Consider the following 54820-nt stretch of genomic DNA (forward strand, 5'->3'; position numbering starts at 1 on the left):
CCCTCCCCCACTGCGGCGTGCCTGCGGCCCCCTCCCACCCCCGCCGTAGCGACGGGTGTCCCACGGCTCTTTCACGTCCGCGACGCGTACGTCAGGAAAGCCGGTCGTCCCGGTCGTCGTGACCGCGGTGCTCCGCGGCGATACCGAAGCTGCGCCGTTCGCCCGGAGCGGACGTGATGGAGCGGATCGAGGACACCGAGCGGATCACCTGCTCCTCCGCCGCGGCTTCCCCTTCCTCAAGTCGCCGCAGGTCAGCGGAAGACACGAGCGCGATGAGCGGCTTTCCGTGCCGCGTCACGACCACGCGCTCGCCGCCGTAGACGACACGGTTGATCAGTTCGGCGAGCTCTGCCCGGGCTTGCGTCACGGGAATCTCGTAGGCCATAGTCCCCATCATAACCTTGTGTACGTCCTGTACATTTTTTACACGGAGGACCGCGCCATGATCCGCCCCGCCGCCCGTTACGTACTGCCGGAGTTCACCGAGCGCACCGCGACCGGAACCCGGACCCTCGACCCGTACTCGAAGCTGCTGTCCGAGCGGATCATCTTCCTGGGGACTCCCGTGGACGACACCGCGACGACCGACCTCATCGCCCAGTTCATGTACCTGGAGTACGCGGACCCCGACCGGCCGATCTCGCTGTACATCAACTCCCCCGGCGGCTCGTTCACCGCCATGGCCGCGATCTACGACACGATGCAGTTCCTCACCTGCGAGGTGGAGACCTTCTGCCTCGGCCAGGCCGGCTCCTCCGCGGCCGTGCTGCTGGCGGCCGGCGCACCGGGCCGGCGACATGCTCTGCCCGGCGCCCGGGTAGTCATTCAGCAGCCCTCCCTGCCCGAGCCCGTGCGGGGCCAGCCCTCCGATCTGGAGATCGAGGCCCGGGAGTTGATGCGCGTGCGCGAGATGCTCACGGGAATGCTGGTCCGGCACACCGGCCGGTCCGCGGAGCAGGTCGCGGCCGACCTCGACCGGGACACCATCCTCGACGCCACGGCCGCGAAGGCGTACGGGGTGGTGGACCACGTCATGGAGAACCGCAGTCCGTCCCAGCCGCCGCACACCGCGAGGTGAACCGCCGATGCTGTCACCGGAGTTCCCGCCGCTCCCCGCACTGACCCGTGCCGAGGGGGAGTTCATCGACCGCTACCTGGAAGTGCTCGACCAGCTGGGCCGGATCAACCCGGCCCGCGGCAGCGACACCTACAGCGCCCTCCGGGCGGCACAGGCCCTGGCCTCCCGGGCGGGGGCGCTGCGGGATGCCCTCGTCGCCATGCACGAGCGGGGGGAAGCACACATCCACGCGGGCACCCTGGCGCGGGCGTTGCGCGTGCTCGACGGGGAGCGGCGCGCGGAGCGGGTCACCGTACCTCCCGTCGGCACGAGTTGACCGGCCGCTTCCCCGACCCTCCCTTCCTGCCGGCCCTTCGGGCGCACTCACCCGACACGCCCGGCCCCCGAACCGATTTCCCTGCTCATTCGGCGTAGGCCGTCCCCCTCGCGAGGGACAGCACAGCTTGCGCAATGCGCGTGGACTGTGAGCGGAATTCAGCGCTCCGCCGCTGGTGCGAGGCCGGTCGGGACGTGCGTCGCCTGACTCAAATCCCCCCTGTCCACCTGAATGGATCAGTCGTGATGAGCCTCACATAACACCGTTTCAGCTCGGAAAACAGGCGCCGGGTGAGTCAAGATCCCTGGGACGACAAGCCCCCGCCACCGCGGCGGGGCGGTCCGGGCGGACGCCGAGTCCTGCCGCTGTCCGGACGACTGGTCGACAGGAGTGGATCGGCAGGAGTGGAGGACCCGAGCACAATGGGCCGACCGGGAGACCGGCCGTCCCTCGGGGTGAAGCCGCCAAGTGCGGCCGGGCAACTTCGCCAGCCCGAACCCGACAGGTCATCCTTCACAGGCGGCTGACGAAGGGTTGCGCATGTCTGCGCAGGTTCATGTCCCGTCACTTCTCGCCCGGGCCGGTACGGCCTCGGTACTCACGCTCGCCATCGGCACCACCATGCTGGCCCCGGGCATCGTGAACGATGCCGAGGCCGCCACCCATGCGACGAAGGCGCTCAATATCGCCGCCTCGAAGCAGGGGGCGCCCTACGGGTACGGCGCCGCCGGCCCCCGCCGGTTCGACTGTTCGGGGCTGACGCTGTATTCGTTCAAGAGGGTGGGCAAGAAGCTTCCTCGCACGGCGCAGCAGCAGTACAACAAGACCCGCCACATCTCCTCGTCGCAGCGGCAGCGCGGCGATCTGGTCTTCTTCCATTCCGGCCGCAGCGTCTACCACGTGGGCATCTACGCCGGTCGCGGTCGGATCTGGCACTCCCCGAAGTCCGGCTCCGTCGTGCGCCTGGAGCGGATCTGGTCCAAGAGCGTCTGGTACGGGCGGGTGCGCTGACCAGCGCCCCTGCTGTCTCAGTGCAGCAGGGACCCACCGACCAGCACGAGCCCCAGCGCCGTGAGCGCCGCGCCGCTGCCGCCCTCGATCGCCCGGGCGGTACGCGGCCGGCGCAGCCACCTACCGAGCCGGTCCACGAGCAGGGCCACGGCCGGGAACCAGATGAGCGCCAGCAGCACGACAACGGCGGCGAGCAGCAGCGTCCTCGGCAGGGGCGGGTGCCCCTCCGGCACGAACTGGGGCAGCAGGCTGAGGAAGAGGACGGGCGCCTTGGGGTTCAGGGCATTGGTCAGGAACCCCTGACGCAGCGAGCGTCCGAGTGCTTCGGGTGCTTCGGGTGCCCGCAACGGCGCCGAGTCCTGATCCGTCCCGGCCCTCGCCGGGCGCCGCCGTATCGCGTACAGCGCGCTCAGTCCGAGGTAGAGCACGTACGCGCCGCCGAGCAGCTGGACGGTGCGGAAGAGCACGGGCATCGTCACCAGCACCGCGGCGAGGCCCGCCACGGCGAGCGCGGTGTGCACCAGCAGTCCCCCGGCGACGCCCAGCGCGGTGGCCACCCCGGCCCGGCGTGAGGCCAGGGCGTTGCGTACGACCACGGTGAAGTCGGCGCCCGGCAGCGCCACCATGCCCGCGGCCACTCCGGTGAAGGCCAGCAGTTGTGCATCCATGGGTACACCATGGACCGGTCGGCCCTTTAGCGTGTACTTGCAATCTTCTGGGTCTGCCAAAAGGAACGCTTAATGTACGACCCGACGCGCCTGGCGGCACTGGTGGCGGTCGCCGAGGCCGGTTCGATCACGCGTGCTGCGGCACGGCTGGGCTACACGGCCCCTGCACTCTCCCAGCAGCTGGCCAAACTGGAGCGGGAGGCCGGTGCGGAGCTGTTGGTGCGCCACCACCGCGGCGCGCGGCTCACGGCGGCCGGTGAACTGCTGGCCGGACGTGCCCGGAGGGTGCTGGACGAGATGGACCAGGCCCGCCACGAGCTGGCGCGGCTCGCCGGGCTGTCCGGCGGCCGGCTGAGGGTCGCCACCTTCACCACGGCCGGCATTCATCTGCTGCCCCCGGTCCTGAGCGCGTTCCGGCGAGCCCATCCTGACGTCGAGCTGACCGTCACCGATCTGGAACCCCCGAACGGGGTCGCCGCCGTGGCCTCCGGAGCGGTGGATCTCGCGCTGACCCACGCGTACGAACCGGCGATCGCCGATCCGCCGCCCGCGGGGGTTGTCGTCGAACCGCTGCTGGTCGAGGAACTGGTCCTGATCACCGCAGTCGGGCAGGTCCTCACGGAGGGGACGGGGCGACTGCCGGTCACGGAGCTCGCCGGACGCCCCCTGATCAGCAGCGCGCCGACGCATCCGCCCCGGCGCGGCGTGGAGAGCGCCCTGGCCGAGGCAGGGGCGACGCCGGCCGTGGTCTGCGAGTCCCCCGGCTACGCGCTGGTGTGCGCGCTGGTCAGCGCGGGGCTCGGGGCCGCCGTGGTGCCGGAGATGGTCGCCGCGATGTCGCCGACCCCGCTCGCGGTGCGCCGGCTCGACCCCGCCGCGTTCCGGCGGACCATTTCGGTGGTGCATCGCGGTGACCGGGCGACCATGGCGGCCGCGACGCTGACGGCGCTGCTCCGCAGCGGCTTCGGACGGGCGGCCACGGCACAGTGACGGACCGTTTCCTCCCAGGTCAGCTCTGCACCGGGACGGTCCACGGGAGCGCGATCGAGACCGTCTTGCCCCCCTCGGCCGTGGGGCTGACTGTGAGCCGCCCACCGCACTCCTTGGCCAGACAGCGGATGATGACCATGCCGCGCCCGTTGTCCTGCTGGACGGCCGCGGGCAGGCGCCGGGGCCAGCGGGGGTGACTGTCCGTCACCCCCAGGTACAGCTCCTCGTCCCGGTCGAGCCGCAGGTCCACGGTGAATGTGGGCGACTGGCCGAGGGTGTGCTGCACGGCGTTGGTGGCCAGTTCGGACACGATCAGACGGATGCTGTCGGCGATCTCGGCGTCGTCCGGGAGGCCCCACTCGGTGAGTACCCGGGCCACGTATCTGCGCGCCGAGGAGACCGAGACCGGATCGCTCGGCAGAGTGAGGGATGCTTCTTGCTGGTCTGCCATGGCGGCGCCGTCCCTTCCCGGCCCGGCCGACCCGAGATCGGCCGGGGTTGTGCTTCGCGCCAGATTGACACTGATGCTGCCCTCTGTAACGACGGTGCACCAAGATACGCATAGATCTGTCGCCCGAAGCGGTGAACTCTGCCTCGGAAGACTGTGTGCGGGGCGCGGGCGCATCCGCCCCCGTGACGGCTGAGAGGGGTCTTTCGCCCTCAGCCGGCCTGAGCCGATGCCCCTTCGGGAGCGGTCCGTACGATCGTGGCCACCGCGGCCGAGATCTGCTCCGGCGTCAGATCGGCCCGCGCGGTCAGCCGCAACCGCGAGATCCCGTCCGGGACCGACGGCGGCCGGAAGCAGCCCACCACGATTCCGGCCGCCCGGCAGTCGGCCGCCCAGCGCACCGCCGTGTCCGCGGACGGTGCCCTGACGGCGACCACCGCGGCGTCGGGGCGGGCCGCCGTGAGCCCGGCCGCGGTCAGCCGTTCGTACAGAGCCGTGGCCACCGCGCGGGCCCGGCCGGCCCTATCCGGTTCGCGCCTCAACAGGTCCAGTGCGCCCAGGGCTCCGCCGGCGGCCGCCGGGGCGAGTCCTGTGTCGAAGATGAACGTGCGGGCCGTGTTGACCAGGTGCTCGATGACCCGGGCCGGCCCGAGGACCGCCCCGCCCTGACTTCCCAGGGATTTGGACAGGGTGAGCGTGGCGACGATTCCCTCGCCGCCCGCGAGCCCGACGGCGGCGAGCGCCCCGCGTCCGCCTTCCCCGAGGACGCCCAGCCCGTGCGCGTCGTCGACCAGCAGTGCGGCGCCCTCGGTCCGGCACACCTCGGCGAGCCCCGTCAGCGGAGCGGCGTCGCCGTCCACCGAGAAGACCGAGTCGGTCACCGCCAGCGCCCGCCCGTCGTGCGCGTGCAGGGCCTTGCGTACGGCGTCGGGCTCCGCGTGCGGCACCACGGCCGTCGCGGCCCGGGAGAGCCTGCACCCGTCGACGATCGAGGCGTGGTTGCCCGCGTCGGAGACGATCAGCGAGCCGTGTCCGGAGAGCGCGGTGAGGGCGGCGAGGTTGGCCGCGTAGCCGGAGGAGAACACCAGGGCCGCCTCGAAGCCGCAGAACGCGGCCAGTTCGCGTTCGAGTGCGGCGTGCAGGGTCGTGGTGCCGGTGACGAGTCGCGATCCGGTGGCCCCCGCACCCCATCGGCGTGCCGCGTCGGCGGCCGCGGCGGTGACCTCCGGGTGCCGGGTGAGACCCAGATAGTCGTTGCTCGCGAGATCCAGCAGTTCCGTCTCGGCGGGACGCGGCCGCAGCGTGCGGACGAGTCCGGCAGCCGCACGGCGGCGGGCCTCGTCGTCGATCCAGTCGAACGGGGCGAAGGACATGGAGTGGTCCCTTTTGTAGGCAGCTCACAGACCCTAGCCGCGGGCGCAGCGGGTCAGGGTGTGGCAATACCCACACCCTTGACCACCTCTTCTGTCTGGTTCCTCCTTGGCCGATGCCCGTGCCGTACGTCAGGATCATCGCCATGGACCTGCTGAACACGCTGGTGGACAAGGGGCTGCGGCGCGAACTGCCGACCCGAGAAGAAGCGCTCGCCGTGCTGGCGACCTCCGACGACGAACTGCTCGACGTGGTGGCCGCCGCGGGCCGGGTACGCCGGCAGTGGTTCGGGCGACGCGTGAAACTGAACTATCTGGTCAACCTCAAGTCCGGGCTCTGCCCCGAGGACTGCTCGTACTGTTCGCAGCGGCTCGGGTCGAAGGCGGAGATCCTCAAGTACACCTGGCTGAAGCCGGACGAGGCGTCCAGGGCGGCGGCCGCCGGGGTGGCGGGCGGCGCGAAGCGTGTCTGCCTGGTGGCGAGCGGCCGCGGTCCCACGGACCGCGATGTCGACCGGGTGTCGCAGACCATCGAGGCGATCAAGGACCAGAACGAGGGCGTCGAGGTGTGCGCCTGCCTCGGTCTGCTCTCGGACGGACAGGCCGAGCGGCTGCGCTCGGCGGGCGCCGACGCGTACAACCACAATCTCAACACGTCCGAGGGGACGTACGGCGAGATCACCACCACGCACACCTACGCGGACCGGGTGGAGACCGTGCACCAGGCGCAGGCCGCCGGGCTGTCCGCCTGCTCCGGGCTGATCGCCGGCATGGGTGAGAGCGACGAGGACCTCGTCGACGTCGTCTTCTCGCTGCGTGAGCTGGACCCGGACTCGGTACCGGTCAACTTCCTCATCCCGTTCGAGGGCACCCCGCTCGCGAAGGAGTGGAACCTCACCCCTCAGCGCTGCCTGCGCATTCTCGCGATGGTCCGGTTCGTGTGCCCGGATGTCGAGGTGCGGCTCGCGGGCGGGCGCGAGGTCCACCTGCGGTCGATGCAGCCGCTCGCCCTCAACCTGGTCAACTCGATCTTCCTGGGTGACTACCTGACCAGTGAGGGACAGGCCGGCCAGACCGACCTGGACATGATCGCGGACGCCGGTTTCGAGGTGGAGGGCGCGGGTACGACGACGCTGCCTGAGCACCGCGCGTCGGCAGGCGGTGGCTGCGGCTCGCACGAAGGGGGCTGCGCGCCCTGTGGCGAGACGGCCGACGAGCCGGCCGGGGAGGCCCGCGAGGTACCGGCAGCGCGCGCGGACCTGGTGGCGGTCCGCCGCCGCGGCGCCGGTACGGACCTCGCGCCCAATGCCTGAGCCCCTCTCCCCCGCCGCCCTGCGCGCCCTGGACCGGGCCCATGTCTGGCACCCCTACGGCCCGATGCCGGGCCGGCAGGAACCGCTGGTCGTCGAGTCCGCGTCCGGGGTACGGCTCCGGCTCGCCGAAGAGACCCATGGGCAGCGCGAGTTGGTGGACGGCATGTCGTCCTGGTGGTCCGCGGTGCACGGTTACAACCACCCGGTCCTCAACGAGGCGGCGCGCGGTCAGCTGGACCGGATGAGTCATGTGATGTTCGGCGGGCTCACCCATGAGCCCGCCGTGCGGCTGGCGACCCGGCTGGTGGAGATCACCCCGGAGCCGTTGCGGCACGTGTTCCTCGCCGACTCCGGTTCGGTCTCGGTCGAGGTGGCCGTGAAGATGTGCCTGCAGTACTGGCGCTCGGCCGGACAACCGGCCAAGCGGCGGCTGCTGACCTGGCGCGGCGGCTACCACGGGGACACCTGGCAGCCGATGTCGGTGTGCGATCCCGAGGGCGGGATGCATGAGCTGTGGTCGGGTGCGCTGCCCCGGCAGGTCTTCGCCGACCCGCCGCCGGACGGTTTCGACGCCGAGCCGGACGACGCCTACGTCACGCATCTGCGCGAGCTGATCGCGGACCATGCCCACGAACTGGCCGCCGTGATCGTGGAGCCGGTGGTACAGGGCGCCGGGGGCATGCGGTTCCACTCCCCCGCGTATCTGCGGGTGCTGCGGGAGGCGTGCGACGCGCACGACGTGCTGCTGGTGTTCGACGAGATCGCCACGGGTTTCGGGCGTACGGGCAAGCTGTTCGCGGCCGGGCATGCCGGTGTCTCGCCGGACGTCATGTGCGTCGGCAAGGCACTGACCGGCGGCTATCTGACCATGGCGGCGACGCTGTGCACGTCCCGGGTGGCCGAGGGCATTTCCAGGGGCGAGGTGCCCGTGCTCGCGCACGGTCCGACGTTCATGGGCAATCCGCTCGCCGCGTCGGTGGCGTGCGCCTCGATCGATCTGCTGCTGGGCCAGGACTGGGAGCAGGAGGTCAAGCGGATCGGCGCCGGTCTGCGGGCCGGTCTCGCCGAGGCGGCCGCACTGCCCGGCGTCCGCGACGTCCGGGTGCTGGGCGCCATCGGCGTCGTACAGCTCGATCACGACGTGGACATGGACGCCGCGACCCGGGCGGCGGTACGGGAAGGGGTCTGGCTGCGGCCGTTCCGCGACCTCATCTACACCATGCCGCCCTATGTGACCGGTGATGACGATGTGGCGCGGATCTGTCGCGCCGTGTGCGCCGCGGCGCGGGAGGGCTGAGATGACGATTCTGGTGGTGACCGGGACGGGCACCGAGATCGGCAAGACGGTGGTGACCGCGGCCGTGGCAGCGGCGGCGCGGGACCGCAGGGTCGCCGTGCTCAAGCCCGCCCAGACCGGCCTGGCCCCCGGCGAGCCCGGGGACGCGGCCGAGGTGGTGCGGCTCGCGGGCGATCACGTCACCCCGGTCGAACTGGCCCGTTTCCCCGACCCGTTGGCCCCGGCGACGGCCGCGCGCAGGGCCGGTCTCGCACCGGTGCGTCCGTACGAGGTCGCCGAGGCGGCCGGGAAACTGGCGGCCGGCCACGATCTGGTGCTGATCGAGGGAGCGGGCGGTCTGCTCGTACGGTTCGACGACGAGGGCTCCACGCTCGCGGACGTGGCACGACTGCTGGGCGCGCCCGTTCTCGTGGTGGCGCCCGCGGGGCTCGGGACACTCAATGCCACCACGCTGACCTCGGAAGCGCTGCGGACCCGGGGCCTGGAGTGCCTGGGTGTGGTGGTGGGCAGCATGCCGGCCGAACCGGATCTGGCCGCCCTGTGCAACATCGACGACCTTCCGGTCGCCGCGGGCGCACCGCTGCTGGGTGTGGTACCGGCCGGCGCGGGATCGCTGGCGCCACGGGACTTCCGTGTGCGCGCGGCGAGTTGGCTGACCGCGGAGCTCGGCGGACACCGGACGCCGTGATGACCGGCTGAGCGGGCCCGTACGAGGGAGAAGACGGCGTGTACGGGGGAGAATCGAAGGAGCCGTACGTGTTTCCCTGAGGAGGCCGTCATGCAGCTGCGCAGCACGAAGATCCCACGGGACGCGGTGCACCATCCCGTCTTCGCCCGGTTCTACGCCCGCCTGAGTGTGGCCGCCGACGACCGGGGCGGGGTCGCCGCCTACCGCACCGAGCTGCTGACCGGCCTGTCGGGGCGGGTGATCGAGATCGGCGCGGGCAACGGCCTGAACTTCGCGCACTACCCGGCAGCCGTGTCCGAGGTGGTGGCGATCGAGCCGGAACGGAGCCTGCGGCAACTGGCGGTCGGCGCGGCGCTGCGGGCGGAGGTCCCGGTGGACGTGGTGCCCGGCACCGCCGAGGCGCTGCCGGTGAAGAGCGAAGCCTTCGACGCGGCCGTGGCCTCCCTCGTCCTGTGCACCGTACGCAATCTGCCGCGTGCCCTCGCCGAGATCAGGCGGGTCCTGCGGCCCGGGGGCGAGCTGCGCTTCTTCGAGCACGGGCTCGCCCCGGGCCGTGGCCTGGCGGCGACGCAGCGGGTGGTGGACCGTACGGTCTGGCCGCTGCTCTTCGGCGGATGCCACACGGCACGGGACACGCTCGCCGCTGTCGAGGCGGCCGGCTTCGAGCTGGGTACGTACCGCAGGCTGCGGATTCCGGAGAAGGGGATGCAACTCCCCTCCTCCCCCTGCGTCCTGGGCGTGGCACGCCGGCCGTTCTCGGACGACTGACGCCTCAGCCCTCGCCCTGACCGCCGTCGTCCAGCTGGTCGGCGAAGGCGCGCAGCGCGTCGGCCAGTTCCTGCTTCGTGGGCAACTGGTCGACCTTCGCCTCGAGTTCACCGATGCGCTCGGTCAGTTCGGCGAGATCGGCCGGGGGTGTCGGGGAGGGTGCGCCGGAGCCACTCGGGCTGGGGTAGCCCGAAGGGTCCGGGTAGCCGGTCGGCTCTCCGCCACCGGAACTGCCGGAACCGCCGACGGTCCCTCCGCCGTCCGTACTGCCGCCACCCGTAGTGCCGCCGTCCGTGCCGCCGCCGTCCGTGCCGCCGGGGCTGGGTGCCGGAGTCTCGGTGGGCTCGGAGGCCGGCTCGCCGCCCGGACCGCTCGTCACGCCCACCGTCGTACCGCCCGGGTCCGTACCTCCGTCGTCCGGGGCCCCGGCGGCGATGGCCCCGCTCACTCCGAGGATCACGGCGGCCGCCGCGCCGACGAGGGTGATCGTCATCTGTCTGGTTCGTCCGATGCTTCTCAGGCGCGCGATGCGTGTCATGCTCGGGACATTAGCCGCGCGTGTGCCCGGAAGGGGGCCTTCCGGCGATCTTGCGCATGTGTGACCGTTTTCCGCCGCCGAGGCCGGTCTCCGTAGGCCCGAGGGACACGGCGTACGGGGTCACACGCTCCACTGGCGCAGCTCGTCGGCGATGGCCCGGACGTCCGCCTTTCCCACCGTGACCAGCCTGGCCAGGTCACGCACCTGTTCGGGCGAGGTGATGACCTTCAGTCCCGAGGCGACGAGATAGCCGTAGGCGACGGCCGACGCGAACATCGCGTTGGAGTGTTCGAGCGCGGGCACATGGAGCAGAAGCTGCAGCAGGGCGGCGGCCCGGGTGTGCGGGTCGCTGTAGACGGGGCTGCCGAAGATCTCCGCCTCATGACGGCTCACCGCGGCGACCAGTGCGCCCCAGTCGACGACCTGCGGATCACCGGGCGTCCTGTGTTCGGCGACCATCAGCAGCCAGGAGAGGTCGATCTTGACGTTCAACGGGCTCGTTCGCCCTCCGCGCCGAACTCCTCCGCGAAGACCGACTCGTACTGCTTCATGAAGTCGGCCGCGGCTTCGACGAAGGTGTGTCCCACTTCGCCCGCGTCCTGCTTCACCAGCTCCTCGATATAGCGGTTCACGCTCATCCCCCTCTGCAGCGCGCGCTGTCGCGCGGCCTCGGCGGTGGCCTCGTCCACTCGAACGTTCAGCTGAGTCTTGGGCACCTCATCACGCTAGCGCGCCCTGCTAGCGCCAGCAAGGGCAGCCGTGCCGTGCTCCGTACACGGGTGTACGGAGCACCGGTCCACGGATGCACGTCGGGTCCGGTGGCACGGGCTGCGCGAAAGGGCGCCGGAAACCCGGCGGAGGCACGGGGTCCGCCCGGCGGAGGCACGGGGTCCGCGCGGCGGAGGCACGGGGTCCGCGCGGCAGTGCGGCTTGCCCATCACCCGGAATCCTGTCGACGGCCCCGCCCGGCCGGTGATGGGATGGCCGCTATGAATGATCTTGCGATTCGCGCCGCCGAAGCCTCCGACCTGGACGATGTCCTCGCCTTCTGGAAGGTGGCCGCGGAAGGCACGAGCATCAGTGACGACCAGGACGGCATCCGGCGGCTGGTCGCCCGCGATCCCGGCGCCCTGATCCTCGCGGAGCTGGACGGCGTCCTCGCCGGCACTGTCATCGCGGGCTTCGACGGCTGGCGGTGCCATCTGTACCGGCTCGCGGTCCATCCCGGACAGCGCCGTCGTGGCATCGGCGCCGCCCTTCTGGCAGCGGCGGAGGAACGTTTCGCCGAACTGGGCGGGCGACGGGGTGACGCCATGGTCCTCGACCACAACGACCTCGCGCAGCATGCCTGGCGCGCCGCGGGGTACACGCCTGAGCCCCAGTGGAGCCGCTGGGTGAAGCACCTCACCGGTTGAGACCATGGCCGGAGCGACACGCACGGCGCACCTGTTCGCGGCCCGGGCCCGAGCAGTCGGCGTGCGGGCCGTCCCGGCGGCCTTTACGATGTCCTGTCATCCGATCGACCCCACGAAAGGTGTGAGCGTCCGCCCATGGGCGAGCCTCCCAGTAGCCGACATCGCGTCCCTCGCGCGATCCTCCTGCCCCTGCCCGATCATGGGACGGAGGTGAACCGATGACCGAAGTGCTTCTGCTCCTCGTGGCGGTACTGCTCTCGCTCGCGTGCGGCGCCTTCGTCGCGGCGGAGTTCTCGCTGACCACGGTCGAGCGCGGCGAGCTCGAACGAGCCGTCGACCGAGGGGACCGGGGGGCGGCGAGCGCCCTCAAGGCCGTACGCAGCCTCACGTTCCAGCTCTCCGGCGCGCAGCTCGGCATCACCGTCACCAATCTCGTGGTCGGCATGCTCGCCGAACCCTCCATCGCCAAACTCATCCGCGGGCCACTGGAGGCGCTGGGCGCCTCCCCCGGTGTCGCGTCCTCGGTGGCTCTGGTGCTCGGCACCGCCCTGTCGACCGTGGTCCTGATGGTGGTCGGTGAACTCGTCCCGAAGAACTGGGCGATCTCCTCGCCCCTGGCGGTGGCGAGGCGGGTGGCCACCCCGCAGCGGGTGTTCACCGCGGTCTTCCGTCCGTTCATCAGCCACCTCAACAACACCGCCAACCGCATCGTGCGCCGCTTCGGCCTCGAACCGGCCGAGGAGCTCGCCTCGGCCCGCAGCCCCCAGGAGCTGGTGGCGCTGGCGCGGCACTCCGCGAAGGAGGGCGCGCTGGAGGCGGACACCGCCGAACTCTTCGTACGCACCCTCAATCTGGCGGAGCTCACCGCCGAGAACGTGATGACCCCGCGCGTCCAGGTGACCGCGCTGGAGGTGCAGGCCACCGCCGAGGACGTCGCGAACGCGACGCGTGCGACCGGGCTCTCCCGCTTCCCCGTCTACCGGGGCAACCTGGACTCGGTCGTCGGCGTCGCGCACATCAAGGACGTCCTGGCGATCCCCGCCGGCGAAAGGTCCCGCAAGAGGGTCTCGGACATGCTGCGCGAGCCACTGCTCGTACCGGAGACGCTCACCGTGGACCGGCTGCTCGACCGGCTGTCCGGCAAGCTGGCCATGGCCGTCGTCATCGACGAGTACGGCGGCACGGCGGGCGTCGTCACGCTGGAGGACATCGTCGAGGAGGTCGTCGGGGAGGTCCGCGACGAGCACGACCCGCACGAGACTCCGGACCTCGCCCCGGCCGGCGAGGACGCCCACGGACGCACGCTCTGGTCCGCGGACGGCGCGGCCCGCACGGACCAGCTCAGGACCATCGGGCTGCGCGTGCCGGAGGGGCCGTACGAGACCCTCGCCGGGCTGATCGCCGCCGAGATGGGACGCATTCCGGTGGTGGGTGACACCGTCGATCTGACCGGTTGGCGCATCGACGTGGTGGACGCCTCCGGGCGCCGCGCCGCGCGGGCGCTCCTGCACGCGCCGCTTGCCGGCTCCCACGAGCTGACGGAGAACGAACGATGACCGCCGTCCAGCTCTTCATCGGCCTGCTGACCCTGGTCGTCAACGCCTTCTTCGTCGGCGCGGAGTTCGCGATGATCTCCGTACGCCGCAGCCAGATCGAGCCCGAGGCCGAAGCGGGCAACCGGCGCGCGCACAGCGTCATCTGGGGCCTCGAGAACGTGTCGGCGCTGCTCGCGGCGGCGCAGCTGGGCATCACGCTGTGCACCCTGGTGCTGGGCATCGTCGCCGAACCCGCCATCGCGCATCTGCTGGAGCCGGTCTTCGACGCGGTGGGTGTGCCGCACGGGCTCGTGCATCCGCTGTCCTTCGTGATCGCCCTGTCCGTGGCGACGTATCTGCACATGCTGCTGGGCGAGATGGTGCCCAAGAACATCGCGCTCGCCGAGCCGGCCCGCAGCGCGCTGCTGCTCGGTCCTCCGCTGGTGGCACTCTCCCGGGGGCTGCGCCCGGTGATCTTCACCATCAACGCCTTCGCGAACGTGCTGCTCAAGCTGCTGCGGGTGGAGACGAGGGACGAGGTGTCCGCGACCTTCTCCGACGACGAGCTGGCCCGGCTGGTGAAGGACGCCGGGGACGCCGGCCTGGTCGACGACCGTTCGGCGGAAAGGCTTCGGCATGCGCTGGAGCTGGGCCGCCGACCGGTCCGCGACGTCGTCCTTCCGGTGGACCGGGTGGTGTCCACCCGGGTCGGGACGACGCCCGAGGAACTGGAAAGGCTCTCCTCGGAAACCGGGTTCTCGCGCTTCCCCGTCATGGACAGCGAGGCGCGGATCCTGGGCTATCTGCATGTGAAGGACGCACTGGACGCGACGCCGCGCAACGTCCCGTTCCCGGTGACGGCGATGCGCCCGATCGCCCGGGTACGGGAGTCCGCTCCGCTCGACGACGTACTGACCGCGCTGCGGCGCAGTCGTACGCACCTGGCCGTCGTCGTCGACGAGAACGACCGGCTGGCCGGGCTCGTCACGATGGAGGACGTGCTGCGTGAGCTGGTGGGCCGGCCGCAGACGCGCTGAGGCCGGCCTCTCCCGCTCGCCCACGCTCGGCAGGCAGGCGCGATCCACCGCCCCCTGCCTGCCAAGGACGGGGGCGGATTCCGGCGCGGGTCGCGGCGGAATCCGCGCGGTACGATCGCAGGGCCATGGAAATGAATGCCTCCTACACCAGTTACGTCGCGGTCGGCGACTCCTTCACCGAGGGCATGTCGGACCTGCTCCCCGACGGCTCGTACCGGGGCTGGGCCGATGTCCTGGCCTCCCGCCTCGCGGCCCGCACCCCCGGATTCCGGTACGCCAATCTCGCCGTGCGCGGAAAGCTGATCGGCCAGATCGTCGACGAGCAGGTCGATGTCGCCGCTGCCATGCGGGCGGACGTGGTCACGCTCGTGGGCGGGCTCAACGACACCCTGCGTCCGAAGTGCGACATGGGCATGGTGCGGGCACGGCTGGAGGAGGCCGTGGAACGTCTCGCGCCCTCGTGCGGACAGTTGGTACTGATGCGCAGCCCGGGGCGCAACGGCCCGGTGATGGAACGCTTCCGGCCGCGGATGGAGGAGCTGTTCTCCCTGATCGACGACCTGGCCGGCCGGCACGGTGCGCTGGTGGTCGATCTGTACGGCGCGGCGTCCCTGGGTGACCCGCGGATGTGGGACGTCGACAGGCTGCACCTCACGGCGGATGGCCATCGCAGGGTGGCCGAGGCGGTGTGGCAGGCCCTGGGGCTGCCCGCGGAGCAGGACTGGCGTACGCCGATGCCGGCGACCATACCGCCGCGTTGGGCGGTTCGGCGGGTCGACGACGTACGGTTCGCCCGGCAGCATCTGGCGCCGTGGATCGGGCGTCGGCTGACCGGCCGGTCGTCCGGCGACGGACGCCCGCCCAAGCGTGCCGAGCTGCTGCCGTTCGAGCCGCCGCTCAGCTGACCTCCGCGTCGGGCCGACGAATGCCGCGGACCGCCTCGCCACCGAAACGGCGAGGCTAGGAGGCGGGCCTGCCGGTCAGTTTCCTTTCCCAGAACACTTCATCGCGCCATGCGCCGTCGGCGTAGAAGTGCTCATGGGCGATGCCCCAGGAACTGAATCCGTGCTTGCGGAGGATCGCCTGAGACGCGAGGTTCTCCAGTTGGGTGTGCGCCTCCAGTCGATGCAGGTTCAGCTCGTCTTCGGCGACCCGCACCGCGAGGCCGACGGCACGGCTCGTGTGCCCGAGTCCCTGGTGGAGAGACGAGACCCAGTAGCCGAGGAATCCCTTCTGGAACGGGCCGCGCAGGATCGAGCTGATGGTGACTTGCCCGATGACGGTCTCGTCGGAAACCACGACGCCGGGCCACGCGAGTCCCTCGGCATGGGAGGCCAGAAGGGATTCGATGACCGAGGCTTGCCCGTCGGGTGTGTAGAACTCTGTGGGCCTCGCGGGCAGCCAGCGCGCATACGCCTGCTTGTCCCGGGAGAGCAGGCCGGCGAGTGCGGGACCGTCGGAGGGCTCGATCAAGCGGATCAACGTGGAGTTCACGGGTGTTCTGCTGTCTTGTCAGCTGCGGTGGTCGGTCGCGCGGGAGTCTACCGGGGCCGAACACCTCGCGCTGGTCCCGCAGAACGGCCGGAACCGCGATCGCCTCGCTACCTTCGGCGAGCGTCGCTGCGAGATGCGAGACCGGTGACGATCCGGCCTGGGTCAGGGCCGGAGAAGGTGCCTTCCTCAGGCGACGTCGGAACCCCTGAACGAGGTTCATCGTCCCAGCTCAGGAAGGCACTTCTGCGTTTCTACCCAACCCTCAGCCGCACCCCAGCCGACACGGCGAGGTGAGCGAGCCGTCGAGGTGGTTGGCGGTGTAGATCTGCGGGCCAGGGGCCATGGTCCCCACCTCCATGACGCGGGTCTCGCCCGGGGCGACCAGCCGCGCGGCCGACCCTTGGTATGGACCTGACATTATATCGCCGCTAGCGTGACTCCCGGCGCTTACCTGAGAGCGCTCTCAACGCGTTCCATCCCCCACCTCTGGAGGCCTCGTGAATCGCACGACCCCCCTGCGCGCCGCCGCCGCGGCCCTGTTACTGACCGTCGGACTCGGCGGTGCCCATGCCGGAGCCGCCCACGCCACCCCCGTCGCTGCCCCGCCCACGGCCTCGGCGGGACTGCTCGAAGCCATGGGCCAGGACCTCGGACTGACCGCGCCGCAGGCGAAGGAGCGGCTCCGCGCCGAGAAGGCGGCCGCAGCCGTCGAGCAGGCGGCCCGGCAGACCGCGGGCGGAGCATACGGCGGATCATGGTTCGAACCGGCCACGGGACGGCTCGTCGTCGCCCTCACCGACCGCACCGAGGAGGCCGACGTACGCGCCCTGGGGGCCGATACCCGGATCGTCCGCCACAGCGCCGCCGCGCTGGACCGTGTCAAGTCCCGGCTGGACGCGCTCTCCGCGCCCGCAGGCGTGGCCGGCTGGCACGTCGACCCCGAGGCCAACAGCGTCGTCGTCACGGTCGTGCGTGCCGAGCGGAACGCACCCGGCGTTCGCGCCTTCGTCGAGGAGGCCCGCGGGAACGGACCCGTCGCCGTCGCCGAAACGGCCGCGGCGCCCCGTACGTACGCTGCGGGCACCGTCGGCGGCGACCCGTACTACACCGGCAACGTCCGCTGCTCGATCGGCTTCTCCGTGCATGGCGGCTACGTGACAGCCGGTCACTGCGGGAGGGCCGGGGCGGCGGTGCGCGGCTGGGACGGGTCCGCCATGGGCACGTTCCAGGGCTCTTCGTTCCCCGGCGACGACTACGCGTACGTGAGCATCCACAGCGGCTGGTGGACCGTACCGGTCGTCCTCGGCTGGGGCACCACCTCGGACCGGCTGGTACGCGGCTCTGCCGAGGCCCCGGTCGGTGCCTCGATCTGCCGCTCGGGCTCCACGACGCACTGGCACTGCGGCACCGTCCTGGCCAAGAACGAGACCGTCAACTACAGCCAGGGCGCCGTCCACCAGATGACGAAGACCAGCGTCTGCGCGGAGGGCGGCGACTCCGGCGGCGCGTTCATCAGCGGTGACCAGGCCCAGGGCGTCACCTCCGGCGGCTGGGGCAACTGCTCCTCCGGCGGCGAGACGTGGTTCCAACCCGTCAACGAGATCCTCGGCAGGTACGGCCTGACCCTCCACACGGCCTGACCGGTCACCGGTGCACGGCCACGGGCCACGGCGAGCGACCCGGCAGCCGGCCGGGCGCTCGCTGTGGCCGGCACACCAGGCTCGGCAAGCGGGCTTCGGACTTGCGCGGGTCCGGCTCACTTGATCGGAAGGGTTCTGTCCAAAGGTCCCGGTGGTACCGGAACCACCGGCGGGGCCCTCCGCCTCACCCATGTCTCACACGCTGTGTGAGGGATTGTGGCCCAGGAGTCTCTGACCTGGACCTTATGGACTCCATGGACGCTCACGAGCCGCTGAAGATGACAGGTAAGCTCTGGACACGTGACTGCTGTGTCTGCGAAGCCTCGCATCCCCAATGTCCTGGCCGGCCGCTACGCCTCCACGGAGCTGGCTGTCCTCTGGTCCCCCGAGCAGAAGGTGAAGCTGGAGCGTCAGCTGTGGCTGGCGGTGCTGCGCGCTCAGAAGGACCTCGGGATCGAGGTGCCTGACGCCGCCCTCGCCGATTACGAACGTGTACTCGACCAGGTCGACCTGGCCTCGATCGCCGAGCGCGAAAAGATCACCCGGCACGACGTGAAGGCCCGGATCGAGGAGTTCAACGCTCTCGCCGGCCACGAGCAGGTCCACAAGGGCATGACGTCCCGCGACCTCACGGAGAACGTCGAGCAGCTCCAGATCCGGCTCTCGCTGGAACTGATGCGTGACCGCACGGTGGCGGTCCTGGCCCGGCTCGGCAAGCTGGCGGGCGAGTACCGCGAGCTGGTCATCGCCGGCCGGTCCCACAACGTCGCTGCCCAGGCCACGACCCTCGGCAAGCGTTTCGCGACCGCCGCGGACGAGATGCTGGTGGCGTACGGACGGCTGGAGGATCTCCTCGGCCGCTACCCGCTGCGCGGCATCAAGGGCCCTGTCGGCACCGCGCAGGACATGCTCGACCTTCTCGGCGGCGACGCCGCGAAGCTCGCTGACCTGGAACAGCGCATCGCCGGACACCTCGGCTTCGCCCAGGCATTCACCTCCGTCGGCCAGGTCTACCCCCGCTCGCTCGACTACGACGTCGTGACCGCGCTGGTGCAGCTGGCCGCGGCACCCTCGTCCGTAGCGAAGACCGTCCGGCTGATGGCCGGCCACGAGATGGTGACCGAGGGCTTCAAGCCCGGTCAGGTCGGCTCGTCCGCCATGCCGCACAAGATGAACACCCGCTCCTGCGAGCGTGTCAACGGTCTGATGGTGATCCTGCGCGGTTACGCCTCGATGACGGGCGAGCTGGCGGGTGACCAGTGGAACGAGGGCGACGTGTCCTGCTCCGTGGTCCGCCGGGTGGCCCTGCCTGATGCGTTCTTCGCGTTCGACGGCCTCCTCGAGACGTTCCTGACGGTGCTGGACGAGTTCGGGGCGTTCCCCGCGGTCGTGGCGCGTGAGCTGGACCGTTACCTGCCGTTCCTCGCCACCACCAAGGTCCTCATGGGTGCGGTACGTGCCGGAGTCGGCCGGGAGGTCGCGCACGAGGCGATCAAGGAGCACGCGGTCGCCTCGGCGCTCGCCATGCGGGAGCAGGGCGCGGAGCGCAACGAGCTGCTGGACAAGCTGGGCGCCGACGACCGCATCCCGCTGGACCGCGCACAGCTGGACGCGCTGATGGCCGACAAGCTGTCCTTCACGGGTGCGGCCGGCGACCAGGTCACCGCCGTGATCTCCCGGATCGAGGACATCACCAAACAGCACCCGGAAGCCGCGGGCTACACCCCCGGCTCCATCCTCTGACGGCCGCGACCGACACCGGATGACACCCGAAGAACTCCTGGCCGCCCGCGACCGCATCGTTCCCGATGTGGCCGTGGGCGGTCTGCGTGTGCTGTTCTGCGGGATCAATCCCAGCCTCATGACCGCTGCCACCGGTTTCCACTTCGCGCATCCGGGCAATCGCTTCTGGCCGGTGCTCCACCTGTCGGGCTTCACTCCCCGGCAACTGAAACCCTCGGAGCAGAGCGAGCTGCCGGGCTACGGCCTGGGCATCACCAATGTCGTGGCGCGAGCCACCGCGCGTGCGGACGAACTGAGCGCCGCCGAATTCCGCGAGGGCGGTCAGCTCCTTGCAGCGAAGGTGGCGCACCTGGAACCGCAGTGGCTCGCCGTCGTCGGAGTCACCGCTTACCGCACGGCGTTCGGTGAGCGCCGCGCACAGATCGGTCCGCAGGAGCGGAGGATCGGCGGGGCGCGGGTCTGGGCCCTCCCCAACCCCAGCGGCCTGAACGCCCACTGGACCGTCGGGACGATGGCCGACGAATACGCCCGCCTCCGCGCCGCGGCGTTCAACGACAGCCCATCTCCGAGCGGCAGCTGAACCGGCCGATTCGGAGCGCACGGCTGCTCCCCCTCGCCGCGCGCGGCGTCGCGCCGATCCCGCCGCGTCCCGCTGGGCCGGGCTCCCGAAGCCACCCCCACGCCCCCCTTGAGTGATCGGTCGACCGGAGCAAACCGTCGCCCACGGTCAGGGTGGGTCGATCACCGTCACCAGCACACTCAGCTCGCAGCCCGGACCGCCGTCCTCCAGGTGAAGCCCTATCGCGATCCAGCGCTCCTCGATCCGCCAGAGCTGGAGGTACTCGCAGCCTGCCACCGGATCGGCCCAGGCTTCGGCCATCTCCTCCCCGGCCATCATCCGTGCCTGCGCGCTCCACAGGCTGACCAGCTCCGGCTCGCCCCAGCGGAGGGTGAGCAGCGTGATCAAGGCGTCGTGCTCGGCGAGGCACTGCGCCCGATGCTCCAGGCGTGCCGTCTCGTCGCTCCCCCAGTGTTCGTCGTCGGCGTGCAGGAACGCCGTGTGGTAGCCGGGCCCGCTGACTCCCGAGCCCGATGGCGTGCGCTCCGCGGGAAAGTCCCGGGCGCGCATCCCATCGATGAGGCGAAGGTGGTGTGCGGTCGTCATGCCGTCAGTAAACCGTCCGCCACTGACAAGTGACGCCCTGCCTTGCAGGATGGGAGCCAGACCCCCGTGATCCCAGGTGCCTCACCGCTTGTGCGCAAGTGCCCTTACGCGTCCCTCTTCCGCACCGCCCACCAGCCCGCCAGGAGCGCCACCCCGGCCCAGACCGCTGTCACGGCCAGCCCCGTCCACGGTCCGAGGCTGCCCTCCGGACTCTGGTGCAGTACCAACTGCCCCGCCCGGTCCGGCAGATACTGGGCCACTCCCCCGGCGATGTCGCCCACCACGAAGGAGACGATGAGGATGAAGGGGATGAGCAGACTCAGGACCGCGACCGCGCCGCGCAGCAGGGCCGCAAGTCCCGCGGCGAACAACGCCATCAGGGCCAGGTAAATGCCACCGCCGAAAGCCGCGCGCAGAGCGCCCGGCTCCCCGAGACCGATCGCGTACTCGCCCATGAACAGCTGACCCACCAGGAACGAGGTGAAGCTGGTTACCAGTCCCACGACGAGCGCGAGCCCTCCGACCACCGACATCTTGGCGAGGTAGAAGCGGCCCCTGCGGGGCACGGCCGAGAGCGATATTCGCAGCGCACCGTTCAGATACTCGGACGAGAGAGCCGTCGCCCCGAAACTGATGGCCGCGATCTGGCCGAAGTTCAGCGCGTAGAACGCTGCAAAGACCAGCTCGGCATCCTCGTTGTCCGCCTCCGCCTGTCCGACGGTGGCAGAGGTGAGCACCGTGACGGCCAGCGTGGCAAGGAAGACCGCCATCAGCGAGCCCGCGACCGACCGGACTGATCGGATCTTGATCCACTCGGAGCGGAGAACTGCGGTCGTCGACATGGTCACGCCTCCTGGCGAGTGGTCGGGGAAGCGCCGGCGGACACGAATTCGGTCACCGAAGCCGTGAGATCGAGGTATGCCTGCTCCAAGGTGAGCTGTTCGTCGAGCAGTTCGAGGATGGGGATACCCTCGAAGGCGGCTATGGCGCCGACTTCCTCCGCTCTGACCCCGTCGACGGTCCAGCGGCCGTCCTCACCCTGCACCGGGTCGTGCCCCTTCCGGATCAGGACGTCCCGGAGTCGCGCGGACTCGCTGGTTCGCAGCCGCACGCGAGGCTTGCCGCGGGCAGCGAGGAACTCCCGCATCGGCAGATCGGCCAGCAGCCGGCCCTTGCCGAGAACCACCAGGTGGTCGGCGAAGGAGGAGGTCTCGTTCATCAGATGGCTGGAGACGAGGACCGTCCGGCCTTCCCGTGCGAGCCGCTTCATCAGCTCACGTATCCAGACAATGCCTTCGGGGTCCAGCCCGTTGGACGGCTCGTCCAGCATCACCACCTCCGGGTCTCCGAGGAGGGCGGCGGCTATGCCGAGGCGCTGCCGCATACCGAGCGAGAAGGTCTTGATCCGCTTCCCTCCTACGTGGCCGAGGCCCGCGTCCTCAAGAACCTCCTCGACCCTCGCGTCAGGGATGCCGTTGCTCGCGCTGAGCGCCAGCAGATGGTGCCGCGCGGTCCGCGAGCCGTGGGCCGCCTGGGCGTCGAGCAGGGCGCCGACCTTGCGCAACGGGTTGTCAAGGGCCGCGTACGCCTGTCCGCCGATCGTGGCCGTGCCGCCGGTGGGCCGGTCCAGTCCGAGGACGAGCCGCATGGTGGTGGACTTGCCCGCGCCGTTCGGGCCGAGGAAGCCCGTGACCCGGCCTGGCCGCACACTGAACGTGAGGTGGTCCACGGCGCGGGTGGCGCCGTATTCCTTGGTGAGCTCATGGACGTCGATGCTGGTCATGTCCTCAGCCTGGCCGCCGCCCCCGTGCCGCGGCCTCCCCCGCCGGTGTAGATCGTCTCCCTCGCTCGGGGGAGCCGCCGCGGCAGCCGCACTGGCACGATGAGTCACATGTACCGCTTCCTCGCTCCGCTGGCCAGGCCGGCCACGTACAGCCGCTGGCTGCACCTCGTCAGTCCGGCCGCGGTGGCCAGTGTGTGGCTGTTCATTTCCCCGGACACGCCGTGGATGCCCATGGTCATGGCGGTGCCGGTCGGGCTGCTTCCGGCGATGCGCCTGGCCGAGGGCATACAGGGGCAGTTGCTGCTCACACCGTGGGAGCGTGGCCGGCCGGACGCGACGATCTCGGTGGCGCCCGCGACGACATGGGCTGACCGGTGGCGGACCGTGCTCTGGCTCGAGGTGCGGTTCCTGCTCGCGATACCGGCCATGTTCGCGACCGTCTGGCTGCCGGCCACGTCCGTCGACCTCGTCCTCACAGCCTTCGGGAACGGACCCAGTAACGACTGGCTGGTAAGGGGAGTCGAACCCCACTGGTGGTACGCGCTCCTGGCCCCCTTGCCGGTCCTGGTGCTGTTCGGCCTGATCACGGTGGGCGGCACCATGGCCGTGGCAGCCGCGGGGTGGCTGCTCGGGCCCACCGCCACGGAGAGGATGACCGTCCTGGAGGCGCGCACTGAACAGTTGCTGGAGCGCAATCGCATCGCGCGCGAACTCCACGACTCGATCGGGCACGCGCTGACGGTGGCCGTCGTACAGGCCGGCGCCGCACGCGCGGCGAACGATCCCGCGTTCACGGAGCGGGCGCTCGCCGCGATCGAGGAGACGGGCCGGGAGGCGTTGGACGACCTGGAGCGGGTGCTGCGGGTATTGCGCGAGTCGGGCACTCCGGTAGGCGGGCGGCCCACGCTCGTCGAGGCGGACCGGCTTCTGGATTCCGCGCGCGGCTCGGGTGCGAAGGTCGACGCCGAGGTGTCCGGGGCGCTGGACCTGGTCCCCGCTCCGGTGTCCCGCGAGGGGTATCGCATCCTCCAGGAATCGCTCACCAACGCACTGCGTCACGCGGGTTCCGTGCCCGTCCGGGTGCGGATCAGCGTGGTGGACGGGTGGCTGGAGCTCGAAGTGGTGAATCCGCTCACGGGTTCGTCGAGCGTGTCGGGCGGTGGCACCGGGCTGCGGGGCATACGTGAACGGGCCGCCCTGCTGGGAGGAAAGGCGAAGACCGGCCCCTACGACGGCGAATGGAGGGTGCACGCGAGCCTTCCGCTGGAGCACATACGCTGAGTGGATGCCGGTTACCGTTCTTCTGGTCGACGACGAACCTCTCGTGCGCGCGGGACTGCGTGCGGTCCTTGACGCACAGTCCGATATCGAGGTGGTGGGCGAGGCGGGCGACGGCGCCGCGGTGATCCCGCTGGTGCGTCAGCTGCGGCCCGATGTGGTCGCCATGGACGTGCGCATGCCGCTGATGGACGGCATCGAGGCGACCAGGGTGGTGCTGCGGACGGTGCCGGATCCGCCGAAGATCCTGGTGGTGACCACGTTCGAGAACGACGAGTACGTCTACGAGGCGCTGCGGGCGGGCGCGGACGGGTTCCTGCTGAAGCGAGCGAGGCCCGCCGAGATCGTCAACGCGGTACGGCTGGTGGCGGAGGGTGAGTCACTGCTGTTCCCGGCCGCGGTCCGGCAGCTCGCCGCCGAGTACGGCACGAGCAAGGCGCGTGCGGCCATGGAGCTGGCATCGCTCACCGAGCGGGAGGAGGCGGTGCTCCGGTTGATGGCCAGGGGGCTCTCCAACGCGGAGATCGCCACCAAGCTGGTCGTCGGTGTCGAAACGGTGAAGTCGCATGTCAGCGCCATTCTGGCGAAGTTGGGGGCCAGGGATCGGACGCAGGCGGTGATCGCCGCCTACGAGTCCGGCTTCGTCGCTCCGAGCTGACGTAGGTCACCTCTCGATACCGGCTCCGTCCAGTGGTCGCTGCGTCCCCGACCAGCGAGTACGATCCGGCAGAACATGCGCGCGAGCTGGGAGGACACACCGTGGGGAGGCTGACCGGCGGGGACCCGTCACTGTTGAGGCGGATCAATTCCGCGGTGGTACTGCACGCCCTGAGAGGCGCGGGTTCCCCCACTCTGACGGACCTGACCCGGATCACGGGGCTCTCCCGCCCCACGGTCGAGGGTGTCGTCGAGGGCCTCTTCGAGGCCGGGCTGGTCGTCGAGGCACAGGCCGACGAGGGCGAGGCGAGGCGGCAGGGGAGGCCGGCCAGACGGTTCCGTTTCCGGGCCGAGGCCGGGCATCTGATGGGCGTCGAGATCGGCCCGCACCGGGTCTCCGCACTGCTGTCGGGGCTGGACGGCCGGATCATCGGTGCCGGCTCGCGCGCGGTGTCGGAGACGGCGGGTGCCGACGAGCGGCTGGACCAGGTCCGGACCGTGATCGCCGATCTGCTGCGGCGTACCGGGGTGGCCCGCAGCAGTCTGCGGGCGGTCGGCGTGGGCAGCCCGGGCATCGTGGAGGCCGACGGGACCGTGCGGCTGGGGACCGCGCTGCCGGAGTGGACCGGTCTGGCTCTCGGGGAGCGGCTGCGGCGTTCGTTCCGCTGTCCCGTGCTCGTGGAGAACGACGCCAACGCCGCGGCGGTGGCCGAGCATTGGAAGGGCGCGGCGACGGAGTCGGACGACATCGTGTTCGTCCTCGCGGGACTGAGCCCCGGGGCCGGCTCGCTGATCGGGGGGCGCCTGCACCGCGGTTTCGGTGGGGCGGCCGGGGAGATCGGCGCGCTGCATCTGCTGGGCCGGGATGTGACGCCGGAGCGGCTGCTCTCGACGACCGACACCCCGCTCGATCCTCTGGACGAGCATGCGGTGGCCGCGGTCTTCGCGGAGGCCCGGCGCGGTGACGCCGGTGCGCAGGCGGCCGTCGAGCGGTTCATTCAGCGGCTGGTCCACGATGTCGCGGCTCTGGTGCTCGCGCTCGATCCGGAGCTCGTGGTGATCGGGGGCTGGGCCGCCGGGCTGGACGGCGTCCTCGACCCGCTGCGCGGGGAGCTGGCCCGCTACTGCCTGCGCCCTCCGCGGGTCACACTCTCCCTGCTGGGCGAGGCGGCCGTCGCGACCGGGGCCCTGCGGCTGGCGCTCGACCATGTCGAGGAGCAGCTTTTCGCGGTGGAGGGCACGGTAACGGCCCGCCGCTGACTGCGACGGGCCGCACGGTGCACCTGAGCGGGCGGCTCGGGGCCTGGGGTGCAAACGGTCAGGAAGCCTGCCGCTCCTGGCCTTCATGACTGATTTCCAGAGCGCCCGAGTCACCGAAGGTGAGCCGGCAGGTGTCGGCCCGGTAGGTGGCTACGGAGACTGCCGCCGTGCCGCCTGCCGCGAAGTAGCGTGTGGTGACCACGAGTACCGGGGCACCCGGGAGCCTGTCGAGCTCCTTGGCGTCGTCCGCCCGGGCCGACCCGAGCTCCACCGAGCGGTCCTGGCCGTTGAGTCCCAGACGGTCCAGCTCACGCAGGACGCTCCGCGCGCGGGCGGGGCCCGACGGTGCGTCGATCGCGGAGAGGGCGGGCACCGAAGCGGCCGGGACGTAGAGGAATTCCGCCGCGAGCGGCTGTCCGTGACTGACACGGATGCGGCGCACCCTGTGCACGGTGTCCCCGCCGTCCTCGTCGAACATCGCGCTCACGGCCGCCGGGGCGGGCCCGGTGGTGCAGTCGACGGGCTGCCATGTCTCACCGGCGCCGCCCGTCCAGTCCTGCTGCGCGGTGGACACGGCGACACCCACGCGGGGCGGGGCGACGGTGGTCCCGACGCCGCGGCGGCGCTGGAGCCGGCCTTCGAGTTCCAGCTGCTCCAGAGCCTGCCGGAGCGTGGCTCGGGCGACGCCGAACCGGGCCGCGAGGTCACGCTCGTTGGGCAGGATCTCCCCCACCGCGAAGTCCGAGTCGAGTGCCTCACTGAGCACGGTCTTGAGGTGCCAGTACTTCGGCTCCTGTACCGATTCCAGCTGCGTGGTCCCCACCCTGTCCTCCGCACTCGCCCAACGGCTTTCCGCGACGTTATTTATTAAAGGTTCCTGTCTTAACGTTGTGACCATAGGACGGCACATCTCCTTGGTCAAGACCAATCCTTATTCAGTAACGGAGCGAAACGGTGCCACGCCGCAGAGCGTTCACAGGACGTTCTTGGTGCCGTGAGCCGCGCGCAGCACAAAGCCCCACGTCCGGGCGGGTCCGTGGGGCTCGGCGCATGGGTCGTGAGGGACTGGCGTTACATATAGGCAGAGGGCGGGCAGGAGTTACGCAGTGGGCATTCCGGCGAGTTTGTCTGGGTTGCGAACGAGATAGACGCATTGGATTACGCCGTCCCTGATGTCCACCTGGAAGAAGGTGTCCGGCCTGCCGTTGGTGAGGATCACCACCGCCACGCCACCATTGAGCTCGGCCAGCCGGAATTCCATGTCCGCCGACGGTTCCCGCCCGACGGCGATGAGGAAGCGGCCGACCTTGTCCGCGGTCTCGATGACCCGCCTCGGCGCCTTCGACTTGCCGCCGCTGTCACTGACGAGTCGCACATCCGGCGCCAGCAGGGCGAGCAGCTGTTCGAGATCACCGCCGGACGCCGCGGCGAGGAAGCGTTCGGTCAGGTCGCGGCGCGCGACCGGGTCAACGTCGAAGCGTGGTTTGCGCTCCTCCACATGACGCTTGGCACGTCCGGCGAGCTGACGAACGGCGGCCTCGGTCCGGTCGAGAGTGGCGGCGATCTCCGCGTACGGGAATCCGAACGCCTCGCGCAGCACGAAGACGGCCCGTTCCAGCGGCGAGAGGGATTCGAGTACGACGAGTACGGCGAGGGACACGGATTCGGCGAGGACCGCCCGTTCCGCGGTGTCGGGGACGGAGGGACCGAAGTCGGTGACGACCGGTTCGGGCAGCCACGCCCCGACATACGCCTCGCGCCGTGACTGGACGTGGCGCAGCCGGTCGATGGCGAGGCGGGTGGTGATCCGTACGAGGTACGCCCTCGGCTCCCGTACGCCCTCCCGCTCCACTGACGACCAGCGCAGCCACGCCTCCTGCACCACGTCCTCGGCGTCGGCGATGCGACCGAGCATGCGGTAGGCGACTCCGGTGAGCACGGGCCGGTGTTCTTCGAAGACGTCGGTCAGGGTGTTGGCAGTCACCGTTCCATCCCAGCCCACCCGCGGTGTGCTGTCCAGCGGGAATCGCCCGCGCTCTTGAACTGCAAGCTACTGGGCGGTAATTGTGACTGACACGACGTCTAAATCCTTGGGGAGCAGCCGTATGGCCACCACGGCCTCGTTCACAGTCGGTTCCGGCGGAGAGCGGCACAGCGTGTCGATGGCGTACGAGCGAACAGGGTCCGGTGAGCCCCTGTTGCTCCTCCACGGCATCGGGCACCACCGTCAGGCATGGGACCCCGTGGTGCGGATTCTCGCCGCCGAGCGGGACGTCATCGCCGTGGACCTGCCGGGGTTCGGCACGTCCCCGGGCCTGCCGGACGGCCTCCCGTACGACCTGGCCACGGTGGTCCCCGTGCTCGGCGCGTTCTGTGAGGAGCTCGGTGTACGGCGCCCGCACGTGGCCGGGAACTCCCTCGGAGGACTGCTCGCCCTCGAACTCGGCCGCCGGAAACTCGTCCGGTCCGTGACGGCACTGTCCCCGGCCGGATTCTGGACGCCTGGCGAGCGCCGCTACGCCTTCGCGACGCTGCGCGCGATGCGCCGGGGCGCTCTGTCGATGCCGCCTTCCCTGATCGAGCGGCTCTCGGCCGGGGCGGCGGGACGCGCGGCGCTGACGAGCACCATCTACGCGCGGCCCGGACGCCGTTCACCCGAGGCCGTGGTCGCGGAGACGTTCGCGCTGCGCGAGGCGACGGGTTTCCATCAGACGCTGGCCGTCGGCAGGAGCGTCGACTTCACCGACGACGTACCCGGCCTCCCCGTCACCATCGCCTGGGGCAGCCAGGACCGGCTGCTCCTGCGCAGGCAGGGAATCCGTGCGAAGCACATCATTCCGGGGGCCCGGCTGGTGCGGCTGCCGGGCTGCGGACATGTCCCGATGAACGATGACCCCGCGGCGGTGGCGCGCGTGATTCTCGACACGAGCCGCTGAGCGGTCCGGGTCCGTGGCGGGCGGCCGCGGCCGAAGGCCCTCTTGTTCACCTGGGGTTGGCGCGGTGGCCGCTGCCAGGCACTAGGCATGGGTCGGCAGCAGTCACCTCTGCCCCGCCCGCTCCATCGCCCCGGAGGCACCTCGATGTCGTCGCGTACGCACGTCCCGCACCCCGGCCGCCGCACCGTCCTGCGCGGCTCGCTCCTCGCCTCGGCCGCCGTCACCCTTCCGGCCACCGTCGCCGCGGCTCCGGCCTTCGCGCTCTCGGGCCGCCCGAGTGCGGCGTGGGGTGTCCAGACCGGTGCGGTGACCTCGTCGTCCGCCCTGGTGTGGGTGCGGTCGGACCGCCCGGCCCACATGCTCGTCGAGACGGCGGCCACCGGGTCGTTCCGCCGTGCTCGCATATGGCACGGCCCGCTCATAGGGTCCCGTACGGACTTCACCGGCACGACGTCCCTGTACGGGCTGCCGCCGGGCGAGCAGGTGCACTACCGGGTGACGCTCGTCGACCCGCACGATCCGCGCCGTACGGGCAGGCCGGTGTACGGATCGTTCCGCACGGCCCCCGCGAGGCGCCGTGACGGTGTGCGCTTCCTCTGGTCGGGCGACATCGCCGGCCAGGGCTGGGGCATCAACCCCGACATCGGGGGCTACCGGGTGTACGACGAGATGCGCCGCCTGGACCCGGACTTCTTCCTCTGCAGCGGGGACAGCATCTACGCGGACGGGGTGATCGAGCCGAGCGTGACACTGCCCGACGGCCGGATCTGGCGCAACATCACCACCGAGGAGAAGGCGAAGGTCGCCGAAACCCTCGACGAGTACCGCGGGAACTTCCGCTACAACCTCCTCGACGAGAACGTGCGCGCCTTCAACGCGCAGGTGCCCTCCATCGTCCAGTGGGACGACCACGAGGTCCGTAACAACTGGTACCCCGGCCAGATCCTGGACGACCCGCGTTACACGGAGAAGAACGTGGATGTGCTGGCGGCCCGGTCGGTGCGGGCGTTCAGCGAGTACGTCCCGGCCCCGGCGGCTCACGGCCCCTCCGGCGGGGGGCGGATGTACCGCGTCGTGCGGCACGGCCCCCTCCTGGACGTCTTCGTCCTGGACATGCGCTCCTTCCGCAACGCCAACTCCCCGGGCCGCCAGGCCGACGACACCACCGGCATCCTCGGTGCCGAGCAACTCGACTGGCTCAAGCGGGAGCTGTCGCGGTCGCGCGCCACCTGGAAGGTGATCGCCGCGGACATGCCGCTGGGGCTGGTCGTCCCGGACGGCGCCACGAACTTCGAGGCGGTGGCCCAGGGCGATCCCGGCGCCCCGCTCGGCCGCGAACTCCAGGTCGCCGAACTCCTGCGGCACATCAAGCGGGGCCGGATCACCGGCACGGTCTGGCTGACGGCCGACGTCCACTACACCTCGGCGCAGCACTACTCCCCCGAGCGCGCGGCCTTCAAGGACTTCGCGCCGTTCTGGGAGTTCGTCTCCGGACCGCTGGCAGCCGGGGGTTTCCCGGCGAACAAGCTCGACGCCACCTTCGGACCCGACCGGGTCTTCCTCCGGGCACCCGAGCGGGCGAACGTCTCCCCCATGGAGTCGCCGCAGTACTTCGGCGAAGTGGACATCGACGGCGACAGTGGCGAGCTGACGGTACGCCTGCGGGCTCAGGGCGGGACCGTCCTGTTCAGCAAGGTGCTGCAGCCGGGACTCACAGGTCAGTGAGCCATAAGGCAGCGGGAGAACCAGACAAAATGAGACGATAGACAACCAGATCCACACTTAACCCATCAGTCACAAGCCGTTCGTGATCAGGCAACACCGCTCGGTCACAGTAGGGACATGACTGATGTGACATCCGCGAAGAGTGCCCGCCGCCCCCACCACTGGCGGCGGGACCTGATCGAGCTGGCCGCCCTGTTCACGGCGGTCGCCGTGGCCGACGCGATCGCCAACCTGATCGGGCACCAGCCCGACGGCCCCTATCTGCTGATCGCCTCGGCCGTGGCACTCGTCGCCACGGCCGCGTTCCACACCTGGTGGGCCAGGCGCCACAGTCACGCCCCGCCGGGCGCGGCCGACGACGGGGCGGCACCGGACGCCGGAGCCGGGGCCTCCCTGACCGTCGAGGACACCGTCCTGTGGCGGGTGCGGACGACCGTGCGGGACGCGCCGGGCAGCCTGGCCGCCCTGTGCATCGCGCTCGCCCGCTTCCGGGTCGACATCCTGACCCTCCAGACACATCCGCTGGCCGACGGCACCGTCGACGAGTTCCTGCTGCGGGCACCCGCCACGCTCCAGGCCCAGGAGATCACCCGGGAGATCTCCGCGGCGGGCGGCAGCTCCACGTGGATCGAGCGCGCGGACGCCCACGACCTGGTCGACACCCCGACCCGGGTCCTCGGGCTCGCCACCCGTACCGCCCTGGACGCTGCGGAACTGCCGCTCGCGCTGCGCCAGTTGCTCGGCCGCTGCACCATCCACTCGCTGCCCGCCGTCTCCATCACCGGCCGTCCCACCGGCGAGAGCGCACCCGTCGAAGGCGTGCTGGAGGAGACCACGATGCGGCTGCGCGATCCCTCCGGCGGTGTCATCACCGTGGAGCGTCCGCACCTGCCGTTCACACCGACCGAGTTCGCCCGGGCCCGCGCCCTCGTGGAGCTCGACGCGCGGCTCGGCCCCCGTGTCCCGCGCGGCGAGGCCGTACTCACCCTCCCCGAGGGCAACGAGATCACCGTGCGCCGCGCTGACCGCGGCGATCTCGCCGCAGCCCGCGCCATGCACGACCGCTGCTCCGAGCGGACCCTCGGACTTCGCTATCACGGCCCGGTCCGCGATGCCGACCGCTATCTCGATCACCTGCTGAGCCCGCGCTTCGGCCGCACTCTCGCCGTGCAGACCGCCTCCGGCAAGCTGGTGGCACTCGGTCACCTGCTCTGGGACGGCGACGAGACCGAGGTCGCCCTGCTCGTCGAGGACGACTGGCAGCGCCGTGGCATCGGCTCCGAGCTGCTGGGCCGACTCGTGGCGCTGGCCGTCGAGGCCGGCTGCGAGAGCGTGTACGCCGTCACCCAGGCCCACAACACGGGCATGGTCGCGGCGATGCGCGGGCTCGAACTGCCCCTCGACTACCAGATCGAGGAAGGCACGCTCGTGGTCACAGCCCGACTGGACGCTTCTCCCGTCCGTTCGCTGCCGCCGTACGAGCGGGCTGAGCAGACGGGCCGCTGAGCGCCTGGCACAGGTCGGCCCACAGGTCCTCGACGTCCTCCAGGCCGACCGACATCCGCAGCAGCCGGTCACCGACGCCGGATGCCTGCCGGTCTCCCTCGGCCACAATGCGGTGGCTGATGGAGGCCGGGTGCTGGATCAGCGAGTCCACGCTGCCGAGGCTGACGGCGGGCGTGATGAGGCGCACCGACGCGATGACCCGGTGCGGGTCCCCGTACACCTCGAACGAGACCATCGCGCCGCCCACCCGCGGGTAGTGGACACGGGCGATGCGCGGGTCGGCGGTGAGCCGCCTGGCGAGCTCGGCGGCGCTCGCCGACGCGGCGCGCACCCGCACCGGCAGCGTGGACAGGCCCCGCAGCAGCAGATATCCGGCGAGCGGATGCAGCACTCCGCCGGTGGCGAACCGCACCTGGCGCAGGGTCGCCGCGAACTCCTCGTCGCAGGCCACGACTCCGCCCATCACATCGCCGTGGCCACCCAGGTACTTGGTGGCACTGTGCAGCACGATCCGCGCACCGTGCTCGAGCGGCCGCTGGAGCACCGGGGTGGCGAAGGTGTTGTCGACGAGCAGCGGCACGGACCCGCAGGCGTGCGCGACGGCCCGGATGTCCACCTCGGCGAGGGTCGGATTGGCGGGGGTCTCCACCATCACGAGGCCGGTGTCGGGGCGGATGGCGTCGGCGATGCCCGCCGGGTCGGTCCAGGTGACCTCCGTGCCGAGGAGGCCGGCGCCCAGGAGGTGGTCGCTGCAGCCGTAGAGCGGGCGGACGGCGACCACATGGCGCAGGCCGATGCCGGCACGGGCCAGCAGGACCGCGGTGAGGGCCGCCATCCCGCTGGCGAACGCGACGGCGCTCTCGGTCCCTTCGAGACGGGCCAGGGCGGTTTCGAAACGGCCCGTGGTCGGGTTGTCGAGGCGCGCGTAGACGGGCGGCCCGTCCGGCCGGGCGCCGGTGGTGGCGAAGGCGTCGATCCGCTCGGCCTCACCCCTGGAGTCGTACGAGGGGTAGGTGGTGGACAGGTCGAGCGGCGGGGCATGCAGTCCGAGGGAAGCGAGGTCGTCGCGTCCGGCGTGCACGGCTTCGGTGGCCAGCGCCCTGGACGGGGATGTGGTCCAGGGCGTCGTCGAGGCTTCGGTGTCCATGTCACTACTCTGAACAGCTACCGGGCCCTGGGGGCCGACCCCCGTGTTACGTTCGGCGTATGGCTGATTCTGTCGCTCTCGATCCGGTGGATCTGCACATTCTGCGGCTCCTCCAGAACGATTCACGGACCACATACCGGGAGCTGGCCGCCGACGTCGGGGTGGCTCCGTCCACCTGCTTGGACCGGGTGACCCGGCTGCGCCGCTCCGGCGTCATCCTCGGGCACCAGCTGCGCCTCGACCCGGCGCGCATGGGCCGGGGCCTGCAGGCTCTGCTCCTGGTGCAGGTCCGGCCGCACCGCCGTGAGCTGATCGGCCCGTTCGTGGACCGGATCAGGGCGCTGCCGGAGTCCCGCGCGCTGTTCCATCTCACGGGCCCCGACGACTACCTGGTCCAGGTGGCCGTTTCCGATACCGCGGACCTCCAGCGGCTGGTGCTGGACGAGTTCACCTCGCGCCGCGAAGTGGCCCGGGTGGAGACCCGGCTGATCTTCCAGCAGTGGGAGTGCGGTCCCCTGTTGCCACCGGGTTCGTCGTCGGGGCCACCGGCCGGTCCGCCGTCGGGACCGCCTTCGGCCAGCTAATTTCCGGTGGTGGTGACGTGGAGCACCTCGTCGTACGAGGATGTCCGCATGTCAGACACTTCCCAGAGCGCGCTGCCCCGCCAGGTCGCCGACGCCTACGTCGACGCATTCATCGAACTCGACCCGATCACCGGTACGTACATGGGCGTTGCCGGAAGCGCACGCCGGCTGCCCGACTTCTCGCCCGCCGGTCAGGCGGCCCTCGCCGGCCTCGCCCGCGAGACCCTGGTGAAGCTCGACGCGGCCGAGAGGCTGCCGGGCGCGGACAGCGATGCCGAGCGTCGTTGCGGACGGCTGCTGCGCGAGCGGCTCACGGCCGAACTCGGCGTCCACGACGCCGACGAGGGACTGCGGGGCGTCTCCAATCTCCACTCGCCCGTGCACAGCCTCCGTGGGGTGTTCACGGTCATGCCGACCGACACCGACGAGGACTGGGCCGCGGTCGCGGGCCGTCTGCGCGCCGTCCCGGCCGCGCTGGAGGGATACCGCGCCTCGCTCGAACTCGGCCTGGAGCGAAAGCTGTACGGGGGTCCGCGCGCGACCACCACGTTTGTCGAGCAGCTGACGGAGTGGTCCGGCGCCGACGGCTCGGGATTCTTCCAGGACGTCGTCGCCCCCGGTCCCGCCGCGCTGCGCGCGGAGCTGGACACCGCGGCCGGCCAGGCCGCGGCGGCGCTGGCCACGCTGCGCGACTGGATGAGCGAGGTGTACGCCCCGGCGATCGAGGGCGCTCCCGACACCGTGGGCCGCGAGCGGTACGCGCGCTGGGCGCGCTACTACAACGGCACCGACCTGGATCTCGACGAGGCGTACGCGTACGGCTGGTCCGAGTACCACCGTCTCCTGGTCGAGATGAAGACCGAGGCGGAGAAGATCCTGCCCGGCGCCGGCCCCTGGGAGGCCCTCGCGCATCTCGATGTGCACGGCAAGCACATCGAGGGCGTCGACGAGGTGCGCGCCTGGTTGCAGGAGCTGATGGACGAGGCCATCGAGGCGCTCGACGGCACACACTTCGAACTGGCCGAGCGCGTACGGAAGGTGGAGTCCCACATCGCCCCGGCGGGCGGCGCCGCCGCCCCGTACTACACCGGTCCCTCCGAGGACTTCTCGCGTCCCGGCCGGACCTGGCTGCCCACGATGGGCGAGACCCGCTTCCCCGTGTACGACCTGGTCTCCACCTGGTATCACGAGGGGGTTCCCGGCCACCACCTGCAGATCGCGCAGTGGAGGCACGTGGCGGAGAACCTCTCCCGCTACCAGGCGTCGGTGGGGCAGGTCAGCGCCAATGCCGAGGGCTGGGCGCTGTACGCGGAGCGGCTGATGGACGAGCTGGGCTTCCTGCCCGACGCGGAGCGCCGCCTCGGCTATCTCGACGCGCAGATGATGCGCGCCTGCCGGGTGATCATCGACATCGGCATGCACCTGGAGCTGGAGATTCCGGCGGACTCGCCGTTCCACCCGGGCGAGCGGTGGACACCGGAACTGGCCCAGGAGTTCTTCGGCAGCCACAGCGGCCGGCCCGCCGACTTCGTCGAGAGCGAGCTGACCCGCTACCTGTCGATGCCGGGCCAGGCCATCGGCTACAAGCTGGGCGAGCGCGCCTGGCTGCTGGGCCGGGAGAACGCCCGCAGGGCACACGGCGACGCGTTCGACGCGAAGGCGTGGCACATGGCGGCCCTCTCGCAGGGGTCCCTCGGCCTGGACGATCTGGTGGACGAGCTGTCCAAGCTCTGATCCCGCGGCCCGGCCGCTCGCGCGGCCGGGCCCCGCTCGGTCCAGAGCCTTGAAGCCCGGCCGCCGTCGGCCGGAAGCCGCAGCGAACGCGAGATCCGCGAGTGCGGGCTCGTAGACGTGTCGATGAAGGCGTGCGGTCCGCCGTCGCCCATGACAGTGGCGTACTCCGCCGGCCGGTCCGCCCGGCGCGCGGCGAGCCACAGCAGGCTGCGCGCCAGGACTGACCGCTTATCTGCACTTCACCCAGACGAGGTATGTGGACCTGTGCGAAGGCCGGGGCTGGGCGAAAAGAAGGTGCGCTTGGCAAGGCGGTGTCGGCAGGATGCCTGGAGTGACTGACTTGCCGAGCGATGCCGTCCCGCCCCGTCGTGTCCTCGATGCCTTCGGTGTGAAGGGCATACCTGTCCCGTTGGCTGGTGGACAAGGAAGAAGCGTTCTTGTCAGTGGGTTTGTGTTCAAGCCTGCGGAGGGAGCTGAGGATGAGGTCGAGTGGGCTGCTTCCCTGTTCGAAGAACTCGCGCCAGGCAGGGGTTTCCGCGTTCCGCTGCCACTCCGGGCCGCCGACGGGCGGAGCGTCGTGGACGGCTGGACGGCCAGTGAGTTCCTGAGCGGTGAGCCAGGTCCGCAGGGGCAATGGACTGGTGTGCTCAGCGCCGGCCGTGCCTTCCATGCTGCCCTGCGACACCTGCCCCGGCCCGACTTCCTTGATCGGCATAGCCATCCCTGGGCTGTGGCCGACCGGGTCGCGTGGGGCGAGCAGGGCATCGACGTGATCGAGGACCTCACCGCGCCGTACTCGACTCTGCTGGAGCTGAGGCGCCCCGTTGAGCAGGACGCGACTCAGCTCATTCACGGCGACCTGACCGGCAATGTGCTTTTCGCCGCGGACGACGAACCAGCCGTGATCGACTTTTCGCCGTACTGGCGGCCTCCGGTGTTCGCCGAGGCCATCGTCGTCGCAGACGGCCTGCTGTGGTTCGACTTTCCGTCCGACCTGCTGACGGTTCTTAGCGATCATCCCGACTGGCAGCAGATGGTGATTCGTGCGCTGATCTTCAGACTCGTCGCGCACAGCGAGAGCGCGGGGCCGTCGGGACAAGCTCAGTCCGGTGAGCCGGAGCGGTATGTGAGGGCGACCGACGCTGTGGTGAAGAAGCTGGCGGCGTTTCAGGGGTAGTCCTCTCTCGGCTGGTTTCCAGCTGCCTCGAACCCGCCCAGGTAGGCCAGGACGCGCCGGGTGGAGGCCCGGTGCTGTTCGGCGGTCCGCGCGGAGGCTGCCGGGGAGGCGTCGTGCGCGAGCTGGCCGATGAGCAGCGGCGTGGCGGCGGACAGATCCCCGAAGGGGCGCGGCACGGTGGTCGCCGAGGCCGGTCGGGCCTCGATCTGGCTGGAGGCGAAGCGGCTGGCGAAGGCCGGCTCGTCGCCGGTGTGGGTGTGGCGGCGGCTGACCCCGGTGGTGGGACGGGCGAGGTCAGGCACCGAACACCGCCTCGATGTCCGCTGCGGCGTAGCCCGCGGATAGTGCTGGGCCGTCCGGGGCGAGGCGTAGTGCTCGGTGAGTTCGTCGAAGAGTTCCTCGATGTGGACGGCCAGACAGCGGTTGGTGGTCTGGATGTCGGTGTGCCGCCCACCACCGGCGTAGGTTCCAGCGGACTGCGGTGCCCCAGCGCGCGGCGCCGCTGAGCCGAGTGCGGCACCGGGTTGACGACCGGGCCGCGGCCCTGATGCGCGTGGAACTCGTAAAACCCGCTGATCACCGTCAGAGCATTGTTGATCGTGCGCGGCGCGTACCCGGCGCACAGGGACGCTTTACCTGTGCGGAGATCGACCGTCCCGGCCACCGGAGCATCGGCCCGGCGCCGCTGACGCCGCGGGTTGGCGGCCGAGCGCAGCCAACCCGTCAGCACCGCGACCTCCGACTCCGTCGCCCGCTCCCACCCGGTGCCCAGCCAACCACAGCAGGCGGAACCACTGCAGCATCCCGTAGCCGTAGCTGCGGCAGGTCAGCGGGCTGGAATCCCCAAGCGCCAGGTCCCGCAGAAACGCGGGACCGGCTCGACCTCGGCACCCGCCGCATCGAGCATCGCGTACGGGGGATGTGCCAGGTTGACCTCGACGACTCGTCCGAGCCGCGGGATGGCCCGCTGGCCCTCCATCACCTCATGGCGTACATCCATTACTTGCTCCTTGATCGCAGCCTGTTACGCCGTGACCAACGAGGTGAGGATGGTGCAGTTGACAGAGCAACACTGTCGCGCCGGCCATCGGAGATCAGCAGCCGCAGTCCTCGGAGTCGGCAGGTGCGGTGAGGGTGTCGGCGGTGCGCCGCTCACGCCCTTCCCAGGTCTCGAACTCGAATCCCTCACGTGCCCAGTACTCGAAGCCGCCGAGCATCTCCTTGACCTGGTAGCCGAGTTCGGCGAGGGCCAGGGCGGCGCGCGTCGCGCCGTTGCAGCCGGGACCCCAGCAGTACGTGACCACGGGCACGGCCGGGTCGAGGAGTTCGCGGGCCTGCTCCGCGATGAGGGCGGTGGGCAGGTGCACCGCGCCGGGGATGTGCCCCTGGTCCCAGGAGGCGGTGGAACGGGAGTCGATGACGACGAATCCCGGGTCGCCGTCCGCCGCGAGGGCCGCCGCGACGTCGGAGACATCGGCGTGGAAGGCGAGCGACGCGCCGAAGTAGGCGGCCGCCGCAGCCGGCGAGGCCGGCGGGACGCGCAGGACGGGGTTCGTTCCGGTGGTGCTCAGCTGTGAGGTCATGGCCAGAAATCTACGGGCAGTGATCATGTACCGGAAGTGACGATCCCCGGCATTCCACTTGATTCGCCGGGGATTTCCCTGTTGCCTGGCGAACATGACCGACTATTCCCCGGACGCCACCGACTGGCGCATCCTCGATGTCCTTCAGCGTGACGGCCGGGCCTCGTTCGCCGAGCTGGCGCGCGCCGTAGCGATGTCCCCGAGCGCGGTCACCGAACGGGTGCGCCGCCTGGAGGAACTGGGCGTGATCAGCGGTTACGCCGCGGTGGTGGACCCCGAGCGGCTCGGACTGCCGATCCTCGCCCTCGTACGGCTGCGCTACCCCAACGGCAATTACAAGCCGTTCCACGATCTGACGGACACGACACCGGAGATCATCGAGGCGCACCACGTGACGGGTGACGACTGCTTCGTGCTCAAGGTCACCGCCCGGTCCATGCGCCACCTGGAAGAGGTCACCGGCAGGATCGGCAGCCTCGGCGCCGTGACCACCAGCATCGTGTACTCCTCCCCGCTCCCCCGGCGGCCGATCAGCCGCTGAGCCCGTCCGCCGCGCGGAGGCGCACCGCCGAACCGTGCCGTTCCTTCACCACTTCGAGCTGGGCGGGGATGCGGCGGCGCAGATCGGCCACGTGGCTGACGATGCCGACACTGCGGTCCCGTTCCCGCAGCGAGTCCAGGACGTCGAGCACCTCGTCGAGGGTCTGCTCGTCCAGGCTGCCGAAGCCCTCGTCGATGAAGAGGGTGTCCAGCCGTACGCCGCCGGCCTCGTCGGTGACGACATCGGCGAGGCCGAGTGCCAGCGCCAGCGAGGCGAAGAACGTCTCGCCGCCGGACAGCGTCGCCGTATCGCGCTCCCGGCCGGTCCAGGAGTCCACGACGTGCAGGCCGAGCCCGGCACGGCGGCCACCGGAGCGGGCGTCCGAGTGGACCAGGGTGTAGCGGCCCGACGACATCTTCTGGAGCCGGGCGGTGGCAGCGGCGGCGACCTGTTCGAGGCGAGCGGCGAGCACGTACGCCTCCAGACGCATCTTGCGCTCGTTGTCCGCGGAGGTGCCCGCGGTCAGCCCGGCGAGCCGGGCCACCTGCTCGTACTCCCGGCGCAGCGGCCCCTGCGCGCGAACCTCCGCGTCCGCCCGGCGCGACAGCCGGTCGAGTTCGGAGCACCGTTCGCGGGCGGCGGACAGCGCCGCCCCGGCGTCCCGCAGCAGCCGCTCGGCGGTGTCGTACGCGGCCTGCGCGGCATCCGGTGCCGCCGGCGGGCGTTCGGCGGCGGCGCGCGCGTCCTGTTCCGCGAGCCGGTCGGCGACGGCGGCGGCCTCGGCCTGCCAGGCGTCGATCCGGTGCTGGAGCCGACGCTGTCCCGCGTCGGTGAGCAGGGTCGCCGCCGCGGCGTCCGGGGTGTCGAACCCGGCCTTGAACGCGGCGTCGGCCAGCCGGTCGTCGGCCTCCTTGCGCCGCTGGGCGGCGCTCTGCTCGGTACGTACCGCGTCGGCCGCCTCGCCAAGCAGTTCCACCCTGCGCTCCAGCCGGTGGGCGTATGCGGCGACCGTGGCGGACTCGCCGCGCGCCGTCGCCAACTCGGCTTCGAGCGCCGCCTGTTCCCGGTCCAGCGCCTCGCGCTGAGAGGTACGGGAGGCGGCGCGGCGCTCCGCCTGCCGGCACTGGTCGAGCCTGCCGGCCTGCTCGCGCTCGGCGGCTGCGAGGGCTTCCCTGGCCGCGTGCATCCCGGCGGCCAGCCGGTGGGCGGAGGAGTGTTCCCTGGACAACCCGACGACGAGCGCGTCGAGTTCGGCGACCGAGGGGCCGGTGACGGTGACGCCGTCCGTCTCCTTCGGCGCCTCTCCCCCTTCGGGCCCCTCCGCCGCCTCGGCGCTCGCCGCGGCGAACCGCTCACGTACGGCGCCGAGTTCGTGCTCCGCCGCGGTGCGTGCCGCTTCGGCACTGCGGTGCGCGGCGAGTGCCACTTCCTCGGTCGCCCGGTCCACATGCCCGTCTCCGGGCCGTGCGGGGTCCGGGTGCTCGGCGGAGCCGCAGACCGTGCAGGCTGCGCCGTCGACCAGTCCCGCGGCGAGTTCCGCCGCGATGTCGCGCAACCGCCGCTCCCGCAGGGCAAGCCAGTGTTCGTGTGCCGCGAGTGCGCTGTCGCGGGCGTCGGACATCCGGCGGGCGGCGGCCGCCGTCTCCTCGGCGAGCGCGTCACGCCGGCGGGCCGCGTCCAGCCTCCGGCGGGCGGGGGCCAGCCGGCCGGCCAGCTGCTCCGCGCGGGTCGCCGCCTCCTGGGCGTCCTCGATGCGTTCCTGGAGCTCGCGGCGGGTGGCGTCCCAGCCGGCGAGCCAGTGCCCGGTCTCCTGGATCAGTTCGTCGTCTGCGCGCGACTGCCGTTCGAGCGTGGCGCGTTCGGCGTCGATCGCCGCGCTGCGGCGCTCCGCCCGGCGCGCCGCTTCCAGTCCGCCCAGTTCCTGGCGGAACCGGCGTTCCAGCGTGGCGAGTTGCTCAGCGCCCGCGTCGGCCAGGTCGGCGGGAAGCCGGCCGCGCGACCGCTCACGGGCCTCGCTCGCCGCGCGGTAGGCCCGTTCCGCCTCGTCGCGCAGGTCCAGTGCGGGAGCGACCAGATCTGCCTTGCGCGCACGCTCCAGCTGTTCGCCGCAGCTCTCTCGTTCGGGGCGGCCCGCCTCCAGAGCGGCGGCGCGGCGCCCGGTCTCCTCGTACCGCTGCTGGAGCCTGGCGAGTTCGCGTTCCGCGTCGAGTGCGCGGCGGGCGGCGGCCTGGCGGCTCTCGGCGGCGGACAGCGCCCACTCGGCGACGGTGCGCCGTTCCCGTGCCCCGGCACGTGCCACGGCAGCCCACTCCAGGACGCCTTCGGCGAGTCCGGGCTCACCCGGCTGTGCCTCGGGCAGCGGCCACTCCCGTCCGGCGGGCCCGGCCGCCTGCGCGATCCGCTGGGCGAGGCCGATGATCTGTTCGTCCCCGGCCCTGACCTGGGCCTCGGCGCCACGGCGCAGCTCGGCGAGCCGTTCCTCGACAGCCGCGAAGCGCCGGGTGTCGAAGAGTCTGCCGAGCAGCCTGCCGCGGGCCTCCGCATCCGCGCGCAGGAAGCGGGCGAAGTCACCCTGGGGCAGCAGGACCACCTGGCAGAACTGTTCCCGGTTCATCCCGATGAGCTCGGAGAGCTCCTCACCGATCTCCTGGTGCGAACGGCTGAGGGCGCGCCAGCCCTGCTCGGAGTCGTACTCGCGCAGCCAGCTCTGCGCCTTCTCCGTCGTGAAGCCGGTGCCCTTCTTCTTGCGGCGCGGCTGGGCCGGGCGCCTGGTCACTTCCAGGCGGCGTCCCCCGACGGTCAGCTCCAGGCAGACCTCGGTGGTCAGGCCCTCCGCCGCGTGATCACTGCGCAGGGAGGTCCCTGGGCTCTGCCGGGCACCGGGCACCGCCCCGTACAGGCCGTAGCAGACTGCGTCCAGAACCGAGGTCTTCCCCGCGCCCGTCTGGCCGTGCAGCAGGAAGAGTCCGGCTGAGGAGAGCGCGTCGAAGTCGATCTCCTGGGCGGCGCCGAAGGGGCCGAAGGCCGTGATGGTGAGCCGGTGGAGCCTCAACGGGACACCTCGTGCACGCCGGCGTCGACCCGTACGTCGTCGAAGGCGGAGCGCAGCACCGTGCGTTCCCGCTCGTCCGGTCCGCTGCCGCCGCGCACATGGGCCACGAAGTCCTCCGCGATCTGGTGGTCGTCACGTCCCTTGAGGCGCTGTGCGTACGAGGCGGAGGGGTCCTCGGGGGCCCGTTCCGGGTCGAAGACGAGGCTGAGGGTGTGCGGGAAGCGCTCGACGAGGCGGGCCATCGGGTCGTCCGGGCGCACCGGGTCGGTCAGGGTGGCCTCGACCCAGGAGTCCTCGTGCTGTTCGTGACGCGGGTCCTCGAGCAGGGTGTCGAGGTGTCCGCGGAGCCGGGCGAGGCGGCGGGGCACCGGGCAGTCGACACGCTCGGCGGCGACGGAGCCCTCGCCGTCGAGATCCACCAGCCACATCGTCTTGCGGTGGTCCGCCTCGGAGAAGGAGTAGGCGAGCGGAGAGCCGGAGTAGCGCACGCGTTCGGTGACGCGCTGGCTGCCGTGCAGATGCCCCAGGGCCACGTAGTCGACGCCGTCGAAGACTCCGGCGGGCACGGCGGCGACGCCGCCGACGGTGATGTCGCGTTCGCTGTCGCTGGGCTCGCCGCCCGCGACGAAGGCATGGGCGAGGACCACCGACCGGGTCCCGGCGGGCCGGCTCGCGAGGTCGGCGCGGACACGGTCCATGGCGGCCGTGAGGACGGCCTCGTGGCCCGCCTTCGAGGCGCCGAGGGTGTCCTTGACGAGGGCGGGTTCCAGGTAGGGCAGCCCGTAGAACGCCACCTCGCCGTGTGCGTCGCGCAGGACGACGGGGGTGTCGCAGCCCTCGGGGTCGGTACGCAGATGGATCCCGGCCCGCCCGATCAGACCCGCGCCCACGCCGAGCCTGCGGGCCGAGTCGTGGTTCCCGGAGATCATGACGGTCGGCACGCCGGCGGCGGCGAGCCGGTGCAGCGCGTCGTCGAACAACTCGACGGCGGACAGCGGCGGCACGGCCCGGTCGTAGACGTCACCGGACACCAGGACGGCGTCGGCCCCGCGCTCCTTCACCGTGGCCACCAGGTGGTCGAGGAAGGTCCGCTGCGCGTCGAGCATCGGAACACGGTGGAGCGAGCGGCCCAGATGCCAGTCGGACGTGTGCAGAATCCTCAAGACATCACTCCGACGGCCACGACCTGCATGTTTCTCTTCCTCCACCCCGGGGCCGACCCGTGATCGCACGATCGGCACCGACCACGCTAACGCCGGTCGCCCCCGGAACCCGCATCAATCACGGATTCAGACGTCCCCGTACGCTTCCCCGCCCAGTTCGAGGGTGGCCGAGCCCGCCGTCACATCGGCCAGCCAGCCCGTGAATCCCGCGACATCGGCGTCCGGTAGCCCGATCCCGATGGTCACCGCCTCCGCGTATGTGACCTCGCGCACGGCACGGCCGGTGGCCCGCAGGTCGTTCTCCAGCTTGCCCGCGCGCTGGTGGTCCACCGTGATGGTGGCCAGCCGGAAGCGCTGGCGCGTGATCGTGCCGAGCGCGTCGAGTGCTTCGCCCACCGATCCGCCGTAGGCCCGGATCAGACCACCGGCCCCGAGCTTCACTCCGCCGTAGTAGCGGGTGACGACCGCGGCCACGTAACGCACCTCACGGCGCATGAGCATGTGCAGCATGGGAACACCCGCGGTACCCCCGGGCTCCCCGTCGTCGGACGCCTTCTGCACGGAGGCGTCGGCGCCGATCACGTACGCGAAGCAGTTGTGGCTGGCGGTGGGGTGCTCCTTGCGTACGCGTGCGACGAAGTCCTGCGCCTCCTGCTCGGTGGCGGCGGGGGCGAGCGCGCAGATGAAGCGCGAGCGGTTGATCTCGGTCTCGTGCACGCCCGCACGGGCGACTGTCCGGTACTGCTCCTGCATCCGGCCACCCTATGCGCCGCCCTGCCGGGGAATCCCCGGCGCCTGCCGTGGGTTGCGCAGGCAGTCAGTATTCGCGTCCGCAGGAGGGCATGGCATGTACGGCGACCAGGACACCATCCGCAAGATCCTCACCGATTCCGGCGACGTCTGGGCCGTCGTGGGCCTGTCGTCGAACGAGGCCCGGGCGGCCTACCGTGTCGCCGCGGTCCTCCAGCGTTACGGCAAGAAGATCGTGCCGGTGCATCCCAGGGCCGAGACCGTCCACGGGGAGCCCGGGTATCCGTCCCTGGACGCGATTCCCTTCGACGTCGACGTGGTCGACGTGTTCGTGAACAGCGACCTCGCGGGCGCGGTCGCCGACGAGGCCGTCGCCATCGGTGCCAAGGCCGTCTGGTTCCAGCTCGGTGTCATCGACGAGGCCGCCCATCGGCGCACCACGGCCGCCGGACTCGACATGGTCATGGACCGCTGCCCGGCGATCGAACTCAAGTCCCTGCGCTAGGACACGGTGACCGGCCGTCCGCCGTCACCCTTCGTCCCATGCTGCCGCCTGCTCCTGAAGGGCCTGGATCAGAGTCGTGACCGGAAGGTGGTCGCGGCGACGGCCGAGCGTGGCGACGCCGATGTGCCGGGTCGGAGCCGACGATCTGATCGGGACGGCGCGAAGGCCCGGGACTTCCGGTGCCAGCGCGATGGACGGGATCAGCGAGATTCCCACGCCCGCGGCGACGAGCGAGCGGGCGAAGAAGTAGTCGGTCGTGGTGCTTCGGATCTCTGGGTCGAAGCCCGCACGCTCGGCGTAGCGGCGTAGGTACGCCTCGGTCTTGAGGCAGCCGAGCACCCAGGGCTCGGCTGCCAGGTCGGCGATGTCGAGCACATCGCGACCGGCCAGTCGATGCTCCTCGGGCAGGACGATGTGCAGCGGGTCCTCCATGAGCGCAGTCCACTTCAGTGTGGAGCCCCGGCCCGGCTGTCCGGGCAGCGGGCCGTCGAAGTGGTAAGCGAGCGCGAGGTCCACAGTGCCCTGCCGGACCAGGGGCAGGCTGTCCTCGGGCTCGCCCTCCCTGACATGGAGAACGGTGTCGGGATGGGCTCGCGTCAGCTTGGCGAGGGCGCCGGGGAGCAGGAGCCTGCCGCCGCTGGTGAACGTAGCCACGGTGAGCTGGGTGCGGCCCGTGCTCAGCCGGTCGACCTGCTGCTGTGCGTGCTCGAGCTCGGCGGCAACCGACTCGGCGGCTCCGACCATGATCCGGCCGGCTCCGGTGAGGGTGACCCCGCGGGTGCTGCGCGCGACCACCTGGGCACCGAGGCTGCGCTCCAGGGCGGCGACGTGCTAGGAGACGGCCGAGGGGGTGAGGTGGAGAGCTGCCGCCGCCTGGTTGAAGCTGCCGCGCTCCGCAACCGCCCGCAGAACACGCAGCCGCTGTACGTCGATCAACAGTTCTCCTTAATACGGATCCAGTAACTGAGCACTTCCACTGTGGACAGGAGGTGGCCAGGGTAGAGGGCATGGAGAAGATCTGCGTCATCGGCGGCAGCCGGTACTTCGGCAAACTTCTGGTCCAGCGCCTGCAGGCGGCGGGTTGCCAGGTCACTGTGCTCAACCGCGGCTCCAGCCTGCCCCCCTCCGGTGTCGAGCACCTCGTCGTCGACCGCGACGACGAGGCCGCCCTCGTTGGCGTGCTCGGGTCCCGCACCTTCGATGTGGTCGTCGACCAGATCTGCTACACCCCGGTGCAGGCTGCGATCGCCGCCCGCGCGTTCCACGGTCGTACCCAGCGGTACGTCATGACGTCCACGATCGAGGTGTACGACCCGGCGACCACCGGGCTGCCATCCGTCCCACGGGACACTCCGCTGCCGGAGGAGATCGTGGACCCGGCCGCTTGGCCGGTCCGGACGGATCTGCCCTGGCAGGACGACGCGTACCTGGAGGCACACTACGCCGAGGGCAAGCGCCAGGCGGAGGCGGTTCTCACCCTCGACGGCGGGTTCGACTTCGCCTCCGTGCGCAGCGCCCACGTACTCGGTGGCGGCGCACAGGAGTTCACCGGCCGGCTGGCTCACTACGTCGAACACATCACCCGGGGCACGGAGATCGCCGTGCACGCCGAGGAGCTGCCCACGGTCTTCATCCATTACGAGGAACTGGCTGACCTGCTGCTGTGGGCGGCCACGGCGACCGGCTTCACCGGCCCGCTGAGCGCCTGTTCCGACGGCCTGCTCGACGTACGCGACCTGAGCGCCGCGATCGCCGCGCAGGTCGGCCGGGAGCCCGTCCACCGCACCGCCGGTGCGCGGGAGGACACCTCGCCGTTCTCCTTCGACCGCCACTACGCGATGAGCAACGCCCGTGCGAAGGAGCTGGGCTTCGCCTTCTCCCGCACCACCGACTGGCTGCCGGGCGCCGTGACCGAAGCCATCGGCGCATCCGCCCCGCACATCGTCTGAAGGACAGGTCCGCCATGGAGTACCGCACCATCGGAAGCACCACCGTCAGCGCCATCGGCCTTGGCGCCATGCCACTGTCGATCGAGGGCCGCCCGGACGAGAGGCGGGCCATCGCCACGGTCCACGCCGCCCTCGACGCGGGGGTCACCCTCATCGACACGGCCGACAGCTACCACTGGCACGCCGACGAGGCCGGTCACAACGAACTCCTCGTCGCCCGCGCCCTGGCCGGCCACGGCAGCGACACCTCCGGTGTCCTGGTCGCCACCAAGGGCGGTCGCGGCCGGCCCGGCGACGGCAGCTGGACCGTGACCGGCACCCCCGAACACCTCAAGCGCGCCGCCGAGGCATCCGTGAAGCGACTGGGCGTCGAGGCCATCGGCCTCTACCAGCTGCACAAGCCGGACCCGGCCGTGCCCTGGGCCGATTCCGTCGGCGCGCTGCGCGAGCTGCTCGACGCCGGCACGATCCGCACGGCCGGTATCTCCAATGTGAGCACCGGCCACATCCTCGAGGCGCACGCAGTCCTCGGCGACGGGCTGGTCTCCGTACAGAACCAGTACTCTCCCGCCGTGCGCGGCAGCGAGCCCCAGCTGCGGCTGAGCACACAGTTGGGCCTGGCCTTCCTGCCGTGGAGCCCGCTGGGTGGCATCTCCCGCAGCTCACTCGACGGCCCGTCGGGCCCGACGTCTGCGGGCACCGCCTTCCACCACATCGCGGCCGAGCATGGCGTCAGCCCGCAACAGATCGCCCTGGCCTGGCTGCTGGCCCGCTCCCCTACGGTGATCCCGCTGCCAGGAGCCAGTCGCCCGGCAACGGTTCAGGACTCCGCCCGGGCCGCCGGACTCAAGCTGAGCGAGGCGGAGGTGATGCGGCTCGACGACGCTCGGTAGGCGGTGACGTCTCACCCGCCCCCGCCGCTGAGATGCCACGACTCGGCTCAACCGCGAGGCCCACGAGGCGTCCTGTCGCGCGGGGCCGCCACCGGAGACAATGACCGCCGTGAGCGAACTCCTCAGCGGTGAGCGGGCGGCGTCCCAGTTGTCCGAGCTCGGCGTGCGACGGGGCGGGGTGCTGCTGGTGCACGCCTCGATGCGTTCCGTCGGGGCTGTCGAGGGGGGCGCCCGCACCCTGGTGGACGCCCTGCGCCGGGTCCTGGGGCCGGACGGGACCCTGGTGGTCCCGGCGATCACTCCGGAGAACTCCGACACCTCGCCCGCCTACCGCCGCAGTGTCCACGGCCTGAGCGATGAGGCCCGCGAGGCCGTGCGAGCCGCGATGCCTCCGTTCGACCGGGCGACCACGCCCGCGCCGTCCGTGGGCCGCCTCGCCGAGGCGGTGCGGCTGACTCCGGGCGCCGAACGCAGCGGTCACCCGCAGACCTCGTTCGCCGCGCTCGGGCCCGCCGCCTGCGCACTGACCGCGCGCCATCGCCCGGACTGCCACTACGGCGAGGACTCCCCGCTCGCCGCGCTGTACGAGAGCGATGCCCGGATCCTCCTGCTGGGGACGGGATTCGATACGTGCACCGCCTTCCACCTGGCCGAGTACCGGGTGGCGCGGCCGCCGCGCCGGCGCTACCGCTGCGTGGTGACGGTGCGGGGCCGGCGCCGGTGGTGGGAGTACGAGGACGTCGATCTGGACGACAGCGACTTCGCCGAACTGGGGCGGGACTTCGAGGAGTCGGACTCCACGGGGGCCGTGCGCACGGGCCGGGTCGGCGCCGCGTACACCAGGCTCGTCCGTCTCACCACCGCCGTGGACTTCGCGGCCGAATGGCTCGCGGAGCACCGGGCGGACCGCCCGGCGGACCCGGCAAAAGCGATCCGTCCGTAGGACCGGGCCCGTCGGCCGGAGCCGCCCGCGCGCGGGCCGACTACGACCGTTGGCTGGAGCACCTATGTACCAACTGCCGTGCCTGCGCTCATACTTGCGGCGTGTCGGACCTATGGGGGAGGCGCCGGATGAAGCAGCTGATTCGCACCGAGGACGGCCGTCAACTGGCCGTCGAACACTACGGCAAGCCGCACGGAAGGCCCGTCTTCCTTCTGCACGGCACACCCGGCAGCCGGCTCGGCCCGGCACCCCGGGGCTCCGTGCTGTACCGGCTGGGCGTCCATCTCATCGCCTACGACCGCCCGGGCTACGGCGATTCGGACCGGTTGCCCGGACGCCCCGTGGCCCATGTGGCCGATGACGTCGCCGCTATCGCGGACGCCCTGGGCATCGAGCGGTTCGGCGTCGTCGGCCGGTCGGGCGGGGCTCCGCACGCCCTCGCCTGCGCGGCGCTGCTGCCGGACCGCACGGCCCGGACGGCGGCGCTCGTCGGACTCGCGCCGCGCGACGCGCACGGCCTGGACTGGTTCGACGGCATGACCGAGTCGAACGTCCGTGAGTACACCAACGCGGCGGCCGGCGCACGCCAGTTGACGGCCGCACTGGAGTTCAGGTCGGCCACGATCCGGGCGGACCCCGCGGGCATGGTCGCCGAGATGCACAGCACGCTGCCAGCCTCGGACCGCGGCATCGTCGCCGATGCCGGTATCCGGGCGATGCTCACGCGTAACTTCGCCGAGGGACTGCGCAGTTCGGCCGACGGCTGGGTCGACGACGTGATGTCGTTCAGCACCGACTGGGGTTTCAGCCCCGGGGACATCGCCTCGCCCGTACTCCTGTGGCACGGCGAGGACGACGTCTTCGCGCCGGTTTCGCACACCCGGTGGCTCGCCGAGCGCATCCCCGGGTCCGAACTGGTCGTGGAGCGGGGTGCCGCACACTTCGGCGCCCTGCGGGTGCTGACCCGGGTGCTCGGCTGGACGTCGTGGTGAACGTCCGCCGGGCCCCGCGGACATCGTGGTGAACCGTCCGCCGGGCCCCGCGGACATCGTGGTGAACCGTCCGCCGGGCCCCGCGGACATCGTGGTGAACCGCCCGCCGGGCCCCCGGCCCCGCACCGCCCCCGCTCCCCGGCTCACACCGGCTGCGGCTCCAGGTCACGGCTGACGCGCCGCCAGGAGCGGGCCGCCTCGGTGATCGGGTGATCCGCTCCCAGCCGCACGGCGGCCGGTTCGAGTACCTCGGCCCGCATCCGCTGCGCCTCCACCTCGCGGCCCGCCGCGCGCAGGGTGATGGCGAGGTTGGAGCGGCAGACGAGGACGTCGGGGTGCGTGGCCCCGTACCTCGCCGTCAGCCCCTCCAGCGCGATGCGTTCCCACTGTTCCGCCGCGTCGGGCCGGTGCAGGTCCCCGTAGGCGTTGGCGAGGTTGATCGCCGCGCAGAGCGTGAACGGGTGCGAGGGCCCCAGCTGGTCCTCCAGCGCCGCCCGTACCAGCTCGCCCACCTCGGCGGCCCGCCGGGCCTCGCCGAGCCCGCGCAGATAGATGCCCACGTTGTTGCGGCAGGCCAGCGTGAAGGGGTGTTCCTCGCCCAGGCTCTCCCGGTAGCCCTCCAGCGCCTGAAGGGCGAGGTCGAGGGCCGTCTGCTTGTCCCCGACCGCGAAGAAGTCGGCGGCCAGGTTGAGCCCGCAGGCCAGCGCGTCGGGCACCTTGGCCCCGTACCGCCCCCGGTAGCGGCCGTACGTCTCCTCGGTGAGCCGCTTGGCCTCGTGCGGGTGTCCGGCCTTGCGCAGCGATACGGCGAGGCTCTTGGCCGTACGCAGCGCCTCGGGTACGTCGGCGTTGAGCACGCTGCGGTCGAAGGCGGCGATCACCTCCCGCAGGACCTGTACCGATGCCTCGTACTCCCCGGTCTCCCGCAGGTCGCGGGCGAGGTGGCCCTTGGTGGTGAGGGTGTAGGGGTGATCCATGGTCAGCAGGGCGCTGCGCCGCTCGACGGTCTGTTCGTCCAGCCTGCGGGCGCGTTCGCTGTCGCCGGTCAGCCGGTAGTCGATCGCGAGGTTGTTGGCCGCGGTCAGGGTGCGCGGGTGGTCCTCGCCGAAGGTCTCCCGCATGCCCCGGTAGATCCGCACGTCGCGTTCCAGCGCTTCGTCGAAGCGGCCCAGGGCCCGCAGGTCGGCGGCGAGGCTCCCGGTGGTGATCAGGACGTTGGGGTGGTCGGCGTGGAACACCCGGATCTGCCGTTCCCTGGTGTCCTCGTCCAGGGCGAGCGCCGCGTGGTACTTGCCCTGGGCCCGGAGCGCGTTGGCCAGTTCGAAGCGGAGGTTCAGCGTCTGCTTGTCGTCCTCGCCGAGCTCGCGGGTCCACGTGCCGTTCAGCTGGGTTCCCAGCACCCGGGCGTTCTCCAGCTCACCGCGCTTGAGGAGGTAGCGGATCCGGTCGAGCATGAGCTGCCGGCCGGACTCCTCGTCGCAGTCGGCGATGCCCGATGCGCCGAGGTGCGGCCAGATCAGTTCGAAGCTCGGCCAGGTGCGCGGGTCGTTCACGGGGCTGTCCAGTTCCCCGGTGTCCTGCGGGCGGGCCGCCGCGAGGGTGACGTGCACTTCGTGCATCGCCTTCGCCCGCTCGTCCCTGGACATCCCGGAGCGGACGGCGGCCTGGACGAGGCGGTGCACCTGGATGCTGCTGTCCGCCGGGTCCACCTTGGCCAGCGCGAAGCGGTTGAGTGCCTGGGTGACCTTGCCGAGCATGTACCGCTCGCGCAGGTCGGGGTCGTACGGGAGGAGCGAGCGGAGCATCGAGTCGCTGCCGATGAGACTCATCGAGATGGGTTCGGCCGAGAAGAACGAGCACAGTTCCAGGAGCCGTACCGCGGCCTTGGATTCCTCACGGAGTCTGGCGATGGAGATGTTCCAGGTGGCACCGATCTGCTGCGCGTAGTCGTCCGGTGTGCCGAGGGACAGGACCTTGGTGCTCTGTTCCCTGAGCTGTTGTACGTAGTCGTCGACCGGGGTCGCCGTCTCGGCGAGCCAGGCGGCCGCGACCTCGACCGCCAGGGGCAGGTCACCGACGGCCTCGGCCACCCGGTCCGCGTCCCGCGCGGGCAGCTTGCGGACGCGGCGGCAGAGGTGCTCCACGCTCTCGGAGCGTGCGAAGACCTCGACCTCCGTCGTCTCGACCTGCGCCGATACGGGCTTGTTGCGGCAGGTGGCGAGGATGTGGCCGTAGAGCGAGTCCGAGATGGGCGCGGTCTCGTCGGCGAAGATGTCCAGGGCGTTATCGAGGTCCTCGACGTTGTCGAAGACGAGCAGCCAGCGGGAGTACGGCGTTCCGCTGCGTAACGCCTCCAGGGCGGCCATCGCGGCGTCGGTGACCCCGTCACCCGTACGCAGCCCCATCTCGGCGGCCAGTTCGGCGAGCGAGGAGAGCACCCGGTCGGGCTGCTCGGACTCGACCCACCACACCAGGTCGTAGTCGGCGCGGAAGCGGTGTGCGTACTCCCTGGCCACCTGGGTCTTTCCCACGCCGCCGAGCCCGTACAGGACTTGGGGCAGGCGCTGTCCCGAGCGGGTGTCGCCGCGCAGCTGATCGCGCACCCGCTCCAGCACGGAGGCACGCCCGGTGAACCAGGCGTGCCGGGGCCGTACGTTCCACACCTTCGGCGCCGCTCCGGGGAAGCGGGGCCCGCCGTCGGGGACGGGAGGCGAGGCGGCGGGTTCGTCCCGGTCCAGGGCGCCGAGCAGGGCGGCCGCGGCCTCGGTCTCGTCGAGCCGCACGAGGTCGACGACCGCGCGGCTGCTCGCGGGCAGGTTCAGCCGTACGTCGCCGACCCGGACAGGTATCGGCTGGCGGCGGCTTCCGGTGGGGTCGAGGCCGGACACGGAGTCCCACAGGGTCCTGGCAGGGCTGGAGTTCTGGTACGCCTGCGAGACGACGGAGACTACGCGGTACGTGGCACCTGGAGCGAACGCCGCCTCGGCGCCAGCCGCTTGCGCGGACCGGACGTCGACGGCGACGACGTGGAATCCCGCCCGGGAGAGCACGGCCTGCAGCCAGTCGGCCCACATCTGGTCCTCGGCCACGTAGGTGAGCACCACGTTGGACGGCGGCACGGGCCGCCGCCGTGTGTAGGCCGCGACGTAGCCGAGCCGTTCGGCCTCGTCCATCGGCGGCAGGGCGCTGACCGCTCCGTCGGTGAGGACCGAGGTGAGCCGCTCGCAGGAGGTGAGCATGGAGCTGGACACATTGGGTGCGTCGCCGAAGGTCGCGAGGATCTCCTCGTACGCGTAGAAGGGCCGGTAGGGAATCTCCACCGAGCCCCAGTAGCCCGCCAGTTCCTCGCTGCTCAGCCCGCTCGGGAAGCCGCTGAAGCTCTCCCTGGCGAGGGCCCGGCCGGCGTCGGCCTTCTCCTTCTCGCCGTCGTCGATCCGCATCGGCACCGGCAGGATGCGGATGTTCTTGTCGTGGAAGCGCTCCTGGATGTCGCGGGCGACGGCGGCCGCGCCGTCGATGCTCTGGTCGCTCAACGTGAAGCAGACGACGAGCACTTGCGGCATCTGGACGGTGCAGATGTCCCCGATGTCACTGATTCCGGTCCGGCTGTCGATGAGGGTGTAGTCGTAGTGCCGTTGCATATCGGTACGCATCGCATCGAAGAACTGGCCGCCGTCGTAACGCTCGTAGAAGTCCTCCCAGTCCATCCGGCCCACGGTCGCCGAGTAGTCACGGTTGCGGCGCCCCGCGGAGACGAAGTCGAGGCTCCCGCCGAACGGGAACGACCAGTTCAGGGAGGTGGCGTGCGGGCGGACCCGGGCGTAGTCGCGGTGCCATTCGGGCTCCCGCTCGGCGGGCCTGCGCACCTCCTCCTGGTACTCGGTGATCAGGTTGATCACCCCCGGGGTGGCCTCCAGGTCGGAGAAGTCGAGGAAGGGATGGAAGAACCGGTGCAGGCCCGGCGCCTCCAGGTCCCAGTCGACGGCGAGCACCCGGTATCCGTTGGCGGCAAGAATCCAGGCGGTGTTGGCGAGAGCCATGGTGCGCCCGGTGCCGCCCTTGTACGAGTAAAAGGTGACGATGGTGCCTTCACGGTTCTCGGTCATCCGAGGGTCCCTCCGCGTCGTCGGCGTGGCCTTTGCCCTGGTGCGGTCCATCAGGAGGGGTGACGTGAACATCGGCGCCGTAACCGACGCCGCCTGGAAGCACGCGTGGTATTCGCCCGCCCCGCCCCTCCGGGGGGTAGGTCTTCGCCTGAGCCGTGTAGTGCCGGTCGGCCGCCCGCACGGCGCGCGGCAGTTCTTCGCTGAACGCTTCGAGTGTGGGCACCCCGGCGCCGGGTGAGCGGTGGCCGCCGGCGGTGTCGGCCGCGAAGATCTCGGCGGCCGAGTGCAGGGATTGCGAGCGGAGCGCGGATTCCGGGTCCTCGCGGTTCCACGGAACCATGATGCTGATCCAGGGCCGGTCCTGGGCGCAGAGCCGCCGCAGCAGATCTCTCCGGTGCGGTGCTTCGAGTGCCCACTGGTCGAGCAGGAGCAGGCCGGGGGCGCTGGGTTCCCCGGCGGCCAGCAGCCGTTCCGCCTCGGCCTCGAAGTCGCCCACCCGCACCAGGTAGTCGAGGTTGCGCACGAGATCGCCCGCGTGGTCGGCGAGTGGGCGGGAGGACTTGGGGTGGTACGGGTTCCAGTCCCGGGCGTCCGCTCCGTAGCAGTCGGGGCCCCGGTCCTGGGGCCGGTCCGCCTGCGAACAGGCGAGCACGGCTATGTCCATCTCGCGGGCGGGCCCCGGCGGCCCGAAGGCGCTCGGTACGGCCAGGTAGTCCTGGTGCGGGTGGCCTTCGGCCATCCGGGTCTGCTCGGCGACCTTGACGATGCGCTTGGCCAGCAGATACACCGCGCGCTCGTACTGGTCCCTGAGATAGCGGAGCTTGATCAGCCCGTAGAAGCCCTCGTCCGCGTAGTCGTCCCCGAAGGTCGCGTGGTTGAACTGCAGCCGCTCCGCGGGCTGCGGGAGCTGCTTGGGTGGTACGGGCACCCAGAGCGCGGGGACGATCCCGGTGATCGGGACGCTGTTGTACTGGGCGGCCTGGTGGTGCACGGCCCGGCTGGAGAACGCGTACCACTCACGGCCGCACTGTTCGCTCAGGAAGTAGCGCGGCGAGTAGAGCGGTACGAAGACCCTGCAGTACGCCAGGGCCTCGGACAGCCTCTCCTGCCACCCTTCGCCCGGCTGCATCTGCTGATCCATGAATCCGGCGGGTACACCTGCCGGAAGGGAGGTCAGTTGCAGTACGTGTGCACACAGATCGCGGTAGAACCTCTCCACCCAGACGTTCGGGTCCTTGTCCTTCGGATGGTTCTTCGGCGTATGCGCGTAGCTGAGAAAGAAGTAAGGCTTTGGTTCGTCTCCCCCGGCCCCCACCGCTCCACTGGCCAACGTCGCCCCCGGTCGCTGTTCGCTGGGCCCTCAGTGTAGGAAACCTCGATTCCCCGGCGGAACCACGCGAACGCATCAATCGATTGATCCAATTGATCAAATCTCCCATTGGATCAATCAATTGATGTCAAATCTGCCAAATCCGGAGGCGCCTGGATCATGTACGGACGGAGGCGGCCGCGTTCCACGCCGCACGGTGGTCCGCCGCGGCCCTTCCGGCTTCGGCGAGAGCGGCGGGTGAGACCTTCTCGGCCGCCCAGCTCGCGACCGTCTCGCCCATCCCCGAGACGAAACGTTCTCCCAGTGGGGTGAGCGCTCCGGAGCCGGCGAGTTCGTCCACCGCCGCGGCCGTCTGCTCTCGCCACCGGGCGAACTGCGCCTCGGCCGCCCGCGCGGCCGGCCCCTGGGTGGCCAGCCGGCGCACCCGCCAGAAGTCCGTGACGGCGAGGTGCGCGTACGTGCCCTGCAGAAGGCCGTCCAGCGGTCGCGGATCGTCGCGCCAGGGAGCGTAGAACAGCCGGCCCCCGCCGTCCGGGTCGTACAGGTCATGGCTGTCCAGGACCGCCCCGAGCTTGACGTGCTGGAACTCGTGGACGATCAACAGCGCGAGCAGGTCCGGCGTGGCGGGCCGCGCCGCACCGATCGCGCCGAACGCCTCCCGCGACGCGGCGCTGACGTCGCTGCCGCCGGGGGCGTGCAGCGGGGTGACGGT

Annotated in this window: 54 protein-coding genes, 1 pseudogene and 1 riboswitch (1 of these 56 running past the window's edge); of the genes and pseudogenes, 30 read left to right on the top strand and 25 right to left on the bottom strand. The window is 71.1% G+C overall.

Going from position 1 to position 54820, the window contains the following annotated elements; translation table 11 throughout:
* Positions 1 to 91 precede the first annotated feature (91 nt).
* A complete protein-coding gene (locus ACFWSK_RS16480; RefSeq protein ID WP_383785959.1) occupies positions 92 to 385 on the bottom strand; it encodes a type II toxin-antitoxin system prevent-host-death family antitoxin in 294 nt (97 codons plus the stop codon).
* Between the two features lie 57 nt (positions 386 to 442).
* Between ACFWSK_RS16480 and ACFWSK_RS16485 the strand changes: the two genes are divergently transcribed.
* The 3 genes from ACFWSK_RS16485 to ACFWSK_RS16495 all read left to right on the top strand — a co-directional run bounded on the left by ACFWSK_RS16485 (position 443) and on the right by ACFWSK_RS16495 (position 2405).
* Positions 443 to 1078, top strand: coding sequence for an ATP-dependent Clp protease proteolytic subunit (locus tag ACFWSK_RS16485; RefSeq protein ID WP_383785961.1), 636 nt, complete (start codon positions 443 to 445; stop codon positions 1076 to 1078).
* Between the two features lie 7 nt (positions 1079 to 1085).
* Positions 1086 to 1394: a hypothetical protein gene (locus ACFWSK_RS16490; protein ID WP_383785964.1), complete on the top strand. Its 309-nt coding sequence runs from the start codon at positions 1086 to 1088 to the stop codon at positions 1392 to 1394.
* A gap of 350 nt (positions 1395 to 1744) precedes the next feature.
* A riboswitch (cyclic di-AMP (ydaO/yuaA leader) is annotated at positions 1745 to 1930 on the top strand.
* 4 nt (positions 1931 to 1934) lie between these two features.
* On the top strand, positions 1935 to 2405 hold the full coding sequence (locus tag ACFWSK_RS16495) for a C40 family peptidase (protein WP_383785966.1): 471 nt from the start codon (positions 1935 to 1937) through the stop codon (positions 2403 to 2405).
* A gap of 17 nt (positions 2406 to 2422) precedes the next feature.
* On the opposite strand, the gene ACFWSK_RS16500 is transcribed toward ACFWSK_RS16495, so the two are convergent.
* The gene (locus ACFWSK_RS16500) at positions 2423 to 3073 is read right to left on the bottom strand and encodes a LysE family translocator (protein WP_383785969.1); all 651 of its coding nucleotides are present in this window, start codon (positions 3071 to 3073) and stop codon (positions 2423 to 2425) included.
* A 72-nt stretch (positions 3074 to 3145) separates the two neighbouring features.
* Here ACFWSK_RS16500 and ACFWSK_RS16505 point away from each other — a divergent pair, with 72 nt between their 5' ends.
* Positions 3146 to 4063, top strand: a complete 918-nt coding sequence (locus tag ACFWSK_RS16505) for a LysR family transcriptional regulator (protein WP_383785971.1) — start codon at positions 3146 to 3148, stop codon at positions 4061 to 4063.
* Between the two features lie 19 nt (positions 4064 to 4082).
* On the opposite strand, the gene ACFWSK_RS16510 is transcribed toward ACFWSK_RS16505, so the two are convergent.
* On the bottom strand, positions 4083 to 4514 hold the full coding sequence (locus ACFWSK_RS16510; RefSeq protein ID WP_383785974.1) for an ATP-binding protein: 432 nt from the start codon (positions 4512 to 4514) through the stop codon (positions 4083 to 4085).
* Between the two features lie 209 nt (positions 4515 to 4723).
* Positions 4724 to 5884, bottom strand: coding sequence for an 8-amino-7-oxononanoate synthase (locus tag ACFWSK_RS16515; RefSeq protein WP_383785976.1), 1161 nt, complete (start codon positions 5882 to 5884; stop codon positions 4724 to 4726).
* A gap of 143 nt (positions 5885 to 6027) precedes the next feature.
* Between ACFWSK_RS16515 and bioB the strand changes: the two genes are divergently transcribed.
* The 4 genes from bioB to ACFWSK_RS16535 all read left to right on the top strand — a co-directional run bounded on the left by bioB (position 6028) and on the right by ACFWSK_RS16535 (position 9947).
* The gene (gene bioB / locus ACFWSK_RS16520; protein ID WP_383786166.1) at positions 6028 to 7194 is read left to right on the top strand and encodes a biotin synthase BioB; all 1167 of its coding nucleotides are present in this window, start codon (positions 6028 to 6030) and stop codon (positions 7192 to 7194) included.
* A complete protein-coding gene (locus tag ACFWSK_RS16525) occupies positions 7187 to 8491 on the top strand; it encodes an adenosylmethionine--8-amino-7-oxononanoate transaminase (protein WP_383785979.1) in 1305 nt (434 codons plus the stop codon). Before bioB ends, ACFWSK_RS16525 begins: the two co-directional genes overlap by 8 nt.
* Before the next feature lies 1 nt (position 8492).
* The gene (gene bioD / locus ACFWSK_RS16530; RefSeq protein ID WP_383785981.1) at positions 8493 to 9179 is read left to right on the top strand and encodes a dethiobiotin synthase; all 687 of its coding nucleotides are present in this window, start codon (positions 8493 to 8495) and stop codon (positions 9177 to 9179) included.
* A 90-nt stretch (positions 9180 to 9269) separates the two neighbouring features.
* Positions 9270 to 9947, top strand: a complete 678-nt coding sequence (locus ACFWSK_RS16535; protein WP_383785984.1) for a class I SAM-dependent methyltransferase — start codon at positions 9270 to 9272, stop codon at positions 9945 to 9947.
* A 4-nt stretch (positions 9948 to 9951) separates the two neighbouring features.
* Here the strand turns inward: ACFWSK_RS16535 and ACFWSK_RS16540 are convergent, their stop codons facing one another.
* The 3 genes from ACFWSK_RS16540 to ACFWSK_RS16550 all read right to left on the bottom strand — a co-directional run bounded on the left by ACFWSK_RS16540 (position 9952) and on the right by ACFWSK_RS16550 (position 11201).
* Positions 9952 to 10440, bottom strand: coding sequence for a hypothetical protein (locus ACFWSK_RS16540; RefSeq protein ID WP_383785987.1), 489 nt, complete (start codon positions 10438 to 10440; stop codon positions 9952 to 9954).
* A 165-nt stretch (positions 10441 to 10605) separates the two neighbouring features.
* On the bottom strand, positions 10606 to 10977 hold the full coding sequence (locus ACFWSK_RS16545) for a fic family toxin-antitoxin system, toxin component (RefSeq protein ID WP_383785990.1): 372 nt from the start codon (positions 10975 to 10977) through the stop codon (positions 10606 to 10608).
* Positions 10974 to 11201: an antitoxin gene (locus ACFWSK_RS16550; RefSeq protein ID WP_383785992.1), complete on the bottom strand. Its 228-nt coding sequence runs from the start codon at positions 11199 to 11201 to the stop codon at positions 10974 to 10976. Before ACFWSK_RS16550 ends, ACFWSK_RS16545 begins: the two co-directional genes overlap by 4 nt.
* Positions 11202 to 11465: 264 nt before the next feature.
* On the opposite strand from ACFWSK_RS16550, the gene ACFWSK_RS16555 reads away from it, so the two are divergent.
* The 4 genes from ACFWSK_RS16555 (at position 11466) to ACFWSK_RS16570 (ending at position 15377) form a co-directional block, all read left to right on the top strand.
* Positions 11466 to 11900 (top strand): GNAT family N-acetyltransferase, encoded by a 435-nt coding sequence (locus ACFWSK_RS16555; protein WP_383785995.1) that lies wholly within the window; start codon positions 11466 to 11468, stop codon positions 11898 to 11900.
* Between the two features lie 218 nt (positions 11901 to 12118).
* Positions 12119 to 13456: a hemolysin family protein gene (locus ACFWSK_RS16560; RefSeq protein WP_383785998.1), complete on the top strand. Its 1338-nt coding sequence runs from the start codon at positions 12119 to 12121 to the stop codon at positions 13454 to 13456.
* A complete protein-coding gene (locus ACFWSK_RS16565) occupies positions 13453 to 14472 on the top strand; it encodes a hemolysin family protein (protein WP_383786001.1) in 1020 nt (339 codons plus the stop codon). The genes ACFWSK_RS16560 and ACFWSK_RS16565 overlap by 4 nt, the downstream gene beginning before the upstream one ends.
* Before the next feature lie 125 nt (positions 14473 to 14597).
* Positions 14598 to 15377 carry an SGNH/GDSL hydrolase family protein gene (locus ACFWSK_RS16570; RefSeq protein WP_383786003.1) on the top strand — a complete coding sequence of 260 codons (780 nt, stop codon included), beginning with the start codon at positions 14598 to 14600 and terminating at the stop codon, positions 15375 to 15377.
* 55 nt (positions 15378 to 15432) lie between these two features.
* On the opposite strand, the gene ACFWSK_RS16575 is transcribed toward ACFWSK_RS16570, so the two are convergent.
* Both ACFWSK_RS16575 and ACFWSK_RS16580 read right to left on the bottom strand, forming a co-directional pair.
* The gene (locus ACFWSK_RS16575) at positions 15433 to 15945 is read right to left on the bottom strand and encodes a GNAT family N-acetyltransferase (protein ID WP_383786006.1); all 513 of its coding nucleotides are present in this window, start codon (positions 15943 to 15945) and stop codon (positions 15433 to 15435) included.
* Positions 15946 to 16228: 283 nt separating this feature from the next.
* On the bottom strand, positions 16229 to 16384 hold the full coding sequence (locus tag ACFWSK_RS16580) for a hypothetical protein (RefSeq protein ID WP_383786008.1): 156 nt from the start codon (positions 16382 to 16384) through the stop codon (positions 16229 to 16231).
* A 79-nt stretch (positions 16385 to 16463) separates the two neighbouring features.
* Here ACFWSK_RS16580 and ACFWSK_RS16585 point away from each other — a divergent pair, with 79 nt between their 5' ends.
* From ACFWSK_RS16585 to mug, 3 genes are all read left to right on the top strand, one after another.
* Positions 16464 to 17606, top strand: a complete 1143-nt coding sequence (locus ACFWSK_RS16585; protein WP_383786011.1) for a S1 family peptidase — start codon at positions 16464 to 16466, stop codon at positions 17604 to 17606.
* A gap of 300 nt (positions 17607 to 17906) precedes the next feature.
* Positions 17907 to 19349 (top strand): adenylosuccinate lyase, encoded by a 1443-nt coding sequence (gene purB, locus ACFWSK_RS16590; protein ID WP_383786014.1) that lies wholly within the window; start codon positions 17907 to 17909, stop codon positions 19347 to 19349.
* Positions 19350 to 19368: 19 nt separating this feature from the next.
* Positions 19369 to 19929, top strand: a complete 561-nt coding sequence (gene mug, locus ACFWSK_RS16595; RefSeq protein WP_383786017.1) for a G/U mismatch-specific DNA glycosylase — start codon at positions 19369 to 19371, stop codon at positions 19927 to 19929.
* Positions 19930 to 20076: 147 nt separating this feature from the next.
* Here the strand turns inward: mug and ACFWSK_RS16600 are convergent, their stop codons facing one another.
* The 3 genes from ACFWSK_RS16600 to ACFWSK_RS16610 all read right to left on the bottom strand — a co-directional run bounded on the left by ACFWSK_RS16600 (position 20077) and on the right by ACFWSK_RS16610 (position 22297).
* Entirely contained in the window at positions 20077 to 20514 is a 438-nt protein-coding gene (locus tag ACFWSK_RS16600) for a hypothetical protein (RefSeq protein WP_383786019.1), read from the bottom strand.
* 104 nt (positions 20515 to 20618) lie between these two features.
* Positions 20619 to 21362, bottom strand: a complete 744-nt coding sequence (locus tag ACFWSK_RS16605; RefSeq protein WP_383786021.1) for an ABC transporter permease — start codon at positions 21360 to 21362, stop codon at positions 20619 to 20621.
* Complete coding sequence (locus ACFWSK_RS16610) at positions 21359 to 22297, bottom strand: ATP-binding cassette domain-containing protein (RefSeq protein ID WP_383786024.1); 939 nt, start codon at positions 22295 to 22297, stop codon at positions 21359 to 21361. The genes ACFWSK_RS16605 and ACFWSK_RS16610 overlap by 4 nt, the downstream gene beginning before the upstream one ends.
* A gap of 108 nt (positions 22298 to 22405) precedes the next feature.
* On the opposite strand from ACFWSK_RS16610, the gene ACFWSK_RS16615 reads away from it, so the two are divergent.
* The 3 genes from ACFWSK_RS16615 (at position 22406) to ACFWSK_RS16625 (ending at position 25492) form a co-directional block, all read left to right on the top strand.
* Positions 22406 to 23578, top strand: coding sequence for a sensor histidine kinase (locus tag ACFWSK_RS16615; protein WP_383786169.1), 1173 nt, complete (start codon positions 22406 to 22408; stop codon positions 23576 to 23578).
* Between the two features lie 4 nt (positions 23579 to 23582).
* Positions 23583 to 24233 (top strand): response regulator, encoded by a 651-nt coding sequence (locus ACFWSK_RS16620; protein ID WP_383786027.1) that lies wholly within the window; start codon positions 23583 to 23585, stop codon positions 24231 to 24233.
* 101 nt (positions 24234 to 24334) lie between these two features.
* Complete coding sequence (locus ACFWSK_RS16625) at positions 24335 to 25492, top strand: ROK family transcriptional regulator (RefSeq protein WP_383786030.1); 1158 nt, start codon at positions 24335 to 24337, stop codon at positions 25490 to 25492.
* 58 nt (positions 25493 to 25550) lie between these two features.
* Here ACFWSK_RS16625 and ACFWSK_RS16630 read toward each other — a convergent pair whose 3' ends face one another.
* Positions 25551 to 26315, bottom strand: a complete 765-nt coding sequence (locus ACFWSK_RS16630; protein WP_383786033.1) for a GntR family transcriptional regulator — start codon at positions 26313 to 26315, stop codon at positions 25551 to 25553.
* 276 nt (positions 26316 to 26591) lie between these two features.
* Positions 26592 to 27476, bottom strand: a complete 885-nt coding sequence (locus tag ACFWSK_RS16635) for an RNA polymerase sigma-70 factor (protein WP_383786035.1) — start codon at positions 27474 to 27476, stop codon at positions 26592 to 26594.
* A gap of 121 nt (positions 27477 to 27597) precedes the next feature.
* On the opposite strand from ACFWSK_RS16635, the gene ACFWSK_RS16640 reads away from it, so the two are divergent.
* From ACFWSK_RS16640 to ACFWSK_RS16650, 3 genes are all read left to right on the top strand, one after another.
* Positions 27598 to 28428 (top strand): alpha/beta fold hydrolase, encoded by an 831-nt coding sequence (locus ACFWSK_RS16640; protein WP_383786038.1) that lies wholly within the window; start codon positions 27598 to 27600, stop codon positions 28426 to 28428.
* 144 nt (positions 28429 to 28572) lie between these two features.
* Entirely contained in the window at positions 28573 to 30153 is a 1581-nt protein-coding gene (locus ACFWSK_RS16645) for an alkaline phosphatase D family protein (RefSeq protein WP_383786040.1), read from the top strand.
* Between the two features lie 126 nt (positions 30154 to 30279).
* Positions 30280 to 31659, top strand: a complete 1380-nt coding sequence (locus ACFWSK_RS16650) for a GNAT family N-acetyltransferase (RefSeq protein WP_383786172.1) — start codon at positions 30280 to 30282, stop codon at positions 31657 to 31659.
* Here ACFWSK_RS16650 and ACFWSK_RS16655 read toward each other — a convergent pair.
* The gene (locus tag ACFWSK_RS16655) at positions 31586 to 32806 is read right to left on the bottom strand and encodes a trans-sulfuration enzyme family protein (RefSeq protein WP_383786043.1); all 1221 of its coding nucleotides are present in this window, start codon (positions 32804 to 32806) and stop codon (positions 31586 to 31588) included. The genes ACFWSK_RS16650 and ACFWSK_RS16655 overlap by 74 nt on opposite strands.
* A 59-nt stretch (positions 32807 to 32865) precedes the next feature.
* Between ACFWSK_RS16655 and ACFWSK_RS16660 the strand changes: the two genes are divergently transcribed.
* From ACFWSK_RS16660 to ACFWSK_RS16670, 3 genes are all read left to right on the top strand, one after another.
* Positions 32866 to 33390, top strand: coding sequence for an Lrp/AsnC family transcriptional regulator (locus ACFWSK_RS16660; protein ID WP_383786046.1), 525 nt, complete (start codon positions 32866 to 32868; stop codon positions 33388 to 33390).
* Between the two features lie 48 nt (positions 33391 to 33438).
* Positions 33439 to 35124, top strand: a complete 1686-nt coding sequence (locus ACFWSK_RS16665) for a DUF885 domain-containing protein (protein ID WP_383786049.1) — start codon at positions 33439 to 33441, stop codon at positions 35122 to 35124.
* A 331-nt stretch (positions 35125 to 35455) separates the two neighbouring features.
* A complete protein-coding gene (locus ACFWSK_RS16670; RefSeq protein ID WP_383786052.1) occupies positions 35456 to 36301 on the top strand; it encodes an aminoglycoside phosphotransferase in 846 nt (281 codons plus the stop codon).
* Here the strand turns inward: ACFWSK_RS16670 and ACFWSK_RS16675 are convergent.
* The 3 genes from ACFWSK_RS16675 to ACFWSK_RS16685 all read right to left on the bottom strand — a co-directional run bounded on the left by ACFWSK_RS16675 (position 36292) and on the right by ACFWSK_RS16685 (position 37890).
* Complete coding sequence (locus ACFWSK_RS16675; protein ID WP_383786055.1) at positions 36292 to 36603, bottom strand: hypothetical protein; 312 nt, start codon at positions 36601 to 36603, stop codon at positions 36292 to 36294. The two genes, ACFWSK_RS16670 and ACFWSK_RS16675, sit on opposite strands and share 10 nt — an antisense overlap.
* Before the next feature lie 524 nt (positions 36604 to 37127).
* A complete protein-coding gene (locus ACFWSK_RS16680) occupies positions 37128 to 37301 on the bottom strand; it encodes a hypothetical protein (RefSeq protein ID WP_383786058.1) in 174 nt (57 codons plus the stop codon).
* 94 nt (positions 37302 to 37395) lie between these two features.
* Positions 37396 to 37890 carry a rhodanese-like domain-containing protein gene (locus tag ACFWSK_RS16685; RefSeq protein ID WP_383786175.1) on the bottom strand — a complete coding sequence of 165 codons (495 nt, stop codon included), beginning with the start codon at positions 37888 to 37890 and terminating at the stop codon, positions 37396 to 37398.
* Positions 37891 to 37978: 88 nt separating this feature from the next.
* On the opposite strand from ACFWSK_RS16685, the gene ACFWSK_RS16690 reads away from it, so the two are divergent.
* Positions 37979 to 38425 (top strand): Lrp/AsnC family transcriptional regulator, encoded by a 447-nt coding sequence (locus ACFWSK_RS16690; protein WP_383786061.1) that lies wholly within the window; start codon positions 37979 to 37981, stop codon positions 38423 to 38425.
* Here ACFWSK_RS16690 and ACFWSK_RS16695 read toward each other — a convergent pair.
* From ACFWSK_RS16695 to ACFWSK_RS16705, 3 genes are all read right to left on the bottom strand, one after another.
* Complete coding sequence (locus ACFWSK_RS16695; protein WP_383786065.1) at positions 38415 to 41477, bottom strand: AAA family ATPase; 3063 nt, start codon at positions 41475 to 41477, stop codon at positions 38415 to 38417. The genes ACFWSK_RS16690 and ACFWSK_RS16695 overlap by 11 nt on opposite strands.
* On the bottom strand, positions 41474 to 42640 hold the full coding sequence (locus ACFWSK_RS16700) for an exonuclease SbcCD subunit D (RefSeq protein WP_383786067.1): 1167 nt from the start codon (positions 42638 to 42640) through the stop codon (positions 41474 to 41476). Before ACFWSK_RS16700 ends, ACFWSK_RS16695 begins: the two co-directional genes overlap by 4 nt.
* Positions 42641 to 42766: 126 nt before the next feature.
* Positions 42767 to 43393 (bottom strand): YigZ family protein, encoded by a 627-nt coding sequence (locus tag ACFWSK_RS16705; RefSeq protein ID WP_383786069.1) that lies wholly within the window; start codon positions 43391 to 43393, stop codon positions 42767 to 42769.
* A 94-nt stretch (positions 43394 to 43487) separates the two neighbouring features.
* On the opposite strand from ACFWSK_RS16705, the gene ACFWSK_RS16710 reads away from it, so the two are divergent.
* Positions 43488 to 43895: a CoA-binding protein gene (locus ACFWSK_RS16710; RefSeq protein ID WP_383786072.1), complete on the top strand. Its 408-nt coding sequence runs from the start codon at positions 43488 to 43490 to the stop codon at positions 43893 to 43895.
* A gap of 24 nt (positions 43896 to 43919) precedes the next feature.
* On the opposite strand, the pseudogene ACFWSK_RS16715 reads toward ACFWSK_RS16710, so the two are convergent.
* Positions 43920 to 44831: pseudogene (locus tag ACFWSK_RS16715) on the bottom strand (LysR family transcriptional regulator).
* A 71-nt stretch (positions 44832 to 44902) separates the two neighbouring features.
* Between ACFWSK_RS16715 and ACFWSK_RS16720 the strand changes: the two are divergent.
* From ACFWSK_RS16720 to ACFWSK_RS16735, 4 genes are all read left to right on the top strand, one after another.
* The gene (locus ACFWSK_RS16720) at positions 44903 to 45844 is read left to right on the top strand and encodes an NAD-dependent epimerase/dehydratase family protein (RefSeq protein ID WP_383786178.1); all 942 of its coding nucleotides are present in this window, start codon (positions 44903 to 44905) and stop codon (positions 45842 to 45844) included.
* A gap of 14 nt (positions 45845 to 45858) precedes the next feature.
* Positions 45859 to 46737, top strand: coding sequence for an aldo/keto reductase (locus ACFWSK_RS16725; RefSeq protein WP_383786075.1), 879 nt, complete (start codon positions 45859 to 45861; stop codon positions 46735 to 46737).
* Positions 46738 to 46837: 100 nt separating this feature from the next.
* Positions 46838 to 47680 carry an aminoglycoside N(3)-acetyltransferase gene (locus ACFWSK_RS16730; protein ID WP_383786077.1) on the top strand — a complete coding sequence of 281 codons (843 nt, stop codon included), beginning with the start codon at positions 46838 to 46840 and terminating at the stop codon, positions 47678 to 47680.
* Between the two features lie 128 nt (positions 47681 to 47808).
* Positions 47809 to 48672 carry an alpha/beta fold hydrolase gene (locus ACFWSK_RS16735; protein WP_383786080.1) on the top strand — a complete coding sequence of 288 codons (864 nt, stop codon included), beginning with the start codon at positions 47809 to 47811 and terminating at the stop codon, positions 48670 to 48672.
* A gap of 143 nt (positions 48673 to 48815) precedes the next feature.
* Here the strand turns inward: ACFWSK_RS16735 and fxsT are convergent, their stop codons facing one another.
* From fxsT to ACFWSK_RS16750, 3 genes are all read right to left on the bottom strand, one after another.
* On the bottom strand, positions 48816 to 52778 hold the full coding sequence (fxsT, locus tag ACFWSK_RS16740) for an FxSxx-COOH system tetratricopeptide repeat protein (protein ID WP_383786084.1): 3963 nt from the start codon (positions 52776 to 52778) through the stop codon (positions 48816 to 48818).
* Positions 52762 to 54093 carry a TIR-like protein FxsC gene (locus ACFWSK_RS16745; protein ID WP_383786086.1) on the bottom strand — a complete coding sequence of 444 codons (1332 nt, stop codon included), beginning with the start codon at positions 54091 to 54093 and terminating at the stop codon, positions 52762 to 52764. The genes fxsT and ACFWSK_RS16745 overlap by 17 nt, the downstream gene beginning before the upstream one ends.
* A gap of 172 nt (positions 54094 to 54265) precedes the next feature.
* Positions 54266 to 54820, bottom strand: partial view of an FxsB family cyclophane-forming radical SAM/SPASM peptide maturase gene (locus ACFWSK_RS16750; RefSeq protein WP_383786089.1) — the end only. The gene runs 1878 nt beyond the window's last position; only the last 555 of its 2433 coding nucleotides appear in the window; its start codon lies beyond the right edge, outside the window — the gene reads right to left on this strand; the stop codon is at positions 54266 to 54268.

The sequence above is a fragment of the Streptomyces sp. NPDC058620 genome (genome assembly GCF_042717135.1).
Classification (GTDB): Bacteria; Actinomycetota; Actinomycetes; order Streptomycetales; family Streptomycetaceae; genus Streptomyces.

What these genes read in the sequence shown, in the direction of transcription:
- ACFWSK_RS16495 (WP_383785966.1), top strand. Translation starts at nt 1,935, where the DNA reads ATGTCTGCGCAGGTTCATGTCCCGTCACTTCTCGCCCGGGCCGGTACG.
- ACFWSK_RS16490 (WP_383785964.1), top strand. Translation starts at nt 1,086, where the DNA reads ATGCTGTCACCGGAGTTCCCGCCGCTCCCCGCACTGACCCGTGCCGAG.
- ACFWSK_RS16510 (WP_383785974.1), bottom strand. Translation starts at nt 4,514, where the DNA reads ATGGCAGACCAGCAAGAAGCATCCCTCACTCTGCCGAGCGATCCGGTC.
- mug (WP_383786017.1), top strand. Translation starts at nt 19,369, where the DNA reads ATGACACCCGAAGAACTCCTGGCCGCCCGCGACCGCATCGTTCCCGAT.
- ACFWSK_RS16600 (WP_383786019.1), bottom strand. Translation starts at nt 20,514, where the DNA reads ATGACGACCGCACACCACCTTCGCCTCATCGATGGGATGCGCGCCCGG.
- ACFWSK_RS16615 (WP_383786169.1), top strand. Translation starts at nt 22,406, where the DNA reads ATGTACCGCTTCCTCGCTCCGCTGGCCAGGCCGGCCACGTACAGCCGC.
- ACFWSK_RS16620 (WP_383786027.1), top strand. Translation starts at nt 23,583, where the DNA reads ATGCCGGTTACCGTTCTTCTGGTCGACGACGAACCTCTCGTGCGCGCG.
- ACFWSK_RS16655 (WP_383786043.1), bottom strand. Translation starts at nt 32,806, where the DNA reads ATGGACACCGAAGCCTCGACGACGCCCTGGACCACATCCCCGTCCAGG.
- ACFWSK_RS16680 (WP_383786058.1), bottom strand. Translation starts at nt 37,301, where the DNA reads ATGGATGTACGCCATGAGGTGATGGAGGGCCAGCGGGCCATCCCGCGG.
- ACFWSK_RS16640 (WP_383786038.1), top strand. Translation starts at nt 27,598, where the DNA reads ATGGCCACCACGGCCTCGTTCACAGTCGGTTCCGGCGGAGAGCGGCAC.
- ACFWSK_RS16565 (WP_383786001.1), top strand. Translation starts at nt 13,453, where the DNA reads ATGACCGCCGTCCAGCTCTTCATCGGCCTGCTGACCCTGGTCGTCAAC.
- ACFWSK_RS16570 (WP_383786003.1), top strand. Translation starts at nt 14,598, where the DNA reads ATGGAAATGAATGCCTCCTACACCAGTTACGTCGCGGTCGGCGACTCC.
- ACFWSK_RS16500 (WP_383785969.1), bottom strand. Translation starts at nt 3,073, where the DNA reads ATGGATGCACAACTGCTGGCCTTCACCGGAGTGGCCGCGGGCATGGTG.
- ACFWSK_RS16705 (WP_383786069.1), bottom strand. Translation starts at nt 43,393, where the DNA reads ATGCAGGAGCAGTACCGGACAGTCGCCCGTGCGGGCGTGCACGAGACC.
- ACFWSK_RS16720 (WP_383786178.1), top strand. Translation starts at nt 44,903, where the DNA reads ATGGAGAAGATCTGCGTCATCGGCGGCAGCCGGTACTTCGGCAAACTT.
- bioB (WP_383786166.1), top strand. Translation starts at nt 6,028, where the DNA reads ATGGACCTGCTGAACACGCTGGTGGACAAGGGGCTGCGGCGCGAACTG.
- ACFWSK_RS16735 (WP_383786080.1), top strand. Translation starts at nt 47,809, where the DNA reads ATGAAGCAGCTGATTCGCACCGAGGACGGCCGTCAACTGGCCGTCGAA.
- ACFWSK_RS16535 (WP_383785984.1), top strand. Translation starts at nt 9,270, where the DNA reads ATGCAGCTGCGCAGCACGAAGATCCCACGGGACGCGGTGCACCATCCC.
- ACFWSK_RS16725 (WP_383786075.1), top strand. Translation starts at nt 45,859, where the DNA reads ATGGAGTACCGCACCATCGGAAGCACCACCGTCAGCGCCATCGGCCTT.
- ACFWSK_RS16485 (WP_383785961.1), top strand. Translation starts at nt 443, where the DNA reads ATGATCCGCCCCGCCGCCCGTTACGTACTGCCGGAGTTCACCGAGCGC.
- fxsT (WP_383786084.1), bottom strand. Translation starts at nt 52,778, where the DNA reads ATGACCGAGAACCGTGAAGGCACCATCGTCACCTTTTACTCGTACAAG.
- ACFWSK_RS16690 (WP_383786061.1), top strand. Translation starts at nt 37,979, where the DNA reads ATGACCGACTATTCCCCGGACGCCACCGACTGGCGCATCCTCGATGTC.
- ACFWSK_RS16610 (WP_383786024.1), bottom strand. Translation starts at nt 22,297, where the DNA reads ATGACCAGCATCGACGTCCATGAGCTCACCAAGGAATACGGCGCCACC.
- ACFWSK_RS16580 (WP_383786008.1), bottom strand. Translation starts at nt 16,384, where the DNA reads ATGTCAGGTCCATACCAAGGGTCGGCCGCGCGGCTGGTCGCCCCGGGC.
- bioD (WP_383785981.1), top strand. Translation starts at nt 8,493, where the DNA reads ATGACGATTCTGGTGGTGACCGGGACGGGCACCGAGATCGGCAAGACG.
- ACFWSK_RS16660 (WP_383786046.1), top strand. Translation starts at nt 32,866, where the DNA reads ATGGCTGATTCTGTCGCTCTCGATCCGGTGGATCTGCACATTCTGCGG.
- ACFWSK_RS16515 (WP_383785976.1), bottom strand. Translation starts at nt 5,884, where the DNA reads ATGTCCTTCGCCCCGTTCGACTGGATCGACGACGAGGCCCGCCGCCGT.
- ACFWSK_RS16555 (WP_383785995.1), top strand. Translation starts at nt 11,466, where the DNA reads ATGGCCGCTATGAATGATCTTGCGATTCGCGCCGCCGAAGCCTCCGAC.
- ACFWSK_RS16525 (WP_383785979.1), top strand. Translation starts at nt 7,187, where the DNA reads ATGCCTGAGCCCCTCTCCCCCGCCGCCCTGCGCGCCCTGGACCGGGCC.
- ACFWSK_RS16730 (WP_383786077.1), top strand. Translation starts at nt 46,838, where the DNA reads ATGACCGCCGTGAGCGAACTCCTCAGCGGTGAGCGGGCGGCGTCCCAG.
- ACFWSK_RS16560 (WP_383785998.1), top strand. Translation starts at nt 12,119, where the DNA reads ATGACCGAAGTGCTTCTGCTCCTCGTGGCGGTACTGCTCTCGCTCGCG.
- ACFWSK_RS16645 (WP_383786040.1), top strand. Translation starts at nt 28,573, where the DNA reads ATGTCGTCGCGTACGCACGTCCCGCACCCCGGCCGCCGCACCGTCCTG.
- ACFWSK_RS16710 (WP_383786072.1), top strand. Translation starts at nt 43,488, where the DNA reads ATGTACGGCGACCAGGACACCATCCGCAAGATCCTCACCGATTCCGGC.
- ACFWSK_RS16480 (WP_383785959.1), bottom strand. Translation starts at nt 385, where the DNA reads ATGGCCTACGAGATTCCCGTGACGCAAGCCCGGGCAGAGCTCGCCGAA.
- ACFWSK_RS16540 (WP_383785987.1), bottom strand. Translation starts at nt 10,440, where the DNA reads ATGACGATCACCCTCGTCGGCGCGGCGGCCGCCGTGATCCTCGGAGTG.
- ACFWSK_RS16665 (WP_383786049.1), top strand. Translation starts at nt 33,439, where the DNA reads ATGTCAGACACTTCCCAGAGCGCGCTGCCCCGCCAGGTCGCCGACGCC.
- ACFWSK_RS16505 (WP_383785971.1), top strand. Translation starts at nt 3,146, where the DNA reads ATGTACGACCCGACGCGCCTGGCGGCACTGGTGGCGGTCGCCGAGGCC.